Here is a 40873-nt window from a genome sequence, read left to right as displayed (position 1 = left end):
CAAGACGCCGGGAAAGGCAGATGGGAACAGCGTGATCACCTTGGCCTTCCACACGCCATGCAGGTCCGGCGTGGGCGTCAGCAGCTCACGCGGTTTCAGCGTGGGGCGAATGGCCTTGCGGCCATATGACTTTGCAGGTTTGTCCGTCATGTTTTCGTGGTCAGACTGTTTTGAGCGCGTTCGACGATGCGGGCTTTCTGTCGGACCAGCGCCGCCTCGTCCAGCCCCGATCGGTTCAACTCGAGCATTTCGGACAGCGCTTCTTGCGGCAATGCCGGGTTTGACCGAGTGGGCTTGACCAGCAGGGCGGCCTTTTCGGGCGGCAGATCCAGGAACTCGGCAAAAGGTGTGCCGGGGCCAAAGCTATGCTCACGCAGGTCTTCCAGCCATTCGGTCTGCACTCGAACCGAGGGCAGCCGATCACGAACGGCGTCCGCAGTCTGCTGCAGTGAAGGGAGCTCTTCGAGCCTCTCGCGGAACGTGTCGAAATCCTGCACCAGCCGCGTGCGCTGAAGATCATGGGCCCAGAGACTGCGGATCCAACTGCCGCGCTGGCGCAGCGAGAGATATACGGTGATGTCCAGTTCCGACCCGACCAGCCGGTTGCGCAGCGTATCGACCAGGCAGGCGGCCAGATCAGGGGCTTCGGCGTATCCCACAACCAGATTGCGGCTGGGGCGAAGCCCCGAGAAGTTCTCCTCACTCAGGATCAGCCCGCGCTTTTCCCCGAAATCCAGCGTCGCCAGAAGTTCGCGCCAGCGATTGCCGAATTCGGACAGCGTACCGAATGTCCCATACAGCGAATGGCGCGTGGCGGCTTCGGATAACCCGGATTTGCGGGTGACATAGGGCAGAACCAATGCGTGGCGCGGCCAGATCAACGCTCGGTTCTCGAACAGAAAGGATTGCGCGGCAGTCGTGCCGGTTTTGTGAAGGCCCAGATGCAGCAAGATGCGCCGCGTCACAGCAGGCCCTCGGGAGGGTCGGCGACGATACGCCCGGCCTCAAGGTCAACCGTGGGTACGGCCGCTTTGGTGAATGGCAGAAATACAGTGGATTTCAGTCCCGGTCCGTGCAGTTCGAGCAGGTCGTCGGCGCCGTGGTTCTGCACCGATTTGACCCGCCCCAGCAGGGTTCCGCCGGTGTCATAGACCTCAAGCCCCAAAAGGTCGGCGTGATAGAATTCGTCATCCGGCAGCGATGGCAACTGCTCGCGCCGGGCATAAAGGCGCAGCCCCTTCAGGGCGTCCGCCTGTTCCTTGGTTTCGACCCCGCCCAGACGCGCGGCAAATCCGTTCTTGATCGCGCGGGTGATGATCAGCGGATAGCGCTGGGCACCACTCTCGTCGGTCAGAGGGGAGTAGGTCTCGATATCCTCGGGTACCGCGCAGTAGCTTTTCAGGCGGACCTCGCCGCGTACGCCGAAGGACCCGGCGATGCTGCCGACACAGATCAGATCAGTCATTGGGCATTTCCGTTGTCACGCATATTCCACTTTCCCAGACACCGATTTCGTCGCAGGCTTCGCGTTGATTGTTGCGCTCAAAGAACACGCCCACAATAAAGGCGATCAGCAGCAGGATGGGAAGGCGTATCAAACCAAACATGCCACCCTACCGCGTTTCCACCGGCAGGCTGCCGCGGCGGCACTCCCAGCCATGGGTTTCCAGTTCGGGCGTGTCCGAGCTTTCCTCGGACCAGCCCACGCAGAAATAGCCGATCAGCCGCCAGCCCTCGGGCACCGACAGGTCGCGGGCCAGCCGGTCGGGATCGAGGATCGAGACCCAGCCCAGTCCCAGGCCATGCGCGCGCAGCGTCAGCCAGAACAAAGTGACGGCCGAGACCACCGAATAGCGGCGCATCTCTGGCATGGTGCCTGCGCCCAGCCCCTGGCCCTTGTCGGTGGCGTCATCGCAGAACACCGCCAGCTGAACCGGCGCCTCTTGCATGCCCGACAGTTTCAGCTGGCTGTACAACTGCGCTCGGTCACCGGAGTAGCCCGCCAGCGCCGCGTCATTTGCCGCCTTGAAGTTCTCCAGCGCCGCGGTCCGGGCCGCAGTGCTTTCGACGCGGATCACGCGCCACGGTTCGCTCAGCCCCACCGAAGGGGCCAGCTGAAACGCATCGAGGCAGCGCGTCAGCACTGCCTCGTCCACCGCGTCTGTGCGGAACCGGCGCACATCGCGCCGGAGCCGCATCAACAGATCGAACTGCGTGCGGAAATCTTCGGTGAAAGCCTGATCCTGCACGCGCCCGCCTGTTTACTCTTCTGCAGCAGCAGCTTCTTCTTCGGCCGGAGCGGCAGCAGCCTCTGCGGCTTCAGCAGCCTTGGCGGCTTTCTCTTCGGCGCGCTCCTGGGCTTTCTTGCCCGGGGTGCCCTTCTGAGGGTTGTTGCGCTCGGCTTTTTCCTTGGCGCCTGCGGCTTCCAGCATGCGGGCGATCCGGTCGGTCGGCTGCGCGCCCTGGTCCAGCCAGTACTGGATGCGCTCCATGTTCATCTTCACGCGCTCTTCGCTGTCTTTCGGCAGCAGCGGGTTGTAGGTGCCCAGCTTCTCGATGAAGCGGCCGTCACGCGGCATGCGGCTGTCCGCTGCAACGATGCGGTAGAAGGGGCGCTTTTTCGAGCCGCCACGGGCCAGACGAATTTTCATTGCCATTGTGGTATCTCCTTTGGATGGCGTTGGCCGGAGTGTTCCGGCTATTTCTGGTGTTTGTTGAACCTCGGGTTCACTTCTGGTGTTTCTTGTGGTGTCGGATGACTTCCTGAATGATGAAATTCAGGAAAGCCTTGGCAAAATCGGGGTCCAGATCCGCCTCTTTCGCCAGGTCTTCAAGCCGTGCGATCTGCGCGGCCTCGCGCGAGGGATCGGACGGGGGAAGTTCGTGTTCGGCCTTGAGCTTGCCAACGGCCTGCGTGTGCTTGAACCGCTCGGCCAGCGTATAGACCAGAATCGCGTCCAGCCGGTCGATGCTTTCGCGGTGGTCTTTCAGCAAGGCCGCGGCCCGCGTCACGGGATTGTTCATTGGCCGGTCCTTTCGGTGGTCAGATCGGTCGTTGACGTGTCGAGTTTCGGGTGCCGCCAGATCTGTGCGGACTTGCCCAGCACTTCGCCCTCACGCTCGTAGGTCGCGCCGAGACGCTGTGCCAGAGCGCGCGAGCGGTCATTGGCGTGGGCGATGTAGCTGATGACGCCGTTCAGCCCCTGATGGCGCGCCGCATGGTCGCGGGCGGCCTGCGCGGCCTCGAAGCCCAGGCCCTTGCCCTCGACCTGCTCCATGAGGGTCCAGCCCAGCTCGGGTTCGTCCCAGCCCGGCACATAGATCATGCCGGTCCAGCCCACGAAAGTACCGCTGGCCTTTTCGGTCAGGTGCCACAGGCCATAGCCACGCAGCGCCCAATGGCCCAGACGGTTGGCCAGTCCGTTCCAGCAGCCCGCCGCATCCTTGGGGCCGCCCACCATGTGGCTGCGCTCGGTCGCGTAGAAGGCCGTCATGGCCGGCAGGTCGTCCGGATGCGGCGCCCGCAGGATCAGGCGCTCGGTCTCAAGGGTTGGGATGGCGAAGGTCGTCATGCGTAGGCCTCCATCCCGCCATCGCCGTCGCCGGGCAGATGACGATAGACCAGAACCGACTCGTCGAACCCGGCCTCGGCCTGCAGGTCGCGCTGGGCGCCCAGGCGCTCGGCCACGCGGGCCGAGGCTGCGTTGTCGGGGTCCACATAGCTGACCAGTGACGGCAGAGCCTGCGACCCCAGCGCAAAGTCGCGGGCGGCTTCGGCCGCCTCGGTTGCAATGCCACGCCTTTCGGCGGCTTCGGTCAGCAGATAGCCCAGCTCGTGTTCGCGGTCGCCGAATTCCATGCCAATCGACACGAAACCCAGAACCTGACCGCCCGCGCGGTCCTCGATGGCCCACATTCCCGCGCCGCGCAGCAGCCAGCCCGCGACGTATTGCGAGAAATCCAGCCAGGCCGCCTGCCGGTTAAACGGGCCGTCCATGTGTTTGGCACGGTCCGACATCAGGATGTCGGCATAGGTGTCGAAATCCCCGATCCGCGGCGCGCGCAGCACCAGCCGCGCGGTCTCCAGCCGCGGCAAGTCCGCAGCCAGCCGCGCCGACAGCGCGGCAGCGGGGCCGGTGGCCGGAGCCTCCCAGGGATATGCGACGGGCGCGGTCACTTACTTCTTCTTTCCGAATCCGCTCAGGCCGGGGGGCAGGGCCATGCCGCCGCCCATGCCGGTCATGCCGCCGGGCATCTTGCCGCCCATCGCCTTGGCCGCGGCTTCCAGCGCCTTGGGGTCCATGCCCGCGGCCATTTCTTCGGGCGAGGGGCCGCCTTTGCCGAACATGCCTTTCATGGCCTGTTTCAGCATCTTGCCTTTGCCCATCTTGCCCATCTTCTTCATCATGTCCGACATCTGCCGGTGCATCTTGAGCAGCTTGTTGATGTCGCTGACTTCCATGCCCGACCCGGCCGCGATGCGTTTCTTGCGGCTGGCCTGCAGCAACGCGGGGTTGGCGCGTTCTTTCTTGGTCATCGACTGGATCATGGCGATCTGCTGGCGCAGGATCCGGTCGTCCAGCCCGGCCTGATCCATCTGCTTGGCCATCTTGCCCATGCCCGGCATCATGCCCATCATGCCCTGCATGCCGCCCATCTGGATCATCTGTTCCAGCTGCATCTTCAGGTCGTTCATGTTGAACTGACCCTTCATCATGCGCTTCATCATACGCTCGGTCTGCTCGAGCTCCATGGTCTCCTGGGCTTTTTCGACCAGTGAGACGATGTCGCCCATGCCCAGGATCCGGCCCGCGATGCGGTCGGGCTCGAAGGTTTCCAGCGCATCCATCTTCTCGCCCAGACCGACGAAGCGGATGGGCTTGCCGGTCACTGCGCGCATCGACAGCGCCGCGCCGCCGCGGCCGTCACCGTCCATCCGGGTCAGGACCACGCCCGAGATGCCGACCTTGGCATCGAACTCCTCGGCCACTTCGACGGCGACCTGACCGGTCAGGCCGTCAACCACCAGCAGGGTCTCGCGCGGGTCGACCACGTTGCGGACCTGCTCGACCTCGTCCATCAGGACCTCGTCGATGTGCAGACGGCCCGCGGTATCCAGCATGTAGACGTCATAGCCGCCCAGCGTGGCCTGCTGTTTGGCGCGCTTGGCGATGTCCACCGGTTTCTGGCCCGGCACGATCGGCAGGGTGTCCACCCCGATCTGGGAGCCCAGCACCGCCAGCTGGTCCATCGCCGCCGGGCGGTAAACGTCCAGCGAGGCCATCAGGACCTTCTTGCCCTCTTTTTCTTTCAGGCGCTTGGCGAGCTTGCCGGTGGTCGTCGTCTTACCCGAGCCCTGCAGGCCGACCATCAGGATCGGCGCGGGCGGGTTGTCGATCTTCAGCTTGCCGGGGTCTTCCTCGCCGCGCAGGGTATCGACCAGCGCGTCGTGCACGATCTTGACGACCTGCTGGCCCGGCGTGATTGACTTGGTCACCGCCTGGCCGGTCGCCTGTTCCTGCACCTTCTTGACGAACGCACGCGCCACGGGCAGCGATACGTCGGCCTCAAGCAGCGCCACGCGGACCTCGCGCAGGGCGGTCTTGACGTCTTCCTCGGACAGGGCGCCCTGTTTGGTCAGCCGGTCAAAGACGCCAGAGAGGCGTTCGGATAGATTTTCAAACATGCCTTCGGCCTCCTTCGCCGGTTGTCGGTTGGCGCCCCATAGATAGGGGCGGACGGGTCAATGCACAAACGCCCCCACGGGCGAAACTCGCTGGTGGGGGGCGATCCCTGAACGACTCAAGGGACCGGAAGAACAGACGCTTCCGGATGTTGCGTTGGCGTTTAGGCCCATTGGCTGCCTGAGTCAACCATCCGCGCCCGCCGGGTTGCATCGTGCGGCCCCGTCGGCCATCACTGGCGCGATATTCGGGAGAAGACCATGGACGCCTCATCCGCCTTTCAGGACTCATTGCCGCTCAGTTCGGACGCCTTGCTGGCGCAGTTGGACGATTGGGGGCTGCCCTATCGTCTGCACAGCCACGTCCCGCTGCGGACGGTCGAAGAGTCGAAGGCGGTCGAAGATCAGTTCATGGTGCCGGGCGAAAACGCGTTGCGGCTCAAGAACCTGTATCTGCGCGACAAGAAAAAGCGGAACTACCTGGTGACGCTGGAACAGAGCCGCGAGATCGACCTCAAGGCGCTGGGCGCCGAACTGGGTGTAGGCAACCTGTCCTTCGGGTCGGCGGATCGGCTGATGCAGAACCTTGGCATCCGTCCCGGCGCGGTCAGCCCGCTGGCCATGATAAACGGCGTTGGCAACGGTGTACGGTTCTTCATGGACCACGCGGCGCAGCGCGCGGACGTGATCTATATGCATCCATTGGTCAACGACCGGACGGTGGCCATGGCGCGCGAAGACCTGATGGCCTTCTTCGACCGGATCGGGTGCGAGGTCACCTGGCTGCCGTGATCATTCGCTCAGCGCCTCTTTCAACGCGGCGGCGACATGGGCGGCCGAGGGATTGACGAACAGGTGCCCGTCGGCCTCAAAAACCGGGTCATCAAGATGTTGGGGAAAGGCCAGCGGCAATTCCGTGCAGGCCAGCAGGATCGCGGTTCCGGGGGCGGCGTGCCGATTGCAGAATGCCAGCAGACGGCCGCGGGCATTGGCCGAGGCACCGCCGTAGAACTCGGTGTCGATCATGGCCTGCATTTCCGCGATCTGGTCCTCGGGAAGTCGGTCATTGGCTGTGATGTCTTCAGCCGCCAGCCGTTCCGCATAGTGGCGCGCTTGCATCGTGACCGAGGTTCCCAGCACCAGCGCGCTTTTGGCACCAGTCGTTTTGGTGGCCACGGCAGTTGCATCAAAGATACTCAGGATCGGCATGGTCACGCCCTGCCGGATCGCATGCAAACGGGCGTGAGGTGTGTTCGAGGCAATGATGCCGAAATCACATCCCGCCTGCTCAAGCGTCAGCAGTGCATCGCGGAAAACGGCATCGAACGCGGCCCAGCTTGCTTCGTCGCCGGCGGTTCCGCGCAGCGCGCGGGTTTTGGCCTGGGTGACGGACTCGATGGTCATCGGAGGAACAGGCAGCGGTGATCCGTGCCCACGGTCTGCAAAATGGCGCCCGGCGCCCTCGGCGATGGCGCGGTAGTAGTCTATTGTCGACGCCCAGCCGACCCCGCCCAGAATTCCGATCTTCTTCATGACAACCGTCCAATCTGCCGATCCCGCTCGGGGACAGATTGGACGGTTTGACCGGGGATGGCCAGTGGCCGGATCAGGCGGCCAGTTCGGCCACGGCTTTCTGGGCGTTGCTCAGAGTTGCTTCTGGGTCCAGCGCCATGCGGTCAGCGGCCACCACATCCACGTCATGGATGCCGATGAAGCCCAGAACATGGCGGGCGTATCCGGTTGCAAAGTCGATCTCGGACCCCACTGCGGTACCGCCTGAAGCGATGGCGAGGATGGCGCGCTTGCCCTCCAGCAGGCCTTTGGGGCCATTCTCGGTATACGAGAACGTCAGGCCTGCACGGGCGACCAGATCGATCCAGGCCTTGAAGGCGGCCGGGACCGAGAAATTGTAGATCGGCAACCCGATCACCACCGTGTCGGCCTGCTGCAGTTCCTTGACCAACTCGTCCGACAGGGCCAGCAGGTCGCGCTGGGTGGCATCGCGTTGATCGGCGGGGGTGAAATTGGCGGTGATCCAGTCCTCGGTCAGCAGGGGCAGGGGTGTGGCCAGGTCGCGGCGGATGATGCGGCTGGCGCCCAGGTGTTGGACGATGCGGGCCGACAGGTCGCGGGTGGCCGAGCCGGTGCGGCGGGCCGAGGCGTCGATATGCAGGATGGTCTTTGTCATGGCGTGGCTCCTTCTCAGGGTTCGGATTTTGCGTCTGAGCCCAATATGAGTATTGCGTGAGCGAACGAAACTGGGATAAATCAACAGGCATTGTTGGAAATTGCACAGAATTGGTTTTGTCATGGACAATTGGGACGAGGTCCGCACCGCCTATCAGGTTGCGCGCATGGGCACGGTCAGCGGCGCGGCCGAGGTTCTGGGGGTGCACCATGCCACGGTGATCCGCCATATTGACGCGATCGAGGCGCGGTTGAAGGTCAAGCTGTTCCAGCGCCACGCGCGCGGCTATACCCCGACCGAGGCGGGCGAGGATCTGCTGCGCGTGGCCCAAGCCACCGAGGATCAGTTCAACCAGCTGGTCGGGCGGCTGAAGGGGCGCGGAGACGATGTTTCGGGCGAGCTGGTGGTGACCTCGCTGGCCTCGCTGGCGCCGCTGGTGGTACCCACCCTGACCGCGTTCCAGCAGGACCATCCCGACCTGATCGTGCGCTATCTGACCGGCGACCGCCTGTTCCGCCTGGAATATGGCGAGGCGCATGTGGCGATCCGCGCCGGTGCGGCCCCCGACCAGCCGGACAACGTGGTGCAGCCCTTCATGACGCAAGAGGTGGGGCTTTATGCCAGTCAGGACTACATCGCGCGGCGCGGCCTGCCCGCGGGCGTCGAGGATTTCCCCAACCACGCCTTCGTCGGGGCGGATGATGAAAACAGCCGCGCGCCCTTTTCACGCTGGCTGCGCGCCAATGGTCCGGCCGAGGCGATCACCTTCCGTTGTTCCAACAACTTCACCGTGGCCGAGGCGGTACTGGCCGGGGCGGGGATCGGCTTCATGGCCCGGTGGGAGGCCGCCCGCCATCCGCAGCTGCAGGAAGTGATGGAGCCGCTGCCGGAATGGGCCGGCAATCTGTGGCTGGTAACCCATGTGGATCTGCACCGCACCAACAAGGTGCAGACCTTTCTCAAATTCCTCAAGGAGCAGGCCAAGGACTGGCTGCCATGAACCCGCAGGCGCGTGGCCACTTGGCCATGCTGGTGTTCTCGGCGCTGGTGGCGGGCAGTTTCTCGCTGGGTTCGATGATTGCCAACGAGATCGCGCCGGCGGCGTTGAACGCCGCGCGGTTTGCGATTGCCGGCGTGGTGATCGGCATCGCGGCGCTGATGACGACCGGTTTGCCGCGCAGCGCGGCGCGCGCGCCGTGGCGCTATCTGGTGCTGGGCGGGCTGTTCTCGGCCTATTTCGTGCTGATGTTCTACGGGCTGAAAACCGCGCCGCCAGTCAGCGCGGCGGCGGTGTTCACCTTGACGCCGATCCTGTCGGCGGTGGCGGGGTGGGTGTTGCTGCGCCAGATCACCACCCCGCACATGGCCCTCGCGCTGAGCGTGGGCGCGGTTGGCGCGCTGTGGGTGGTGTTCCGCGCCGATTGGCTGGCCTTTCGCGCCTTTGAGATCGGGCGGGGCGAGATCATCTATTTCTGGGGCTGTGTGGCCCATGCGATCTATACGCCCATGGTGCGAAAGCTGAACCGGGGCGAGCCGCCGGTCGTGTTCACCTTCGGCACGCTGGTGGCCGGGTGCGCTGTGCTGACGGTGTTCGGCTGGTCCGACATCCGCGCGACCGACTGGGCCAACCTGCCGGCGATCGTCTGGATCGGCCTGTTCTACGTCGCCATCTGCGCCAGCGCGGCCACCTTCGTTCTGTTGCAGTACGCCACGCTGCTGCTGCCATCGGCCAAGGTCATGGCCTATACCTACCTGACGCCCAGCTGGGTGATCATCTGGCAGATCGCGCTGGGCCAGCCGGCGCCGGGCCCGTTGGTCCTGGTGGGAATAGGGCTGACGATCCTTGCCCTCGTGCTGCTGCTGAAAGGGGATGACCTAGGGATGGCTCGGCAACAAACCGCGCCGGACTGACCTTTGCCAAAGCGCCCGTTCGTGGCAGGGTGAGGCAAACTCCGAAAGGACCGGAACATGCACAGATTGATTGCCTCGGCCACGCTAATGTTGGTTTTTGGATGTACGCAGGACACCGCCGACAATTCAACCCTTCAAGCCAGCTGCGAGGCATTGGTGGCTGCTGAGGCAAACCGGAGCCCCGCGGATGTCCAGGCTCTGTCGACAACTGCCGAACCGGCGGGAACCGTCACACAGGTCGCAGTGGCCGGCGCTCAGGCCCCGTGGCTGTGCCGCGCCGATCCCAGCGGCGTGGTCACAGGGGTCGAGTACAGCCAGCAAGGCTGATCCTCTTGGGTTGAGCCACATCAAGGGCCGGTTGTGTCAAACCCGCTAAGCTGTCGGCGTGAAAGGAGGGACTGATGTTCAAACACATAATGTTTCCCGTCGATCTGCATCTGCCACCCGAAGTGCGCAAGGCGGCCGAGGTTGCGGCACAAGTCGCCCGGTGGCAGGGGGCGCGGATAACCATCGTCAGCGTGACAAGCAATCAGCCCGGCGACCCCACGCAAACCGAATCCGCGATCAAGGACCATCTGTCCGATCTGGCGGACGAGTTGTCCCAAGCCAGTGGAGCGCAAGTTGATTTCCGCAACATTCATTCGGTGGATGTGGCGGTCGAAGTGGATGGTGACCTGGCCCGCACCGCTGAAGAGATCGGTGCCGACCTGATCGTGGTGGGCACCCATGCGCCGCGGATTACCGACTTTATACTGTCCAGTCATGCCGGATATCTGGCCAAACATGCCAGCATGTCGGTCTTCGTAGTGCGCTAGACCTCGTCCCCCGCGGAAAGCTGGTTTTCCAGGAACCGCTCGAACGCGTCCAGATTCACGGGTTCGAACTGCCCGAACCCTTGCATCCAGACCGAGGCCGCGCGCAACGCGTCGGGTTCCAGCTTGCACCATTTCACCCGGCCGCGCTTTTCCTGGCTGATCAGCCCGGCCCGGGTCAGGATCGTCAAGTGTTTTGAGATCGCCGCCAGTGACATCTCGAACGGCTCGGCCACGTCGGTGACGGCCATGTCATCCTCGAGCAGCATCGCCAGAATGGCGCGCCGCGTGGGGTCGGCCAGGGCCGCAAAGACGGTATCGAGGTCATCGGACATGATCCCGCTGAACCACAGCCGGAAAGTTTGGTCAACCATTTGGTTGAATATGCGAATTCCGGTGCTTCCAGCGGAATGGATTGCCAGTGACCCGACCGGCAGACAACGTGCTCCCTTAATATACATTAGAAAACAAAGGTTTAAGCTGCGTCAATTGGAGCCATCAACAGCGTTGACTCTGCGCGCGAGGCCGCATAGCAACTGCGCCAAGACTGTGCGAGGGAAACGCCCGTGACCGATGACGACCCAAAGCAGCGCCTGACGCAGCTTGAGGCCAAGATCGACGCGGCAAAAAAGGCCAAAGCGCCGAAACCTCGTGCGGACGCTGACATATCCGGGGGCGAACTGGCCTGGCGGATGGTCATCGAGATGGTTTCCGGTCTGGGGATCGGATTTGGCATCGGGTACGGGCTGGACAGCCTGTTCGGGACGATCCCGATCTTCCTGGTGCTGTTCACATTGCTGGGCCTTGTCGCGGGCGTGAAGGTCATGCTCCGCAGCGCGCAAGAAGCTCAAGAGAAACAAGCGGCCTCGACACAGGCCGAGAAGGACGAGAGGGACTGAACGTGGCGACCGAGACCACCGCAGCAGAAGGCAGCAGCCTGGTTTTCCATCCGATGGACCAGTTCATCGTCAAGCCGCTTTTCGGCGGTGAGATGGCTTGGTACACGCCCACCAACGTGACCCTGTGGCTGTTCTTCGCGGTTCTGGCCATCATCGGCCTGCTGGTGCTGAGCACCTCGAAGCGCGCAATCGTCCCGACCCGCATGCAGTCGATCGCCGAGCTCGCCTACGGCTTCATCTACAAGATGCTGGAAGACATCTGTGGCAAGGAAGGCGTCAAATACTTCCCCTATGTCATGACCCTGTTCATGTTCATCGTCACCGCGAACTTCCTCGGCCTGATCCCGACCTCGTTTACCACGACATCGCATTTCGCGGTCACCATTCCGCTGGCGCTGGCCGTGTTTCTGACCGTGACCGTTCTGGGCTTTGTCAAGAACGGTGCTGGGTTCCTCAGCCTGTTCTGGGTGTCCAGCGCGCCGCTGGCGCTGCGCCCGATCCTGGCGATCATCGAGCTGATCTCGTACTTCGTGCGCCCGGTCAGCCACTCCATTCGTCTTGCAGGTAACGTCATGGCCGGCCACGCTGTGATCAAGGTTTTCGCCGGCTTCGCCGCGGTCGCCGTGATCTCGCCCGTATCGGTTCTGGCGATCACCGCAATGTACGGCCTCGAGGTCCTGGTGGCCTTCATCCAGGCCTACGTATTCACCATTCTGACCTGTGTTTACCTGAAGGACGCTCTGCATCCGCATCACTGATCAGGGGCGACCCTGAGCACAGGAACGATAACCCAAAATCGAAACTTCCAATTCGTAAGGAGATACATCATGGAAGGCGATCTCGCACACATCGGCGCAGGCCTGGCAGCAATCGGTTCCGGCGCGGCCGCAATCGGGGTGGGCAACGTGGCCGGCAACTTCCTGGCCGGCGCTCTGCGCAACCCTTCGGCGGCTGCTTCGCAGACCGCAACCCTGTTCATCGGTATCGCATTCGCAGAAGCCCTGGGGATCTTCGCATTCCTGGTCTCGCTGCTGCTGATGTTCGCCGTATAATCTGCGGAACCTGATCCTTACGCGCAGGTGGGCCCAAGCCATAGCGGCCCACCTGTTGTAAAGACAACGTTCCGACGGAGGACATCATGGCGACAGAACCCATAGCTGCAGAAGCAGTCGGCAAATGCGTCGATTCCCATGGCTCGGCCATCGGGATGCCGCAGCTCTGCTTCGATTGGTTCCCCAACCAGATCTTCTGGCTGGTCATTACGCTGGTCGTCATCTTTCTGGTCCTGTCCCGCGTGGCCCTGCCGCGCATCGCGGCGATCCTGGCCGAGCGTCAGGGGACCATTACAAATGACCTGGCTGCGGCCGAAGACCTGAAGGCCAAGGCGGTCGAGGCCGAAGAGGCCTACAACAAGGCGCTGGCCGATGCCCGTGCCGAGGCTCAGCGGATCGCAGCCGAAGCGCGCGCCGAAATCCAGGCGGATCTGGATGACGCGATTGCCAAGGCAGATGCGGAAATCGCGGCCAAGGCGGCAGAATCGGAGAAGGCAATTGCCGAAATCCGTGCCGGAGCGCTGGAAAGCATTCAACAGGTTGCCAACGATACGGCGGCCGAACTGGTGACTGCGCTGGGCGGCGAGGCGGATGCCAAAGCCATCAGCAGTGCCGTCAGCGCACAGATGAAAGGATAAGTGACATGCGGAATACACTTGCTCTTATCCTGACCGCAGGTTTCGCCAGCCCGGCGCTGGCCGCAAGCGGCCCGTTCTTCTCGCTGGCGAACACCGACTTCGTCGTGACGCTGGGCTTCATCGTCTTCATCGCGGTCCTGTTCTATTTCAAGGTTCCGTCGATGATCGGCGGGGCGCTGGACAACCGCGCCGAAGGCATCAAGGCCGAGCTGGACGAGGCCCGTGCCCTGCATGAAGAAGCGCGCAGCCTGCTGGCCTCATACGAGCGCAAGCAGCGCGAAGTGCAGACTCAGGCCGAAGCCATCGTGGCCGCGGCGAAGGAAGATTCGGTTCTGGCTGCCGAACAGGCAAAGGCGGATCTGGAGAAATCCATCGCGCGTCGTCTGGCTGCCGCACAGGATCAAATCGCATCGGCCGAGGCCTCGGCGGTGAAGGAAGTGCGTGACCAGGCTGTGACTGCGGCCGTTGCGGCGGCCAAGTCCGTGCTGGCCAAGCAGATGACTGCGGCGCAAGCCAACAAGCTGATTGACTCGGCGATCTCCGAGGTCGGTGACAAGCTGCACTGAGCTGTTCGGCGTGAGCCAATCTCAATTTCCAAAACCCGAAGGCTACCTGCTTTCGGGTTTTTTGCTTGTAGCCCGTGTCATTGTCTGTTGATTCAGGGCAGTCAGCTTGTGGCGTTTCGGTGAGGTACGATGACATCCGGACATACCAAGATTGTTGATCCCGCCCCTGTGTGCGTGTTCGCGTTCAACCGACCCGAACACACGCGGCGGACGTTGGATGCCCTGGCCCAATCGCCCTTGGCCGCGTCGACATCCTTGACCGTATTCATCGACGGCCCCCGCAATGATGCCGAGAAGCCGATTGTCGACGCTGTTGCGCAGGTCGCCGAAACGCAGCAGGGCTTCGCCAGTATCGAGCTGCGTCGACGTGACCAAAATGCAGGGCTGGCGGTCTCGATCGAGGAGGGTGTTTCGCAGATGATGGCCGAGCATGGCCGCGCGATCATTCTCGAGGATGATATACTCACGTCGCCAGCCTTTCTTCATTATATGAACCTTGCCCTAGAGCACTACAGGGATACTCCGGATGTGTGGCACATAGCCGGGTACAATGAGGATATTCCGCAGAACAGAGGCTCGAACCATGCGAGTCTGTGGCGGTTCATGAGTTGCTGGGGCTGGGCGACGTGGGCTGATAGATGGACCCATTACTCGCGCGATCCGGACGAGTTGCCCCGTGTGTTTTCGGATGAAGACATCCACCGTTTCAACCTGGACGGAGCAAATGACTTCTGGGCTCAGGTTCTTGCCAATGAGAGTGGGGAACTGAAGACTTGGGCCGTGTTCTGGTACGCCACGATCTTCCGCAATGGGGGGCTGTGTTTATCCCCCCATTTCTCCTACGTCGAAAACATCGGATTTGACGGCTCTGGCAGTCATGGCGTGGTCAACAGCTCGTATGGCCGAGCGGGTCTGAACACCTCGATCGATCCGATATGGCCGGCCACGACTGTTGAAGACGCCGCGGCGCTGGGGCAGTTGAAGGACTATTATACCCGTAGGCCGCCGTTGCACCGGCGTCTTGCCCGCAAGCTGGGAAAACTTACCCGCAAGCTGTTTGGGTAATGAACCGATAGACAGTCAGGTCTCGTCGAAAACCAGTCGTGAAAGCGCTTTCTCATCGTCAAGGCTGAGAAATCTGTCGTTGGCCCCCCAGTGGCAATGGGTGATTTCACCGACCAGCAGGGTTTTGCCGTCGATGTAGAAGTCGATCCGCACAAAGTCGAATGGCGCCGAGAGCTTTTCCGCGACCTCCAGCATTTCCTGCAGAACGAGAGGGCGGTCAACGTTAGGTTTGTCTATCCCGTACGGGGACAGCTCGATCGGAAGGAGCGACCAATTGGTGTCGTAGAGCTGACGATAGAAGGCCACGTTGCGGTCGTTGACGTAAAGGATACAGCGAGCCTTGCCCTTCCAGCAAAAGACTTTGAAGTCGTGCACGTCATGTCCCTGAAACAGAAGAGGCTCAACGATCAGTTTCCCGGTCAGGTCGCGATAGTTCCGTTCCCGCGCAGCATAGTAGTAGTTGCTGGTAAGCTGTTCTGCCAACGCGGCCCGGTCCGGCTGCGCCCCGCCTTGCAGGATCGTCACGCCGCCGCAACCGTGCGTTGGCTTTATGACGCAGTCTTCGGGAAAGTCGAATTTGTCGATATCTTCCTTGTTGCGCAGCACGGCAATCGTGGGGACGTTGTATTTCGCTCCTGCACGTTCTGCGATGAATTCCTTTGCCAGTTCCTTGTCTGTTGTTTTTAACCGCAAGGGCGACACGATTTCCGTCCCTGACTTGATGCGGTAGAGCACATCGTTGAAAAGCATGCGCTTGCCGGGCCACCGGTCGTGCTGCGTGAAGAAATGGTGCCAGTAGAACCACCTGTCGCCTCTGTCCGAATAGGGAAGCCTTTTGGCGATCGGACGGGCGATAGCCATGTACAGTTTGCGGCGGATGAGTTTCAGAAACGAGAGCATGTATCCAGTGACTTTGGCGCCTTAAGGGTTGTGTCTGCTATGCGGCACAGTAGACAGTGTTGCAAGTGTTCCCGCTGAATTCGCACAAATACGGCGTTGTCGGTTGGATCAATCCAGATTTGGGGCATCAATTCAGGCGCAAGAGTTGGAACGCGTAAATCACATCAGTTTCAGTAGTTCTGAGGGGGGCGCGGCGATTGCGGCGCACAGGCTGCATATGGCCCTAAACGCCAGCGGCGTGAATTCGATCATGACCGTTGCGCGAGGTCAGGAAGGGCCGGGCATCACGACGTTCAAGCCGGCCAAGGGTCTGGGACGAATGATCCAACGGGAAATAGCGCGCAGTATCCGGCGCCGGCATGAAGCGGATTTCTCGGGTTTGATTTCGCTAGGTCAGGTCCGTTCGGGTTTGGCGCAGTACCTGAACAAACAGCCCTCGCAAATTCTGAACCTGCACTGGGTCAATTCGGATCTGATGTCGATCCGCGAGATCGGAAACCTGTCTCATCCGGTTGTATGGACCATGCATGACATGTGGCCGTTATGTGGGGTGGAGCATTACTCTGAGGGCGATGCCTGGAAAAACGGTTACGCGACCCAGCAGGATAGCCGAGCGAGCAGGCTGAACCGCCGTGTTTGGAAAACAAAACAGCGGTTTTGGACGCGGCCGTTCCATCTTGTTGCACCCAGCCGCTGGCTGGCGGATTGCGCCCGGCAAAGCGCCTTGACACAGGACTGGCCCGTCTCTGTCATTCCCAACGCAATCGACACCGACGTCTGGCGCCCCACCGACCGAGACGCGGCCAGAGACCGATTGGGTCTGCCACGCGATTCTGCTGTCATCGGTTTTGGGGCCATGGGGGGCGACAGCGATCCGCGCAAAGGATTTCGGCACCTCAAGGAAGCTTTGTCGATTCTGAAACAGGAAAGATCTGATATCCGCGTTCTGATATTCGGCGCGGATGCGCATGAGGTAGATCTGCCCTTTCCGGCTCATTTCACTGGACAACATTCAGTGCCCGAGGAACTGCGGTCTGTTTACGCGTGCGCGGACGTTTTTGCGTTGCCGTCCCGACAAGACAACCTGCCCAACACCGGCGTCGAGGCGCTTTCTTGCGGTATTCCGATCGTCGGGTTCAAGATCGGCGGATTGCCCGATCTGGTCCCGAACCCCGGGTGCGGGCGGCTGGCCGAGCCGTTTGATGCGCGGGGCTTGGCGGATTGCCTAAAGGGGGTGATCGATGATCAGCGTTCCTGCCAGGTTCAAGGGCAGAAGCGCGACGGGAATGCCGCGCGCAAACATGCCCTGCAGAGCTACGCGATGCCAATCGTGGCCGAGCAGTACAGGCGCCTTTATGAAACACTGGGGTTGAAGGCGCAGTGAGAGGCGGAGGACCTCAACCGTCCGTGTTGCCAACCTCATGTTCCAGCCGCTGCCGCGCGATCAGTTCGTTGCGCCGGGATTTCTGCTGGTCCTGCATGCAGCGTTCGACGAAGCTCAGGTGCTGTTCCACCGCCTGCCGGGCGGCCTCGGGGTCGCGGGCCTGAAGGGCTGTGTTGATCGCCCTGTGCTGGTTCAGGATTGCATCTCGCGTAGTGCGCTGGTGGAACATGATCTGGCGGTTGTAGAACACGCCCTGCCGCAGCAGATCGAACATCGACCGCATCATGTGCAGCATCACCACGTTGTGGCTGGCTTCGATGATGGCCATGTGGAACTGCGCGTCCAGATGGGCCTCGTCATCGGCCGCGTTGCGGGCATGGGCGGCCTCCATCTTGTCGAAAATAGCCTGGATCACCTTCAGGTCGCTGTCCGAGCCCAGACGCGCGGCGCGTTCGGCCGCCAGCCCTTCCATGTCGCGCCGGAACGACAGGTAATCGAACACGGCTTCGTCATGGCTGCTGAACAGACGGATCAGCGCCGGAGAAAAGGCCGAGCCCAGAACCTCGGCCACATAGATGCCTGACCCAGCCTTGGCGGTCAGCAGGCCCTGATCCTGCAGTTGCGAGATCGCCTCGCGCAGCGACGGGCGCGACACGCCCAGCCGGTCGGCCAGCTCGCGCTCGGACGGCAGGCGTTCGCCGGGGCGCAGGATCCCGCGCAGGATCAGCAACTCGATCTGTTTGACGACGGCCAAGGACAGTTTCTCGGTCTGGACTTTCTGAAAGGGCATCGGATCATCGCTGAAAATTGGTCAAATCATATGACCACACATGCCCGGCCCGCGCAAGAACGGGCCGCGATCACATTGGCTGAAACACTAGGTCAGTATTATTGACTTTAAGCGCAGAGGTCATAGCGTCAGTCCGACCCAGCGGAGGAGGCTCGGCCCATGCACCAGTTATTTGCAACGCGCGCCGCGCGCATGAAGGCATCCGAAATCCGAGAGCTGCTGAAACTGCTGGACCAACCCGGCATCATTTCCTTTGCCGGCGGAATCCCCGACCCGGCGCTTTTTCCGGCCGAGGCCTTTGCCCAGGCATTCCAACAGGCGCTTGGGGCTGGCAGCGGCGCACAGGCGCTGCAGTATTCCGTGTCCGAAGGGTATATGCCGCTGCGGGAATGGATCGCCGGCCACATGCGCCGGATCGGCATCGACTGCGGCCCCGATGACGTTCTGATCACCTCGGGCTCGCAGCAGGCGCTGGACTATCTAGGCAAGCTGTTTCTGTCTCCAGGCGACACGGCGCTGGTCGGATGGCCGACCTACCTAGGCGCCTTGGCGGCCTTCAACGCCTATGAGCCGCGCTTTGACCGGTTGCGCGCAGGCGGCAATGCAGGCGCGGCGCAATACCGGGCCGCGGCGGGGTCGGGGGCGGTCAAATACGCCTATCTGTCCCCCGACTTTGCCAACCCGACCGGCGAGACCGTCGATCTGCAAGGGCGCGAGGCCCTTCTGGATCTGGCCGAGGAGTTGGACTGCGCCCTGATCGAGGACGGCGCCTATCAGGCCCTTCGCTATGACGGGCAGGCGATACCGCCGATTCTGGCGCTGGAACTGGAGCGGAAGGGCGATCTGCAAGCCTGCCGGACGATCTATTGCGGCAGTTTTTCCAAGACCCTGTCGCCCGGGTTGCGGGTGGGGTGGGTCGTGGCGGCGCGGCCCGTCATCGCGCAGCTTGTGCTGATGAAACAAGCCGCCGACCTGCATTCGGCCACCATCAACCAGATGGCTGTTCACCAGGTGGCCCAAACCTGTTTCGACAGCCACATTCCGAAGGTACGCGCAACCTACCGCGCGCGTCGCGACGCGATGCTGGCGGCGCTGGATCGGCATATGCCCGAAGGCGTGCAATGGACCCGGCCCGACGGGGGCATGTTCATCTGGCTGACCCTGCCGCCCGGCTCGGATGGCGCGCAACTGCTGGCCCGCGCGCTTGAGACGGTCAAGGTCGCCTTTGTGCCCGGACAGGCCTTTCATCCCGACGGCAGCGGTGCCAACACGATCCGGCTGAGTTTCTCCAACTCGGACGAGGCCACGATTGCCGAGGGCATTGCCCGGTTGGGCACGGTCCTGCGCGTCTGAGCGCGGGAAAGCTTTCGTTAACCATTTTGCCGCAAAGCTGCGGCATGATCCGGTTCTTCGCCTTGCTGGTGCTGGCCGGCTGCTCGGCCGGCACGCCCCATTTCCGCGACCTGCCCGCAACCCGCGTGGCCGTGAATGGCAGCGTCTTCGACGTGCGCCTGCGCGGTGACCTGGCCGAGGCGGTCCGCGTCAACAGCCAATATGCCCCGCGGCTGGGGCCGATCCGGGATCGGGCCGCATTGGCCATGGCGCAGGTCTCGGGCTGTCCGGTCGCCGACGTGTTGGGCGATGCGGCGGTGACCGTGGGCATCCTCGCCTGCGACCGCAGGGCGTCGGACCGGCTGTTGCTGGCTGCGGTCACGCCGACCAACTATGAATGCATTGACTTCGGAACCTATGACAGCGGGTCGGACACCGGGTATCAGGTGTTCGAGTGTTCGCCTTATTGACTCCGCGCAATTCCGCCCAAATCAGCAAGATATTGTGGATAACTCGGCTCAATATCCCATATCCTGCGCAACTGCGTTGACTCGCGGGCCTTCCCTTGTCCAGACTTTCAAGGAACGGGAATCATGGAAATCGGCCTTTGCGCTTCACCAAACTCAAACTCACCGGCTTCAAAAGCTTCGTCGATCCGACCGATCTGATCATCGCGGACGGGTTGACCGGTGTGGTGGGGCCCAACGGCTGCGGCAAGTCCAACCTGCTCGAGGCGCTGCGCTGGGTGATGGGTGAAAACCGCCCCAAATCGATGCGCGGCGGTGCGATGGAGGACGTGATCTTTGCCGGTGCCGCCACCCGTCCGGCGCGCAACTTCGCCGAGGTCGTCCTGACCATGGACAACTCGGAACGTCTGGCCCCGGCCGGGTTCAATGACAGCGATCAGATCGAGATCGTGCGCCGCATCACCCGCGACGTGGGCAGCGCCTACAAGGCCAACGGCAAGGACGTGCGCGCCCGCGACGTGCAGATGCTGTTCGCCGATGCCTCGACCGGCGCGCATTCACCCGCGCTGGTGGGGCAGAACCGGATCGCCGAGCTGATCAACGCCAAACCGCGCGCCCGCCGCCGCATTCTGGAAGAGGCCGCCGGCATTTCGGGTCTGTACCAGCGGCGGCATGAGGCCGAACTGAAGCTCAAGGGCACCGAGGCCAACCTGACCCGCGTGGATGACGTGCTGGAACAGTTGGGCACCCAGTTGGCGCAGCTGGCGCGGCAGGCCCGTCAGGCCGCGCGGTATCGCGAAATCGGCGAGCAATTGCGCCAGGCCGAGGGTATGTTGCTGTATCGCCGCTGGAAAGAGGCCGACATGGCCCGCCAGCAGGCCGAAGAGCGTCTGCGCGACCGCACCACCGAAGCCGCCCGCGCCGAGGCCGAGGCACGCGCCGCCAGTGCGAAACGCGCCGAGATCGAAGAAACCCTGCCGCCGCTGCGCGAGGAGGAGGCCATCGCCGCCGCCGTCCTGCAGCGCCAGCAGGTGCAGCGCGATCAGCTGTCCGATCAGGAAACCCGCGCGCGCCAGACCATCGAAACCCTGACCGCCCGCATCCAGCAGCTGGGCCGCGACATCGAGCGTGAGACCGGTTTGAACCGCGACGCCGGCGAGATGATCGAACGGCTGGAATGGGAGGCCCGCGAACTGGCCAAGGCCGCCGGGGGCCATGACGACAAGCTGGCCGAAGCCGCCGAAATTGCCCGAGAGGCCGCCGCGGTTCTGCAGGAGCGTGAGGATCTGCTGGCGCAGGAGACCGAGGACACCGCTCGTCTGGTCGCGCGTCACCAATCGGCGCAGCGTCTGGTCGAGGACAGCCGCAAGACGCTGGCACGCTCCGAGGCCGAAGAGGAAAAAGCACGCGCGGCCGTTGCCGAGGCCCGCGCCGCGCTGACCCGCGCCGACGAAGCGTTCGAGGCCGCGCAAGCCGCCGAGGAAGAGGCGCGCGAGGCCGCCGAAGCCGCCGAAGAAGCGCTGGCCGCCGCCGACGAGCTGCGCGGTGAAACGCAGGCGCGCGAGGCCGAGGCCCGCGCCCAACGCTCCGAGGCCGAGGGCGAGTTGGGCGCGATTCGGGCCGAGACCACCGCGCTGGCCAAGCTGGTCGAGCGCGACACCGCCGAGGGCGGGCAGGTGCTGGACCTGCTGCGGGTCGAGCCAGGCTTTGAAAAGGCGCTGGGGGCCGCGCTGGCGGATGATCTCCGCGCCCCGCTTGTCGAAGGCGATGGGCCGTCGGGTTGGGTGCAGGTGCCGGGCTATGACGCCGATCAGCCTTTGCCGGACGGGGCCGAGCCGCTTGCGCTACACGTCTCGGGTCCGGACCGTCTCAGCCGCCGTATCGCGCAGATCGGCCTGATTGACGCCGATCAGGGCGCGCGGCTGCAACCCTTGCTGAAACCCGGCCAACGGTTGGTGTCGCGCTCGGGCGATCTGTGGCGCTGGGACGGGTTCCGCGCCTGGGCCGAGGATGCCCCCAGCGCCGCGGCGCTGCGGCTCGAGCAGCTCAACAAGCTTGAGGCGCTGAAACAGCAACTGGCGCTGGTCGAAGCACAGGCCGACGGCGCCCGCGCCGCGCACGAGGCCCTGTCGCGGCAACTGGCCGAGGTGACAGAGGCCGACCGTCGCGCCCGCGAGGCCCGCCGCGCCGCCGATCAGCGCATGGCCGAAGCGGCCCGCGCGCTCAGCCGGGCCGAGGCCGACCGCAACCTGGCGCAGGGCAAGCTGGAGAACCTGACGCTTGCGGTCGACCGCCACAAGCAGGATGCGATGGCGGCCCGCGCCCAGCTGCGCGAGGCCGAGGCCGCGCTGGCCGAGCTGGGCGATCTGGACACCGCCCGTGCCCGGGTCGAGGACATCAAGCAGACGGTCGAGGCCGCGCGGATCACCATGCTGACGCACCGTTCGACCCATGACGAGCTGCGCCGCGAGGGCGAGGCCCGCACCCGCCGCGCACAGGAGGTGGCCAAGGACCTGAGCGGCTGGAAACACCGTCTGGAAACAGCCGAGAAGCGCATCGCCGAATTGGCCGAGCGCAAAGCCAGTTCCGAGGAAGAGCTGACCGAAGCGATGGCCGCGCCCGCCGAGATCGCCGAGGCACGCGAAGAGCTGAACGAGATGATCGAGGCCGCCGAGGCCCGCCGCGCCGAAGCCGCCGACAAGCTGGCCCAGGCCGAAGCGCTGCAACGCGAGGCCGTGCTTGCCGAGCGCGAGGCCGAGCGCAAGGCCTCGGAGGCGCGCGAAGCCCGCGCCGCGGCTGAGGCGCGGTTCGAGGCGGCCAAGGAAAGTGTCGCCGCCGCTGCCGAGCGCATCGCCGAGGATCAGCAACTGACCCCGAACCAGTTGTTGAACCAATTGGACGTGAACCCTGACGACATGCCCGCCGCCGATGCCCTGGAAGCTGAGGTGAACCGCCACAAGCGCCAGCGCGACGCGATGGGTGCGGTGAACCTGCGGGCCGAGGAAGACGCCAAGGAGGTTCAGGAGGAGTTCGACACGCTCAACAGCGAGAAATCAGATCTGGAAGAGGCGATCAAGGCGCTGCGCAGCGGCATCGCCAGCCTCAACCGTGAGGGCCGCGAGCGCCTGCTGACTGCATTCGAACAGGTCAACGCGAACTTCGCCATGCTGTTCAAGCATCTGTTCGGTGGCGGCGAGGCCAACCTGGTGATGGTCGAGAGCGACGACCCGCTGGATGCGGGGCTCGAGATCATGTGCCAGCCGCCGGGCAAGAAGCTGTCGACCCTCAGCCTGTTGTCGGGCGGGGAACAAACCCTGACTGCCACCGCGCTGATCTTCGGCGTGTTCCTGGCCAACCCCGCGCCGATCTGCGTGCTGGACGAGGTTGATGCGCCGCTGGACGATGCCAACGTGACCCGGTTCTGCGATCTGCTGGACGAGATGTGCCGCCAGACCGACACGCGGTTCCTGATCATCACCCACCACGCGGTGACCATGGCGCGGATGGACCGTCTGTTCGGCGTGACCATGCAGGAACAGGGCGTCAGCCAACTGGTCTCGGTCGATCTGAAGAAGGCCGAGCAGATGGTCGCCTGACCGCTCACTGCAACGTTATTCCGCGATCGGGCCGGGCCGGGCTAGGCTGGCTGCATGAAACACGTGTTGCTGATCGCCGCGGCCTGCGCCGCCTCGCCGCTCTGGGCTGCCGAATGGGCTGTACGCCCCGGTGATATCCCCCTGAGCCCCGCTGAACTGAACGCGCTGGCCGGGCGAACGCTGACTTTCTATGACGACGGGCAGTCGAAATACTCGGCCGGTGGGGCCTATTCCTATACCTATTCGGCGGTCAATGGCGGCGGAACGGCCTTCGGAACCTACAGAATCGCCGCTGATGGCAGCATCTGTGTGCAGTACCGCAACGGGTTCGACCGCTGCGATCTGTACGTGCGCAACAATGGCCGGTTGATCCTGATCACCGAAAAAGGTGAACGTTACCCGGTGCGACCCGAGTGATCGGGGTCTGCCCTTCACCCGCCCTGTCCAACCAGGAACCGACCGATGACCCGACCCGCTCCGACCCTGCACATGCTTTGCGGCAAGATCGCCGCGGGAAAATCGACGCTTGCCGCCCAGCTCGTGAGGCAGCCCGGCACGGTTCTGATTTCCGAGGACGCCTGGCTGAAGCCGCTTTTTGCCGATCAGATGGTGACAGGTGCCGATTATCTGCGCTGTTCCACGCGTCTGCGCGCGGCGATGGGTCCGCATGTCACGACTCTGCTTGAGGCGGGCATGTCGGTTGTTCTGGATTTCCCTGCCAACACGGTCGAAACCCGCGCGTGGATGCGCGAAATTCTGGATCAGCCCGATGCCGCGCATCAGATGCATGTGCTGACCACGCCCGACGCCGTCTGTCTGGCCCGACTGCAAGCACGAAACGCAGCGGGCGACCACGCCTTTGCCGCGACTGAAGAACAGTTCCGCCGGTTTTCCAGGCATTACGCCGAACCGACGCCTGAGGAGGGATTCACGCTGGTGTTCCACGACCCAACGGATTGAGCGGCTAGAGCCGGTTCAGCAAGTCAACCGTCGGCCATGCGTCCGCAGGCAGTCCCAGCCGGGCCTGTTCAGCCTGTACTGCAGCGCGCGTTCCGGCCCCCAAGATGCCGTCGATCTTGCCCACGTCGTGGCCGCGCGCCTGCAGTTTCGCCTGCAGCTGTTTCATCTGGGCACCGGTCAGGCCCGGATCGGGGTTGCCCGCAGAATAGACTTGTGCGCCTTCGAGACGCGTTCCGAAATAGGCAGCGGTCAGGACATAGACAAAGCTTTGGTTCCACTCGAAATAGACATCGAAATTCGGATAGGCCAGAAAGGCTGGCCCCTTGCGCCCCTGCGGCAGGATCAGCGAAGCCGGCAGGTTGGCCAATGTCCCGCTGCGCGCCTGCACGCCCATCGCCTGCCAGTCTGACACCGGGCGCGGTTTGCCCGGCCCGCTCAGCGACCAGTCCATCTGTGCGGGTACGGTGACCTCCTGCAGCCAGGGCTGACCGGGCTGCCAGCCCAGATGAGACAGCATCTTGCCACCCGACATCAGCGCATCGGGGGCCGAGGTTTTCAGCCGCACATGCCCGTCGCCATCACCGTCCACGCCGTTTTCCAGAATGTCGCGGGGCAGCATCTGCACCATGCCGATCTCGCCCGCCCATGCGCCCGTGGTGCGGTTCGGGTCGAAATCGCCGTTCCGGAACAGCTCGATCGCGGCGAAGATCTGCGGCCGGAACAGCTCGGGGCGGCGGCAATCATGGGCCAACGTCACCAACGCATTGCGGGTGTTGAAATCGCCTTGGAACGCGCCGTAATCTGTCTCGAACGCCCAGAAGGCCAACAGGACCCCGCGCGACACGCCGTATTCGGCCTCGATCCGGTCGAACACGGCATCGTATTTCTGTGCCATCGCCTGGCCGCGCCTGATCCGATCCTGCGAGATCAGGCGGCGCGAGAATTCGATGAACGGTTTCTGGAATACGCCCTGCGCGCGGTCGGCCTTCAGCACCTTGGGGTCCTGTTGCGCACCGTTGAAGAACGCATCGACCGTGGCCGTATCGAACCCCTGCTGTGCCGCTTCGGCCTTCAGTCCGCGAACGAAGGCGTTGAAGCCGCCGCCGCATTGGGCAAGGGCCGGGGCAGCGAACAGGCAAGCGGCCACAAGGCCCGAGACAAAGCGCATGACGAAAACCATCCTCAGAAAACCGTGTTCAGACCAACCCACACCGTCAGCCCCGCCAACGCAAGCCCCCAAACCTGCCAAAGCATTCCGCATGCGCGGAAAACCTCCGTTGCGCCGATCGTGCGCCGGGCTTCACCATTGACCCAGGCCAGATCGCGCAACTGCCCGTCATAGCTGCGGGGCCCGGCCAGTGCCACGTCCAGCGCGCGGGCCATGGCGGCCTCGGGCCAGCCGGCATTGGGCGAGATGTGGCGCTGCGCGTCTGCGACGATGGCCCGCCATTGGCGCCACTGCCCCGACAGGGCCAGGATCATCAGTCCAGTCAGCCGCGCCGGGATCAAGTTCAGCAGATCGTCCAGCCGGGCGGCGGCCCAGCCGAAGTCTCGGTACGTTTCGTTGCGATACCCGATCATGCTGTCGGCGGTGTTCACCGCCTTGTAGACCAGCAGCCCCGGCAAGCCACCCAGCAGGAACCAGAAGGCCGGGGCGATCACCCCGTCGCTGAGGTTCTCGGCGGCGCTCTCGATGGCCGAGCGCGCCACCTGTGCCTCGGCCATCTGCGAGGTGTCGCGTGACACGATCATCGCCACCGCCGCGCGGCCCTCGGGCAAGGATTGCCGCAGCGCGACGCCCACGGCGCGGACATGCGCCACCAGAGAATTCTGTGCCAACAGGATCGCGCAGACCACGACCTCGACCACCCAGCCAAGCCACGCCAGCGCCGCACCGACCACCCAGCCGCCCAAGACCAGTAGAAGGGCGACGAGCACGCCCTTGGCCCGCCGATGCTTGCCGTGATTCAGGCGGCGGTCCAGCCAGGCGATGGCGTTGCCCATCAAAACCGCCGGGTGCCGCAGGCGCGACCACAGCCAGTCGGGCTCGCCCAATGCGGCGTCCAGCAGCATCGCCAAGGCCAGCGTCAGGGCGGTGCTCACAGCGCCGCCTCGAGCCGCGACCAGCCATGCTCGGGCGGCAGGCCCAGCCGCAGGAACCGATCGGAATAGGGGAAGGTGCGGCTCCAGATATGGGCTTGAGCCAGCCGGTCCCGCCAGGCGGCGGCATCGTCCACGTCATACAGGCGGAACAGGGTCGTTCCGCCGACCAAATGCGCGCCCTTGCCGGTCATCAGCGTATCCAGCCGTTCCGTATCACGGGCCAGTCGGGTGCGCGTGGCTTCGGCCCAGGACGTGTCATTCAAGGCCTGCGCGCCGATGCGCAGGGCCGGGCCGGACACCGCCCAGGGGCCGGTCAGATCGTTCAGTCGCGCGATCAGGTCGGGATGCCCGATGGCAAAGCCCAGCCGCAGGCCCGCAAGGCCCCAGAACTTGCCAAAGCTTTTCAGGACGATCACGCCGGGGCGCTGGGACAGGCTGATCAGCGAGGCATCGGGCGTCACGTCGCAAAAGCTTTCGTCGATCACGGTCAGCGGCGCATGGGCGTCCTCGGCCTGCCAGATCCGGCCGTCGGGATTGTTGGGATGCACGATCACCCGCGCTTGCGCCGGGCCGTCGGGCTGCACCGTCCAGCCCTGCGCGGCAAAGGCGGCGGCGTGTTCGTTGTAGGTGGGCATGGTGATCTGGACCGCACCGACGGGGGCCAGCGCCGGGATCCGCGCGATCAGGGCCGAGGCCCCCGGTGCGGGCAGGATTGCCGCGCTCTCCGGCACCCCCCAGAAGCGACGGGCCGCATTACTGAGCCGGGCAAAGGCCCCGTGGTCGGGCAGGGCGGTCCAGTCCTCAGACGTAAGGTCCGCCACAGGATAGGGGTGTGGGTTGATACCGGTCGACAGGTCGATCCATTCCGTTCGCGCGCCGCCATGACGGGCAATGGCGGCGTCCAGCCCACCGCCGTGGTCACGCTTGCCGCGTGGGTTCAAGTCGTCAGTGCGGTCAGTCATGCCGGAATCGTCCAAAACGCCGAATTTACCCCGCTTCAAGCGGATTTACGCCGTTTTTACAAGCAAATCCGGTTCATAGAGGAACGCTGAAGCGACCGTTAACCCTTTGTTAACGAAATAACGTGATCACAGCTTATGGGGGTCGGCACCACTCACCTTATCAAGTGCCGAGGTTGTTGCAAATGAAAGTTCTGATTGTTGAGAGTAACCCCGACCTGGGTCGGGTCTGGCAGCGGCACCTGGAACGGCAGGGGGCTGAGGTTTCTCTGGTCGAAAGCCAGGAAGCAGCGATCCTTGCACTTTACGGCACGCCCTTCGACATCATAATCTTGGACCTGGTTCTGGATTCAGGCAGTGCGTTGGCGGTCGCCGATTTCGCCAGCTATCGCCGCCCGGATGCCCGAGTGATCTTTGTCACCAACACCACGTTCTTTTCCGACGGGTCGATCTTTGCGCACAGCCCCAACGCCTGCGCCTATGTCCAGAGCGGAACGCCACCCGAGGATCTGGCGGCGATGGTCGAGCACTACGCCGCGGGGCGCTGATCGCGTCCGTGCGGCTCCCAATAGTCCAGGGTGGGGTTGATCGGGATGATCCGGTGCGGATTGATGCTGTCGTGACTGTAGTGATAGTGCCGCACGATATGGTGCATGTTTACCGTGCCCGCCACGCCCGGCCATTGATACAGTTCGCGCGTGTAGGCCCACAGGTTGGGATAGTCGATCAGCCGCCTGCGGTTGCACTTGAAATGCAGGTGATAGACCGGGTCGAACCGGATCAGGGTCGTGAATAGGCGCCAGTCGGCCTCGGTCAGGCGATCCCCCATCAGGTATCGGTGCGTGGACAGCCGATCTTCCAGCCAATCCAGCGTGTCGAACAGGGGGTGCACGGCCGCGTCATAGGCCTCCTGCGAGGTGGCAAAGCCGGATTTGTAGACGCCGTTGTTCACGTTTGAGTAGACCCTCGCATTGACCTCTTCGATCGCGTCGCGCATCTCGGCGGGCCAGTAGTCGTCGGTGTTGCCGGTGATTTGGTCGAAGGCCGAATTGAACATGCGGATGATTTCCGAGCTTTCATTCGACACGATGGTCTCTTGCACCTTGTCCCACAAGATCGGCACCGTCACCCGGCCCGAGTAGTTCGGGTCGGCGCGTGTGTAGACCTGATAGGCATAGTCCAGCCCATACAAAGCATCGCCGGTGGCGCCGTGATCGTCGGTCTGGAAAGTCCATCCGCGGTCCAGCATGTCCGGATGAACCACCGATACGGTGATCAGGTCCTGAAGTTCCTTGAGTTGGCGGAAGATCAACGTCCGGTGCGCCCATGGACAGGCCAGGCTGACATACAGGTGATATCGCCCGGCTTCAGCCTTGAAACCATCCTTGCCCGAGGGACCCGCACTGCCATCGGTCGTTATCCAGTTTCGAAACTGGGCCGCCGAACGTTTGAACGCTCCGCCGGTGGATTTCGTGTCGTACCAGGTGTCGTGCCAGGTGCCGTCGACCAACAGGCCCATCTTGGATCCTCCGTTTCCGAGTCCGGACAAAGCTTAGTGCGACAGCGCCGCAGTTCACATCGCCGACGGCGCGCAGCATCTCTGCGCAGTCGCACAGTGCCGCCCGGGATGTCTGTGCAACAAATCGCCCACAGGTCCGCGTCAACGGTCGGGCTTCACTGGATTTTTACGAAGATACCCCCACAATAGATAGCATAGCTTGGGGGGAATTTTGATGAGTACTTATGTTTCCAAGGAAATTAGCGCCGAATTGGATGCGGCCCGAATCGCATCGCTCAAGAAGTCCAGCCGCCTGCGGGTGGAAATGGGCGACAATACCTACAGAATCCTCAAATTGTGGAAGGATGGTTTCGCCGTCGAGGCCGAGACAACACCGCGTCTGCGTGGACTGGTCGATATTTTTGATGGTGCCAACCACCTGTATCAATGCCTGATCGTCGCTGACGAGGAAGACGGCGGCCAGATGCGATATGAGTTCAAGCGCAGCACCGTCGCGGCGGACAAGGCGCCACTGGATTTCTATCGCGCGCCGGATGCCCCAATCGCCCTTCTCGGCAAAGACGACTAGTGCAGACCGTTCGCGCGGCCTTATTGAAGGTCAGAGAAAGCTAGTTTCAAACGGGCGCACGCGTCCTCGACCCGCGCCCGCTGAGTAGCGAGATTGAACCGTTCGAAGGTCTCGCCTCCCGTTCCAAAACCCGGGCCGGATGACGTTGCGATCCGCGCATCATCGCGCAGACGGCGCACGAATTCGGCGTGATCCATTCCGGTGCCCGAGAAATCGACCCAGGCCAGGTAGGTTGCCTGCAAGGGCATCGACCACAGACCGGGGATTTCGGAGATCGCTGCATCGAATATCGCGCGGTTGCCCCTCAGGTGGTCGATCTGGGCATCCACCCATTGCGCACCTTCGGGCGTGTAGGCCGCGGTGATCATCGCCACGCCAAGTGCGCTGGGGTCATAGTCCAACGTGTTCAGCCGGTGACGCATCTGCGCCCGCAGCGTGTCGTCGGGAATGATCATATTGCCGGTGCGCTGGCCTGCGATGTTGAAGGTTTTGGATGCTGCAGTCAGCGTCACCGTCCAGGGCCGTGCACCCGGCGCGGCCACGTCCATTGGCACGAATTTGTGCCCCGGATAGACCAGATCGTGATGGATCTCGTCCGAGATCAGGATCAGCCCGTTGCGTTCGGCAAAGGCCGCCACCGCACGCAACTCGTCCGATGCCCAGACCCGCCCCGACGGGTTCTGTGGCGAGCACCACAGCAACAGCTTTTCCGACCCGTCCAGCCGCGACTGCGCGTCGTCCAGGTCGATCTCGTAGGTATCGCCGGCTCGCACCAGGGGGCATTCCACCACCCGGCGGCCGGTCTTGTTCACCTTGTGCGCAAACTCGTGATAGACAGGCGTGAAGATCACCACCCCGTCTCCCGGCTCGGTCCAGACGTCGAGGCTCAGCGCGATGGCGTTGCCCAGCCCCTGTGTTGTCAGAACCCAATCGGTATCGATCGTCCAGTCGTGGCGGTTCTGCATCCACCACTGCACCGCCTGCAGATAGGCCGGGTGCTGCCAGGAATAGCCGAACACCCCGTGATCGGCCGCACGGCGCACCGCCTCAATCACGCAGGGCGCGGTGGCATAGTCGGAGTCGGCGGTCCACATGGCCAGCCCGTCCTCGGGCGAGACGCCGAACAGCTGCTCCATCTTGTCCCATTTCGAGCTGAAGGTGCCCCGGCGGTCGATGAGGTCGTTGAAAGTCATGTCTGCTCCATTCGTTGGCCTGAAAGCTATCGGGAAATTCGCCCGGCGCAAGGGGGGCGTTGCGGCCACGCGCGCGATGACCTAAATCAGCCCCATGAAACGCAACATCCTGATCCATCCCGATCCCCGCCTGAAAAAGGTCTGTGCGCCCGTGGACGACCTGTCGGACGAGCTGCGCGCGCTGGCCGACGACATGCTGGAAACCATGTATGATGCGCCGGGCATCGGGCTGGCCGCGCCCCAGATCGGCGTGCTGGAACGGCTGATCGTTCTGGATTGCGTCAAAGAGGAAGGCGCCACCCCCCGCCCGCTGGTGATGTTCAACCCCGAGATCATCTCGGCCTCGGACGAAACCAGCGTCTACGAGGAAGGCTGCCTGTCGATCCCCGATCAGTTCGCCGAGGTCACCCGCCCGGCCGAGGTCGAGGTTGCCTGGATGGACAAGAACGGCAAGGCGCAGCGCGAAACCTTCGACGGGCTCTGGGCCACCTGCGTGCAGCACGAGATCGACCACCTGAACGGCAAGCTGTTCATCGACTATCTCAAGCCGCTGAAACGGCAGATGATCACGCGCAAGATGGTCAAGCTCAAGCGTGAGCTGGCCCGCGCATGACCGTCCGTCCCTGCCTGCTGTGGCCCGACAAGCGCCTGCGCACCAAGGCCGAGCCGGTAACCGAGATCACCGATGAGATCCGCGCCATCTGGGATGACATGATCGACACGATGGAGGCAATGCCCGGCGTCGGCCTGGCGGCGCCCCAGATCGGCGTGATGCTGCGGCTGGCGGTCGTGGATGGCTCGACCGAGCGTGGCCGCGCGGTGCGCCTGGCCAACCCCGAAATTCTGCACAGCTCGATCGAGCTGCGCGAGCATGACGAGGCCAGCCCGAACTTGCCGGGCGTGTCGGCCAAGATCAAACGTCCGCGTGCGGTGACGGTCCGGTTCCTCAATGAAAAAGGCGAGATCGACAGACGCGATTTCGTCGGCATCGAAGCCACCAGCGTACAGCACCAGATCGACCATCTGAACGGCCGGATGTATTTTGACCGTCTCAGCAAGGTCAAACGCGACATGCTGCTGCGCAAGGCGAAAAAGGCGGGGTAGGGCGGCATGCGCGTCATCTTCATGGGAACGCCCGAGTTTTCGGTGCCGGTGCTGGATGCGCTGGTGCAGGCCGGGCACGAGATCGCCGCCGTCTATTGCCAGCCCCCGCGCCCGGCCGGTCGCGGCAAGAAGGACCGGCCCACGCCGGTGCATGCCCGCGCCGAGGCGCTGGGCCTGCCGGTGCGCCATCCCACCTCGCTGAAATCGCCCGAGGAACAGGCCGCCTTTGCTGCGCTGAAGGCCGATGTGGCCGTGGTCGTGGCCTATGGGCTGATCCTGCCGCAGCCGATTCTGGACGCACCCCGGCATGGCTGCCTGAACATCCACGCCAGCCTGCTACCGCGCTGGCGCGGGGCCGCGCCGATCCACCGGGCGATCATGGCGGGCGATGCCGAGACCGGCGTCTGTATCATGCAGATGGAGGCCGGCCTGGACACCGGCCCCGTCCTGCTGCGTCAGGCCACCCCGATCGGACCCGAGGAAACCACCGCCCAGCTGCATGACCGCCTGTCGGCGATGGGCGCCGATCTGATCGTGCAGGCTCTGGACCGCCTGCCCGAGCTGACTCCCGAACCGCAGCCCGAGGTCGGCGTGACCTATGCCGCAAAAATCGACAAGGCCGAGGCCCGCGTGGACTGGTCGCGCCCAGCTGTCGAAGTCGATCGCCAGATCCGCGGCCTGTCGCCCTTTCCCGGCGCCTGGACTCAGATTGAGGGCGAGCGCGTCAAGCTGCTCGCCTCGCGCCTGTCGGACGGGCAGGGCATGCCGGGCGAGGTGCTGGACGACGCGCTGCGCGTGGCCTGCGGCACCGGCGCAGTCGAACTGCTGCGCTTGCAACGGGCGGGCAAGGCGGCGCAGGATAGGGAAACCTTCCTGCGGGGCTGGCCGATCCCGGCCGGAACCCGCCTCGGCTCGGAGACGTCCTGATGTTCATGGTGATGATGGGTACCGTCGTGATTGCCGGCATCGTCGGCTATCTGTCCGAGGTGACGGGCTTTACCCACAACGGTTATCTGCAATCCATCATCATCTGCGTGGGCGGGGCGTTCCTGTTCTATTTCATCCGCATCATGTTCGGCATCAGCTTTGGACCGCCTGGGCTGGATGCGGTGATCTCGTCGGTGGGGGCCTTGATCATCGTGCCCACGCACTGGAGGAAATGAGATGCCCGTCCTTGCCTTGATCGTCATCGGCGCCGCGGCCGGATTTCTGGCCACCCGCCTGATGCGGATCGAGGCGGACATCCCCACCACCCTGCTGATCGGTATCGCCGGGGCCGTGGTGGGCGGGCTGATCATGCGCGCCTTGCTGACGGTCATGGGCTGGATGCCCGGATTCGTCGGCGCGGTGCTGGGCGCGCTGCTGCTGATCTGGATCTGGAAGACCTATTTCCGGCGTTGATGCGGCAGGCCGCAGGCCACGCTAGACAGTGCTTTGGCAATCAACTAGGCATCGGCAATGAAAAACTATTTTTTCCCACAAGCTTATAACAACGCATGGGCCAACCACCGAATTCTGGAGGCTTGCGCGCAATTGCCCCCCGAAGAACTGGCGAAGCACCGTACTGGTTTCTTCCCGTCCATCATCGAGACTCTCAATCACATTTATACGGTTGATCTTTTCTACGTCACCGCTCTGGAAGGCCGGCCAATGGGATTGGACGCCTTCGACCCGGAAACTCCCTATCCCGACTTGCCCGAGCTTTCGGCGCACCAACGCGCCATCGACCAACGTTTCGTGGATGTTTGCCGCGATGAGAAGGTTTTGGATGAAACTGCGCGCGTCAGGATTCCACGTGGGGACGTAGTGCAAGTCGAGCGGTACGACCGCACGATCCTGCACTTGCTGCAGCACCAGATTCACCATCGGGGACAAGTGCATTCGATGCTTTCGGACACGATGATCGCTCCGCCCCAATTGGATGAGTTCTTCATGGAGTGGGAGGCTGACAGATCGTTGCGGGCCGAAGATTTCACATCTCTGAACCTGACCGAGGAAGAGGTCTGGCGCGGCCTCTAGCTCCGCGGCGGGCGTGCCTTGTAGACCGGCAACTGCCAGCCGAACAGCAGCGATCCGGCCCGCAATGCCCAGCAGGAGAGTGCGCACAGGCCCAGCGCCAGCAGCGTCTCCAGCCCCAGACGGGTGGCCAACACGGCCACAAGCGCCCCGGTGAAGGCGCATGAGACATAGAGCTCGCCCTGTTTCAGCACCAGCGGCACCTCGTTGCAGACCACGTCGCGCATCAGCCCGCCCAGGCAACCGGTGGTCACACCCATCAACACCACGATCACGCCCGACTGACCCAGCGCCAGCGCCGCGCCAGTTCCCGCGGCCGCGGCGATCGACAGCGCGAAACTGTCCAGCCAGACCAACCAGTTGTAGCGGCTTTCGACCAGATGCGCGGTGAAAAACACGACCACCGCCGCCGCCACCGCGATCAGGATATAGTCAGGTTGGCCCACCCAGAATACGGGGTGCCGATCCAGCAGCAGATCACGCACCGTACCACCGCCCACCGCCGTCAGACAGGCGATGAAGGCAAATCCCACAAGGTCCAGCTGCGCCCGGCTGGCCACCAGCGCCCCGGTCAGCGCAAAGACCAGAACCGAGGCATAGTCCAGCAGGGCCAGACCGCTCATGTGCGGGCCTTTTTTTTCGGCTTGAACGGGGCCATGCCTGCGCGGGCCAGCTCATCTGCGCGTTCGTTTTCGGGGTGGCCGGCATGGCCCTTGACCCATTCCCAGGTCACGTCATGGCGCTGTTGGGCTTGGTCCAACCGCTGCCACAGGTCCACGTTCTTGACGGGCTTCTTGCTTGCGGTCTTCCAGCCGTTGCGCTTCCACCCGTGGATCCAGCCCGTCACCCCGTTTTTCACATAGGCGCTGTCGGTCACGATGGTGATTTTCGAGGGCCGCTCCAACGTCTCGAGCGCGCTGATCGCGGCCAGAAGCTCCATCCGGTTGTTGGTGGTCTCGGCCTCGCCGCCATTCAACTCGCGCTCTTTCAGGACGGTTTCTCCATCCATCGCCCGCAGCAGCACGCCCCAGCCCCCCGGGCCGGGATTGCCGGAACAGGCACCATCGGTATAGGCAAACAGATCAGGCATGGGCCAGCACCAGAATGAAACCGTCATAAGAACCGGCCAGCCCCTTTCCCATACCGGTGGTGACACGGTGAATGACGAACCCGGCCTCGACCAACGCGGTCTCGATCTCGGGGCGCGTGAAATAGGTGTAGTAGCGGTCCAGTTCGTCGCGATGCTCTCCGGTGCCCAGTTTGAGGCCCAGAAAGAACACGCCGCCCGGCTTCAGGGCCCGGTGGATGGCGGCCAGGTGTCGCGGGAATTCGGCGCGCGGGGCGTGCAGCAGGGAAAAGCTGGCATAGACCCCATCGTATTCGGCCGTTTCGGTCACGTCGTCGTACGTGCCCAAATGCGCGTCCACGCCATTTGCGCGGGCGTGTTCGACAAAGGCAGGTGTGGCGTCCAGCGCCCGAACCCGCAGCCCCTGGCGCAGAAAGAAACCGCTGTCCGAACCCGGACCCGACCCCAGATCCAGCACCAGCCCGTCGCCGACCGCCTGCGCAAATGCTGCGCGCGCCTCGATCTGTTCGGGCGGCAGCGGCACTTTCAGATAGTCGTCCACACGGGTTGTGTAGGCGTCGATGGTTCGTTTGTCGCTCACAGGACTACTCCGACGGCCAGGCAAGTCAGCACGACGGCGCTCAGCAGCAGCCGCAGTTTCATCCACCAGCGCGCGGTCAGGCCCCAGGACCAGAACAGCGCGTCCAGCACCAGCAGCCCGGCAAAGCCGATCATCAGGTTGGTGCCCGCGTCGACCGGCCCGCCGCCGGTGGTGAAGAACGCCCACAGCGCCGGCAGTACCGACAACCCATAGCACAGCGCCGCCCGGCTGCCCGAGGTCTTGGTGGCAAAACCCCAAAGAACGCCGGACATGAAGCTGAGGATCACAGCGCCATAAAACAGCTGCACATAGGGCCCCACGAACCGGGGACCCAGCGCGCGGCTGCCCCAGTCGTTCAGGTCTCCGCTCAGGTAGGTCAGCGCGCCCCAGACGAAGGGGATCAGACCGGCCAGGCCCAGAACCAATGGTGCGCGGGGGATGCCGCTCATGCGGGCACGCGCAGAATGCGGGGCACCTTGAACTCGACATTCTCGGTGGCGGTTTCGACGGTTTCGACGGTCACGTCATAGCGGTCGCGGAAGGCGTCGATCACCTCGTTTACCAGAACTTCGGGGGCCGAGGCACCGGCGGTGATGGCGATGCTGGAAATCCCTTCGAGCGCGCGCCAGTCGATGTCGGTGGCGCGCTGCACCAGCTGGGCATAGGTGCAGCCCGCCTTGGACGCCACCTCGACCAGGCGGCGCGAATTCGAGGAGTTGGGCGCACCCACCACCAGCAGCGCATCCGACCTGGGTGCGACGGTCTTCACCGCTTCCTGGCGGTTGGTGGTGGCATAGCAGATGTCTTCCTTGTGCGGGCCGACGATGGCCGGGAACCGGTCCTGCAGCGCGGCCACGATGTCGCGCGTGTCGTCCACCGACAGGGTGGTCTGGGTGACAAAGGCCAGTTTTTCGGGGTCACGGACCTGCACCCCGGCCACATCGTCAACCGTTTCCACCAGCAGGACCTCGCCGTCCGGCAACTGGCCCATGGTGCCGACGGTTTCGGGGTGGCCCTTGTGGCCGATCATGATCATCTGCAACCCGGCTTCGGCGTGGCGCTGGGCCTCGATATGGACCTTGGACACCAGCGGGCAGGTGGCGTCGACATAGATCATCTCGCGCGCGGCTGCGGCGGCGGGCACCGATTTGGGTACGCCGTGGGCGGAAAAGATCACCGGCCGGTCATCGGGGCATTCGTCCAGTTCTTCGACAAAGACGGCACCCTTGGCGCGCAGCCCGTCCACGACGAACTTGTTGTGCACGATCTCGTGCCGCACATAGACCGGGGCACCCCATTTCTGCAGGGCCATTTCCACGATCTTGATCGCGCGGTCCACGCCGGCGCAGAAACCGCGCGGGGCGGCCAGATACAGGGTCAGGGGGGGCTTGGTCATGCGTCTGTCTCCTTGAAAGGGACAGGTAAGGCTTTTCCACCTGTTGGTCCAGTCAGGACAGCCTTGTCACCATGCTGACATGAAGTCCTGTTAGCCAATACCCGTTTGAGCACGGGTTCTTGATTAAAGAAGCGCGGCCAGGACACGAAGTCCTGACCGCGCGATTGCTCCACATGTGTGAGTGGTGGATGGCGGAGTTCTTATTTTCCTGCGACGGCTACCGTACGCGGTTCATCGGACACGTCCCGCGGAGGGCGTCCGATCACGTCGCGCAGGTCGTCAAGCTCGATGAAATTGTCGGCCTGACGACGCAGCTCGTCCGAAATCATCGGCGGCTGGCTGCGGATGGTCGAGACGACCGACACGCGCACGCCCTGACGTTGCAGGCTGGCAATCAGCGGGCGGAAATCCCCATCACCCGAAAACAGCACGATATGATCCACGCGCGGCGCAAGCTCCATGGCATCGACGGTCAGTTCGATGTCCATGTTCCCCTTGACCTTACGGCGCCCCATGCTGTCGGTGTATTCCTTGGCCGGCTTGGTCACCATGGTGAAGCCATTGTAATGCAGCCAATCGACAAGCGGACGGATCGGTGAGTATTCGTCGTTTTCTAGCAGCGCTGTGTAGTAGAAGGCTCTGAGAAGCTTGCCTCGACGCATGAATTCCTGGCGAAGCAACTTGTAATCGATGTCAAACCCCAGTGCTTTTGCGGCGGCGTACAGATTCGAGCCGTCGATGAACAGCGCAAGCCGTTCGTCCTTGTAAAACATTAATTTGTCCTTCCGGTATCGCTCAACGCGCGGAGGTGTCTGTGAGTGAAAAAAATAAATTCGCGCATTGATGCCTTTAAAATAGGCTATTTGACCTGTATCGCAAGTATTCTCTGAACGGAATACGGGGATAAAAGTGGTCAAATCCATGTCAAAAGTGGTCGTGGCGTTGGGGGCAAATCTCACCTTGAGAGGAAACGGGCCCAAGGTGACACTCGCGCAGGCTCTCGAGGTCATGGAGGCCAAGGGGCTGGTGATTCGGGCCAAAAGCCGGCTGTTTTCGACCCCCTGCTTCCCTGCGGGCGCCGGCCCGGACTACGTGAACGCAGCCGCTGTGATCGAGACGGAACTGGATCCGCGCGGTGTTCTGGACCTGCTGCACGAGGTCGAGGCCGAGTTCGGCCGCGCCAGGGTTCAGCGTTGGGGTATGCGCACACTTGATCTTGATCTTGTCTGCTGGGACGACCGCGTTCTGCCGGACCTGGACGGATACCGCCGCTGGTTGGATTTGCCAATGGAGCAGCAGGTGCGATCCGCGCCCGAACAACTGATAGTGCCGCACCCGCGCCTGCAGGATCGGGCATTCGTGCTGGTTCCAATGGCTGACGTCGCGCCCGATTGGCGCCATCCGGTGCTGGATTTGACCGTCCGGGAAATGATCGGACAGCTGCCTGCGGACGAGGTTGCCGCCGTAACCCCCCTCTGAGCCGCCAATGCTGGGCATTTCCCGCTTGTCAAGGCAGAGAATCGCGCTTAGATAAACCCCTTCCTGACACGGATTCATTTGTGGAGAGCGCCTCATGGCCCGCGTGACGGTCGAAGACTGCGTAGACAAGGTACCGAACCGGTTCGAACTGGTGATGCTTGCCGCCCATCGTGCGCGCGAGATTTCCACTGGCGGATCGATCACCGTTGACCGCGACAACGACAAGAACCCCGTAGTGGCTCTGCGCGAGATTGCCGAAGAAACCCAGACGGCGGACGAGCTGCGTGAACGTCTGATCGAGGCCAACCAGACACAGATCGAGGTCGACGAGCCCGAAGAAGATCAGATGGCGCTGTTGATGGGTGCAGAGTCGGACAAGCCGGCAGATGACGACATGTCCGAAGAGAAACTCCTGCGTGCCCTGATGGAGGCCCAGGGGCAGGGGTAAGCCCTGCAAGCGAAGGTGCGGACCGGATGATTTCTGTTGAAGACCTGATTGCGCTGGTCCGCAACTACAACCCCAAGACAAATGCCGATCGCATCGCCCGGGCCTATGAGTTCGGAATGCAGATGCATGAAGGGCAGTTCCGGCACTCGGGCGAGCCCTATTTTTCGCATCCCGTCGCAGTTGCCGCCATTCTGACCGAGCAGCGCCTGGACGATGCCACGATCATCACCGCGCTGCTGCACGACACGATCGAGGACACCAAGGCAAGCTATTCCAAGATCGCCGAACTGTTCGGTGACGAGGTGGCGATGCTGGTCGACGGCGTCACCAAGCTGACCAACCTGCAGCTTTCCAGTCGCGAAACCAAGCAGGCCGAGAACTTCCGCAAACTGTTCATGGCCATGTCCAAGGACCTGCGGGTGATCCTGGTCAAGCTGGCCGACCGCCTGCACAATATGCGCACGATCAAGGCAATGCGCCCTGAAAAGCAGGTGCAGAAAGCGCGCGAAACGATGGACATCTACGCGCCGCTGGCCGGCCGGATGGGCATGCAGTGGATGCGCGAAGAGCTTGAGGACCTCGCGTTCCGCGTCCTCAATCCCGAAGGTCGCCAGTCGATCATCCGCCGCTTCATCACACTGCAGCGCGAAACCGGCGACGTGATTCACCGGATCACCGGCGACATGCGGCACGAGCTTGAGAAAGCGGGGATCGAGGCCGAAGTCTTTGGTCGCGCCAAGAAACCCTACTCGATCTGGCGCAAGATGCAGGAAAAGGATCAGGGCTTTTCGCGCCTGTCCGACATCTATGGCTTCCGCATCATTACCCAGACCGAAGAAGACTGCTATCGCACCCTTGGGGCCATACACCAGCGCTGGCGCGCGGTGCCGGGGCGGTTCAAGGACTATATCAGCCAGCCGAAATCGAACGGTTACCGCTCGATCCATACGACGGTATCGGGCCGTGACGGCAAGCGGGTCGAGGTGCAGATCCGTACCCGTCAGATGCATGACGTCGCCGAGACAGGTGTGGCCGCGCACTGGTCCTATCGTGACGGTGTGCGGACGGAAAACCCCTTTGCGGTCGATCCGGCCAAGTGGATCGCCAACCTGACCGAGCAGTTCGATACCGAGGAAGACCACGAAGATTTCCTCGAGGCGGTGAAGCTCGAGATGTATTCGGACCAGGTCTTCTGCTTCACCCCCAAGGGCGACGTGGTGAAACTGCCGCGCGGGGCGACCCCGATCGATTTCGCCTACGCCATTCATACGCGCATCGGCCATGCCTGTGTCGGAGCCAAGGTGGACGGTATCCGTGTGCCGCTGTGGACGCGGCTCAAGAATGGCCAATCGGTCGACATCATCACCGCCGACGGCCAGACCCCGCAGGTGACCTGGCTTGAGATTGCCGTGACCGGCAAGGCCCGCACCGCCATCCGCCGCGCCCTGCGCGAGGTTGACCGTGAACGGTTCATCAAACTGGGACGCGAACTGGTCCGCGCGGGGTTCGAACATGTTGGCCGCAAGGCGACCGACAAGGCATTGGAAACCGCCGCCAAACACCTGCGCATCAAGAACAGCGATGAGTTGCTGGCCCGCGTCGGCAGTGCCGAACTGACCGCCCATGATGTAGTGGCCGCGGTCTATCCCGACCTGACCCGCGACGAGGGCGAAGCAATCCCCTTGCGTCGCGCCGTGATCGGGCTTGAGCCGGGGCAGGGGTTTGAACGCGCGCCGTGTTGCCAGCCTTTGCCCGGCGAACGCATCGTGGGCATCACGTCTCGGGGCAAGGGCGTGGTGGTGCATTCCATCGATTGCGATCGCCTTGCCGAATTCGAGGATCAGCCGCAACGGTGGGTGAACCTTCACTGGCATACCGGCACGCACCCGGCCGCTTATGGCGCCACGTTGGAGCTGACCATCGGCAACGACGCCGGCGTGCTGGGACGTATTTGCACATTGATCGGCGAGAAAAAGGCCAATATCTCGAACCTGGAATTCGTGGACCGGAAGCCAGATTTCTATCGTCTGCTTATCAGTATCGAGGTGCGGGATCTTGAACAGCTGCATTCGCTGATGCTGATGCTCGAGGCGGAAAGTGACGTGGCTGCGGTCGAACGGTATCGGGACATGACAAGCGCTGCGGTCGCAGCTAGCTGAGAAGGGGTGATCAGGAGTG

53 protein-coding genes and 1 pseudogene are annotated in these 40873 nt (G+C 63.3%); 28 read left to right on the top strand and 26 right to left on the bottom strand.

Annotation, left to right across the window (positions count from 1 at the left end; translation table 11 throughout):
- The 10 genes and pseudogenes from AC2FM5_RS10340 to ffh all read right to left on the bottom strand — a co-directional run.
- A pseudogene (locus AC2FM5_RS10340) lies at positions 1-150 on the bottom strand (tRNA (guanosine(37)-N1)-methyltransferase TrmD); the annotation flags it as partial.
- Positions 147-965 carry a hypothetical protein gene (locus AC2FM5_RS10335; RefSeq protein WP_496735408.1) on the bottom strand — a complete coding sequence of 273 codons (819 nt, stop codon included), beginning with the start codon at positions 963-965 and terminating at the stop codon, positions 147-149. The gene AC2FM5_RS10335 and the pseudogene AC2FM5_RS10340, both read right to left, overlap by 4 nt.
- On the bottom strand, positions 962-1465 hold the full coding sequence (gene rimM / locus AC2FM5_RS10330; protein ID WP_093965189.1) for a ribosome maturation factor RimM: 504 nt from the start codon (positions 1463-1465) through the stop codon (positions 962-964). Before rimM ends, AC2FM5_RS10335 begins: the two co-directional genes overlap by 4 nt.
- Positions 1458-1607, bottom strand: a complete 150-nt coding sequence (locus tag AC2FM5_RS10325; protein ID WP_170372674.1) for a hypothetical protein — start codon at positions 1605-1607, stop codon at positions 1458-1460. Before AC2FM5_RS10325 ends, rimM begins: the two co-directional genes overlap by 8 nt.
- A 6-nt stretch (positions 1608-1613) precedes the next feature.
- Positions 1614-2249, bottom strand: coding sequence for a 5,6-dimethylbenzimidazole synthase (gene bluB / locus AC2FM5_RS10320; RefSeq protein WP_496735405.1), 636 nt, complete (start codon positions 2247-2249; stop codon positions 1614-1616).
- Positions 2250-2261: 12 nt separating this feature from the next.
- Positions 2262-2657 (bottom strand): 30S ribosomal protein S16, encoded by a 396-nt coding sequence (gene rpsP / locus AC2FM5_RS10315; protein ID WP_093965193.1) that lies wholly within the window; start codon positions 2655-2657, stop codon positions 2262-2264.
- A 70-nt stretch (positions 2658-2727) separates the two neighbouring features.
- Complete coding sequence (locus tag AC2FM5_RS10310) at positions 2728-3024, bottom strand: chorismate mutase (protein ID WP_170342735.1); 297 nt, start codon at positions 3022-3024, stop codon at positions 2728-2730.
- A complete protein-coding gene (locus AC2FM5_RS10305; protein ID WP_170372678.1) occupies positions 3021-3572 on the bottom strand; it encodes a GNAT family N-acetyltransferase in 552 nt (183 codons plus the stop codon). The genes AC2FM5_RS10310 and AC2FM5_RS10305 overlap by 4 nt, the downstream gene beginning before the upstream one ends.
- Positions 3569-4177 (bottom strand): GNAT family N-acetyltransferase, encoded by a 609-nt coding sequence (locus AC2FM5_RS10300; RefSeq protein ID WP_170373301.1) that lies wholly within the window; start codon positions 4175-4177, stop codon positions 3569-3571. The genes AC2FM5_RS10305 and AC2FM5_RS10300 overlap by 4 nt, the downstream gene beginning before the upstream one ends.
- Positions 4178-5686, bottom strand: a complete 1509-nt coding sequence (gene ffh, locus AC2FM5_RS10295; protein ID WP_496735402.1) for a signal recognition particle protein — start codon at positions 5684-5686, stop codon at positions 4178-4180.
- 258 nt (positions 5687-5944) lie between these two features.
- Between ffh and AC2FM5_RS10290 the strand changes: the two genes are divergently transcribed.
- A complete protein-coding gene (locus tag AC2FM5_RS10290) occupies positions 5945-6475 on the top strand; it encodes a prolyl-tRNA synthetase associated domain-containing protein (RefSeq protein WP_170434872.1) in 531 nt (176 codons plus the stop codon).
- Here the strand turns inward: AC2FM5_RS10290 and AC2FM5_RS10285 are convergent, their stop codons facing one another.
- Both AC2FM5_RS10285 and AC2FM5_RS10280 read right to left on the bottom strand, forming a co-directional pair.
- Entirely contained in the window at positions 6476-7216 is a 741-nt protein-coding gene (locus AC2FM5_RS10285) for an aspartate/glutamate racemase family protein (protein WP_496735400.1), read from the bottom strand. It lies immediately after the preceding gene.
- Between the two features lie 73 nt (positions 7217-7289).
- Complete coding sequence (locus AC2FM5_RS10280; protein WP_170366227.1) at positions 7290-7871, bottom strand: FMN-dependent NADH-azoreductase; 582 nt, start codon at positions 7869-7871, stop codon at positions 7290-7292.
- A 121-nt stretch (positions 7872-7992) separates the two neighbouring features.
- Here AC2FM5_RS10280 and AC2FM5_RS10275 point away from each other — a divergent pair, with 121 nt between their 5' ends.
- The 4 genes from AC2FM5_RS10275 to AC2FM5_RS10260 all read left to right on the top strand — a co-directional run bounded on the left by AC2FM5_RS10275 (position 7993) and on the right by AC2FM5_RS10260 (position 10597).
- Positions 7993-8871, top strand: a complete 879-nt coding sequence (locus AC2FM5_RS10275) for a LysR family transcriptional regulator (protein WP_496735398.1) — start codon at positions 7993-7995, stop codon at positions 8869-8871.
- The gene (locus AC2FM5_RS10270) at positions 8868-9782 is read left to right on the top strand and encodes a DMT family transporter (protein ID WP_496735396.1); all 915 of its coding nucleotides are present in this window, start codon (positions 8868-8870) and stop codon (positions 9780-9782) included. The genes AC2FM5_RS10275 and AC2FM5_RS10270 overlap by 4 nt, the downstream gene beginning before the upstream one ends.
- A gap of 57 nt (positions 9783-9839) precedes the next feature.
- Positions 9840-10109 (top strand): hypothetical protein, encoded by a 270-nt coding sequence (locus tag AC2FM5_RS10265; protein ID WP_141138530.1) that lies wholly within the window; start codon positions 9840-9842, stop codon positions 10107-10109.
- A gap of 74 nt (positions 10110-10183) precedes the next feature.
- Positions 10184-10597, top strand: a complete 414-nt coding sequence (locus AC2FM5_RS10260) for a universal stress protein (RefSeq protein WP_170361483.1) — start codon at positions 10184-10186, stop codon at positions 10595-10597.
- On the opposite strand, the gene AC2FM5_RS10255 is transcribed toward AC2FM5_RS10260, so the two are convergent.
- Entirely contained in the window at positions 10594-10929 is a 336-nt protein-coding gene (locus AC2FM5_RS10255) for an ArsR/SmtB family transcription factor (protein ID WP_170361571.1), read from the bottom strand. The genes AC2FM5_RS10260 and AC2FM5_RS10255 overlap by 4 nt on opposite strands.
- Positions 10930-11160: 231 nt before the next feature.
- On the opposite strand from AC2FM5_RS10255, the gene AC2FM5_RS10250 reads away from it, so the two are divergent.
- The 6 genes from AC2FM5_RS10250 to AC2FM5_RS10225 all read left to right on the top strand — a co-directional run bounded on the left by AC2FM5_RS10250 (position 11161) and on the right by AC2FM5_RS10225 (position 14814).
- Positions 11161-11493, top strand: a complete 333-nt coding sequence (locus AC2FM5_RS10250) for an AtpZ/AtpI family protein (protein ID WP_093965213.1) — start codon at positions 11161-11163, stop codon at positions 11491-11493.
- A 2-nt stretch (positions 11494-11495) separates the two neighbouring features.
- Entirely contained in the window at positions 11496-12251 is a 756-nt protein-coding gene (locus AC2FM5_RS10245; RefSeq protein ID WP_093965215.1) for a F0F1 ATP synthase subunit A, read from the top strand.
- A gap of 69 nt (positions 12252-12320) precedes the next feature.
- Positions 12321-12545, top strand: coding sequence for a F0F1 ATP synthase subunit C (locus AC2FM5_RS10240; RefSeq protein ID WP_005981269.1), 225 nt, complete (start codon positions 12321-12323; stop codon positions 12543-12545).
- An 86-nt stretch (positions 12546-12631) separates the two neighbouring features.
- Complete coding sequence (locus AC2FM5_RS10235; RefSeq protein ID WP_170343394.1) at positions 12632-13183, top strand: F0F1 ATP synthase subunit B'; 552 nt, start codon at positions 12632-12634, stop codon at positions 13181-13183.
- Between the two features lie 5 nt (positions 13184-13188).
- Positions 13189-13749, top strand: a complete 561-nt coding sequence (locus tag AC2FM5_RS10230; RefSeq protein ID WP_093965218.1) for a F0F1 ATP synthase subunit B — start codon at positions 13189-13191, stop codon at positions 13747-13749.
- A 255-nt stretch (positions 13750-14004) separates the two neighbouring features.
- Positions 14005-14814 carry a hypothetical protein gene (locus AC2FM5_RS10225; RefSeq protein ID WP_496735392.1) on the top strand — a complete coding sequence of 270 codons (810 nt, stop codon included), beginning with the start codon at positions 14005-14007 and terminating at the stop codon, positions 14812-14814.
- Positions 14815-14829: 15 nt separating this feature from the next.
- Here AC2FM5_RS10225 and AC2FM5_RS10220 read toward each other — a convergent pair whose 3' ends face one another.
- Positions 14830-15675 carry an ATP-grasp fold amidoligase family protein gene (locus AC2FM5_RS10220; protein WP_496735390.1) on the bottom strand — a complete coding sequence of 282 codons (846 nt, stop codon included), beginning with the start codon at positions 15673-15675 and terminating at the stop codon, positions 14830-14832.
- Positions 15676-15742: 67 nt separating this feature from the next.
- Here AC2FM5_RS10220 and AC2FM5_RS10215 point away from each other — a divergent pair, with 67 nt between their 5' ends.
- Entirely contained in the window at positions 15743-17098 is a 1356-nt protein-coding gene (locus AC2FM5_RS10215) for a glycosyltransferase (RefSeq protein ID WP_496735388.1), read from the top strand.
- A 13-nt stretch (positions 17099-17111) separates the two neighbouring features.
- On the opposite strand, the gene AC2FM5_RS10210 is transcribed toward AC2FM5_RS10215, so the two are convergent.
- Positions 17112-17888 (bottom strand): FCD domain-containing protein, encoded by a 777-nt coding sequence (locus tag AC2FM5_RS10210; RefSeq protein ID WP_496735386.1) that lies wholly within the window; start codon positions 17886-17888, stop codon positions 17112-17114.
- A 159-nt stretch (positions 17889-18047) separates the two neighbouring features.
- Here AC2FM5_RS10210 and AC2FM5_RS10205 point away from each other — a divergent pair, with 159 nt between their 5' ends.
- From AC2FM5_RS10205 to AC2FM5_RS10185, 5 genes are all read left to right on the top strand, one after another.
- Positions 18048-19241: an aminotransferase-like domain-containing protein gene (locus tag AC2FM5_RS10205; RefSeq protein WP_496735384.1), complete on the top strand. Its 1194-nt coding sequence runs from the start codon at positions 18048-18050 to the stop codon at positions 19239-19241.
- Between the two features lie 44 nt (positions 19242-19285).
- Positions 19286-19690, top strand: a complete 405-nt coding sequence (locus tag AC2FM5_RS10200; RefSeq protein ID WP_170434859.1) for a hypothetical protein — start codon at positions 19286-19288, stop codon at positions 19688-19690.
- Between the two features lie 137 nt (positions 19691-19827).
- On the top strand, positions 19828-23283 hold the full coding sequence (locus AC2FM5_RS10195) for a chromosome segregation SMC family protein (protein ID WP_480638281.1): 3456 nt from the start codon (positions 19828-19830) through the stop codon (positions 23281-23283).
- A gap of 54 nt (positions 23284-23337) precedes the next feature.
- Positions 23338-23700, top strand: coding sequence for a hypothetical protein (locus AC2FM5_RS10190; protein ID WP_170445888.1), 363 nt, complete (start codon positions 23338-23340; stop codon positions 23698-23700).
- Between the two features lie 45 nt (positions 23701-23745).
- Positions 23746-24243: a P-loop nucleotide/nucleoside kinase family protein gene (locus AC2FM5_RS10185; RefSeq protein WP_496735381.1), complete on the top strand. Its 498-nt coding sequence runs from the start codon at positions 23746-23748 to the stop codon at positions 24241-24243.
- A gap of 4 nt (positions 24244-24247) precedes the next feature.
- Here the strand turns inward: AC2FM5_RS10185 and AC2FM5_RS10180 are convergent, their stop codons facing one another.
- Genes AC2FM5_RS10180 through cobD form a run of 3 tightly spaced genes read right to left on the bottom strand, consistent with a single transcriptional unit; the run spans position 24248 to position 27308 of the window.
- Complete coding sequence (locus AC2FM5_RS10180) at positions 24248-25411, bottom strand: lytic murein transglycosylase (protein WP_170372704.1); 1164 nt, start codon at positions 25409-25411, stop codon at positions 24248-24250.
- A 14-nt stretch (positions 25412-25425) separates the two neighbouring features.
- On the bottom strand, positions 25426-26346 hold the full coding sequence (gene cbiB / locus AC2FM5_RS10175; RefSeq protein ID WP_496735379.1) for an adenosylcobinamide-phosphate synthase CbiB: 921 nt from the start codon (positions 26344-26346) through the stop codon (positions 25426-25428).
- On the bottom strand, positions 26343-27308 hold the full coding sequence (gene cobD / locus AC2FM5_RS10170) for a threonine-phosphate decarboxylase CobD (RefSeq protein WP_496735377.1): 966 nt from the start codon (positions 27306-27308) through the stop codon (positions 26343-26345). The genes cbiB and cobD overlap by 4 nt, the downstream gene beginning before the upstream one ends.
- 182 nt (positions 27309-27490) lie before the next feature.
- On the opposite strand from cobD, the gene AC2FM5_RS10165 reads away from it, so the two are divergent.
- Positions 27491-27853 (top strand): response regulator transcription factor, encoded by a 363-nt coding sequence (locus AC2FM5_RS10165; protein ID WP_170342693.1) that lies wholly within the window; start codon positions 27491-27493, stop codon positions 27851-27853.
- On the opposite strand, the gene AC2FM5_RS10160 is transcribed toward AC2FM5_RS10165, so the two are convergent.
- The gene (locus tag AC2FM5_RS10160; RefSeq protein ID WP_170342691.1) at positions 27835-28824 is read right to left on the bottom strand and encodes a glutathione S-transferase family protein; all 990 of its coding nucleotides are present in this window, start codon (positions 28822-28824) and stop codon (positions 27835-27837) included. The genes AC2FM5_RS10165 and AC2FM5_RS10160 overlap by 19 nt on opposite strands.
- A 214-nt stretch (positions 28825-29038) precedes the next feature.
- Here AC2FM5_RS10160 and AC2FM5_RS10155 point away from each other — a divergent pair, with 214 nt between their 5' ends.
- Entirely contained in the window at positions 29039-29392 is a 354-nt protein-coding gene (locus AC2FM5_RS10155; RefSeq protein ID WP_093965240.1) for a hypothetical protein, read from the top strand.
- A 20-nt stretch (positions 29393-29412) separates the two neighbouring features.
- Here AC2FM5_RS10155 and AC2FM5_RS10150 read toward each other — a convergent pair whose 3' ends face one another.
- Complete coding sequence (locus tag AC2FM5_RS10150) at positions 29413-30585, bottom strand: MalY/PatB family protein (protein ID WP_496735374.1); 1173 nt, start codon at positions 30583-30585, stop codon at positions 29413-29415.
- A 94-nt stretch (positions 30586-30679) separates the two neighbouring features.
- Between AC2FM5_RS10150 and def (AC2FM5_RS10145) the strand changes: the two genes are divergently transcribed.
- Genes def (AC2FM5_RS10145) through AC2FM5_RS10120 form a run of 6 tightly spaced genes read left to right on the top strand, consistent with a single transcriptional unit; the run spans position 30680 to position 33708 of the window.
- Entirely contained in the window at positions 30680-31198 is a 519-nt protein-coding gene (gene def, locus AC2FM5_RS10145) for a peptide deformylase (RefSeq protein WP_170361514.1), read from the top strand.
- Entirely contained in the window at positions 31195-31689 is a 495-nt protein-coding gene (def, locus tag AC2FM5_RS10140) for a peptide deformylase (RefSeq protein WP_496735372.1), read from the top strand. The genes def (AC2FM5_RS10145) and def (AC2FM5_RS10140) overlap by 4 nt, the downstream gene beginning before the upstream one ends.
- Positions 31690-31695: 6 nt before the next feature.
- A complete protein-coding gene (gene fmt, locus AC2FM5_RS10135) occupies positions 31696-32616 on the top strand; it encodes a methionyl-tRNA formyltransferase (protein WP_170361518.1) in 921 nt (306 codons plus the stop codon).
- Positions 32616-32852, top strand: coding sequence for a hypothetical protein (locus AC2FM5_RS10130; protein WP_005981317.1), 237 nt, complete (start codon positions 32616-32618; stop codon positions 32850-32852). Before fmt ends, AC2FM5_RS10130 begins: the two co-directional genes overlap by 1 nt.
- A gap of 1 nt (position 32853) precedes the next feature.
- Positions 32854-33090, top strand: a complete 237-nt coding sequence (locus AC2FM5_RS10125) for a GlsB/YeaQ/YmgE family stress response membrane protein (RefSeq protein ID WP_149776373.1) — start codon at positions 32854-32856, stop codon at positions 33088-33090.
- 57 nt (positions 33091-33147) lie between these two features.
- Positions 33148-33708 carry a DinB family protein gene (locus AC2FM5_RS10120; protein WP_496735369.1) on the top strand — a complete coding sequence of 187 codons (561 nt, stop codon included), beginning with the start codon at positions 33148-33150 and terminating at the stop codon, positions 33706-33708.
- On the opposite strand, the gene AC2FM5_RS10115 is transcribed toward AC2FM5_RS10120, so the two are convergent.
- From AC2FM5_RS10115 to AC2FM5_RS10090, 6 genes are all read right to left on the bottom strand, one after another.
- Positions 33705-34328, bottom strand: a complete 624-nt coding sequence (locus tag AC2FM5_RS10115; RefSeq protein ID WP_170343413.1) for a trimeric intracellular cation channel family protein — start codon at positions 34326-34328, stop codon at positions 33705-33707. The two genes, AC2FM5_RS10120 and AC2FM5_RS10115, sit on opposite strands and share 4 nt — an antisense overlap.
- Positions 34325-34795 (bottom strand): ribonuclease HI, encoded by a 471-nt coding sequence (gene rnhA, locus AC2FM5_RS10110; protein ID WP_496735367.1) that lies wholly within the window; start codon positions 34793-34795, stop codon positions 34325-34327. The genes AC2FM5_RS10115 and rnhA overlap by 4 nt, the downstream gene beginning before the upstream one ends.
- Complete coding sequence (locus tag AC2FM5_RS10105; protein WP_496735365.1) at positions 34788-35372, bottom strand: class I SAM-dependent methyltransferase; 585 nt, start codon at positions 35370-35372, stop codon at positions 34788-34790. Before AC2FM5_RS10105 ends, rnhA begins: the two co-directional genes overlap by 8 nt.
- Positions 35369-35821 (bottom strand): DUF3429 domain-containing protein, encoded by a 453-nt coding sequence (locus tag AC2FM5_RS10100; RefSeq protein WP_496735363.1) that lies wholly within the window; start codon positions 35819-35821, stop codon positions 35369-35371. Before AC2FM5_RS10100 ends, AC2FM5_RS10105 begins: the two co-directional genes overlap by 4 nt.
- On the bottom strand, positions 35818-36768 hold the full coding sequence (gene ispH / locus AC2FM5_RS10095; protein WP_170439872.1) for a 4-hydroxy-3-methylbut-2-enyl diphosphate reductase: 951 nt from the start codon (positions 36766-36768) through the stop codon (positions 35818-35820). The genes AC2FM5_RS10100 and ispH overlap by 4 nt, the downstream gene beginning before the upstream one ends.
- Before the next feature lie 200 nt (positions 36769-36968).
- Entirely contained in the window at positions 36969-37541 is a 573-nt protein-coding gene (locus tag AC2FM5_RS10090; protein ID WP_093965260.1) for a LabA-like NYN domain-containing protein, read from the bottom strand.
- Between the two features lie 136 nt (positions 37542-37677).
- Here AC2FM5_RS10090 and folK point away from each other — a divergent pair, with 136 nt between their 5' ends.
- The 3 genes from folK to AC2FM5_RS10075 all read left to right on the top strand — a co-directional run bounded on the left by folK (position 37678) and on the right by AC2FM5_RS10075 (position 40854).
- Entirely contained in the window at positions 37678-38247 is a 570-nt protein-coding gene (gene folK, locus AC2FM5_RS10085; protein WP_496735360.1) for a 2-amino-4-hydroxy-6-hydroxymethyldihydropteridine diphosphokinase, read from the top strand.
- Between the two features lie 94 nt (positions 38248-38341).
- Positions 38342-38695 (top strand): DNA-directed RNA polymerase subunit omega, encoded by a 354-nt coding sequence (gene rpoZ / locus AC2FM5_RS10080; RefSeq protein ID WP_170343419.1) that lies wholly within the window; start codon positions 38342-38344, stop codon positions 38693-38695.
- Between the two features lie 26 nt (positions 38696-38721).
- Complete coding sequence (locus AC2FM5_RS10075; protein ID WP_496735358.1) at positions 38722-40854, top strand: RelA/SpoT family protein; 2133 nt, start codon at positions 38722-38724, stop codon at positions 40852-40854.
- The last annotated feature ends 19 nt before the right edge of the window (positions 40855-40873 follow it).

The organism is Ruegeria sp. BHSA162, from assembly GCF_059613385.1.
Note: the sequence above shows the minus strand (reverse complement) of the source record. Positions and strands in the feature narration are given on the sequence as shown.

Coding starts and splice junctions, on each gene's coding strand:
- rimM (WP_093965189.1), bottom strand. CDS start 1,465: ATGACTGATCTGATCTGTGTCGGCAGCATCGCCGGGTCCTTCGGCGTA.
- AC2FM5_RS10325 (WP_170372674.1), bottom strand. CDS start 1,607: ATGTTTGGTTTGATACGCCTTCCCATCCTGCTGCTGATCGCCTTTATT.
- rpsP (WP_093965193.1), bottom strand. CDS start 2,657: ATGGCAATGAAAATTCGTCTGGCCCGTGGCGGCTCGAAAAAGCGCCCC.
- AC2FM5_RS10310 (WP_170342735.1), bottom strand. CDS start 3,024: ATGAACAATCCCGTGACGCGGGCCGCGGCCTTGCTGAAAGACCACCGC.
- AC2FM5_RS10305 (WP_170372678.1), bottom strand. CDS start 3,572: ATGACGACCTTCGCCATCCCAACCCTTGAGACCGAGCGCCTGATCCTG.
- ffh (WP_496735402.1), bottom strand. CDS start 5,686: ATGTTTGAAAATCTATCCGAACGCCTCTCTGGCGTCTTTGACCGGCTG.
- AC2FM5_RS10290 (WP_170434872.1), top strand. CDS start 5,945: ATGGACGCCTCATCCGCCTTTCAGGACTCATTGCCGCTCAGTTCGGAC.
- AC2FM5_RS10285 (WP_496735400.1), bottom strand. CDS start 7,216: ATGAAGAAGATCGGAATTCTGGGCGGGGTCGGCTGGGCGTCGACAATA.
- AC2FM5_RS10280 (WP_170366227.1), bottom strand. CDS start 7,871: ATGACAAAGACCATCCTGCATATCGACGCCTCGGCCCGCCGCACCGGC.
- AC2FM5_RS10275 (WP_496735398.1), top strand. CDS start 7,993: ATGGACAATTGGGACGAGGTCCGCACCGCCTATCAGGTTGCGCGCATG.
- AC2FM5_RS10270 (WP_496735396.1), top strand. CDS start 8,868: ATGAACCCGCAGGCGCGTGGCCACTTGGCCATGCTGGTGTTCTCGGCG.
- AC2FM5_RS10265 (WP_141138530.1), top strand. CDS start 9,840: ATGCACAGATTGATTGCCTCGGCCACGCTAATGTTGGTTTTTGGATGT.
- AC2FM5_RS10260 (WP_170361483.1), top strand. CDS start 10,184: ATGTTCAAACACATAATGTTTCCCGTCGATCTGCATCTGCCACCCGAA.
- AC2FM5_RS10255 (WP_170361571.1), bottom strand. CDS start 10,929: ATGTCCGATGACCTCGATACCGTCTTTGCGGCCCTGGCCGACCCCACG.
- AC2FM5_RS10240 (WP_005981269.1), top strand. CDS start 12,321: ATGGAAGGCGATCTCGCACACATCGGCGCAGGCCTGGCAGCAATCGGT.
- AC2FM5_RS10235 (WP_170343394.1), top strand. CDS start 12,632: ATGGCGACAGAACCCATAGCTGCAGAAGCAGTCGGCAAATGCGTCGAT.
- AC2FM5_RS10230 (WP_093965218.1), top strand. CDS start 13,189: ATGCGGAATACACTTGCTCTTATCCTGACCGCAGGTTTCGCCAGCCCG.
- AC2FM5_RS10220 (WP_496735390.1), bottom strand. CDS start 15,675: ATGGCTATCGCCCGTCCGATCGCCAAAAGGCTTCCCTATTCGGACAGA.
- AC2FM5_RS10210 (WP_496735386.1), bottom strand. CDS start 17,888: ATGCCCTTTCAGAAAGTCCAGACCGAGAAACTGTCCTTGGCCGTCGTC.
- AC2FM5_RS10205 (WP_496735384.1), top strand. CDS start 18,048: ATGCACCAGTTATTTGCAACGCGCGCCGCGCGCATGAAGGCATCCGAA.
- AC2FM5_RS10200 (WP_170434859.1), top strand. CDS start 19,286: ATGATCCGGTTCTTCGCCTTGCTGGTGCTGGCCGGCTGCTCGGCCGGC.
- AC2FM5_RS10190 (WP_170445888.1), top strand. CDS start 23,338: ATGAAACACGTGTTGCTGATCGCCGCGGCCTGCGCCGCCTCGCCGCTC.
- AC2FM5_RS10185 (WP_496735381.1), top strand. CDS start 23,746: ATGACCCGACCCGCTCCGACCCTGCACATGCTTTGCGGCAAGATCGCC.
- AC2FM5_RS10180 (WP_170372704.1), bottom strand. CDS start 25,411: ATGCGCTTTGTCTCGGGCCTTGTGGCCGCTTGCCTGTTCGCTGCCCCG.
- cobD (WP_496735377.1), bottom strand. CDS start 27,308: ATGACTGACCGCACTGACGACTTGAACCCACGCGGCAAGCGTGACCAC.
- AC2FM5_RS10165 (WP_170342693.1), top strand. CDS start 27,491: ATGAAAGTTCTGATTGTTGAGAGTAACCCCGACCTGGGTCGGGTCTGG.
- AC2FM5_RS10160 (WP_170342691.1), bottom strand. CDS start 28,824: ATGGGCCTGTTGGTCGACGGCACCTGGCACGACACCTGGTACGACACG.
- AC2FM5_RS10155 (WP_093965240.1), top strand. CDS start 29,039: ATGAGTACTTATGTTTCCAAGGAAATTAGCGCCGAATTGGATGCGGCC.
- AC2FM5_RS10150 (WP_496735374.1), bottom strand. CDS start 30,585: ATGACTTTCAACGACCTCATCGACCGCCGGGGCACCTTCAGCTCGAAA.
- def (WP_170361514.1), top strand. CDS start 30,680: ATGAAACGCAACATCCTGATCCATCCCGATCCCCGCCTGAAAAAGGTC.
- def (WP_496735372.1), top strand. CDS start 31,195: ATGACCGTCCGTCCCTGCCTGCTGTGGCCCGACAAGCGCCTGCGCACC.
- fmt (WP_170361518.1), top strand. CDS start 31,696: ATGCGCGTCATCTTCATGGGAACGCCCGAGTTTTCGGTGCCGGTGCTG.
- AC2FM5_RS10130 (WP_005981317.1), top strand. CDS start 32,616: ATGTTCATGGTGATGATGGGTACCGTCGTGATTGCCGGCATCGTCGGC.
- AC2FM5_RS10125 (WP_149776373.1), top strand. CDS start 32,854: ATGCCCGTCCTTGCCTTGATCGTCATCGGCGCCGCGGCCGGATTTCTG.
- AC2FM5_RS10120 (WP_496735369.1), top strand. CDS start 33,148: ATGAAAAACTATTTTTTCCCACAAGCTTATAACAACGCATGGGCCAAC.
- AC2FM5_RS10115 (WP_170343413.1), bottom strand. CDS start 34,328: ATGAGCGGTCTGGCCCTGCTGGACTATGCCTCGGTTCTGGTCTTTGCG.
- rnhA (WP_496735367.1), bottom strand. CDS start 34,795: ATGCCTGATCTGTTTGCCTATACCGATGGTGCCTGTTCCGGCAATCCC.
- AC2FM5_RS10100 (WP_496735363.1), bottom strand. CDS start 35,821: ATGAGCGGCATCCCCCGCGCACCATTGGTTCTGGGCCTGGCCGGTCTG.
- ispH (WP_170439872.1), bottom strand. CDS start 36,768: ATGACCAAGCCCCCCCTGACCCTGTATCTGGCCGCCCCGCGCGGTTTC.
- AC2FM5_RS10090 (WP_093965260.1), bottom strand. CDS start 37,541: ATGTTTTACAAGGACGAACGGCTTGCGCTGTTCATCGACGGCTCGAAT.
- rpoZ (WP_170343419.1), top strand. CDS start 38,342: ATGGCCCGCGTGACGGTCGAAGACTGCGTAGACAAGGTACCGAACCGG.
- AC2FM5_RS10075 (WP_496735358.1), top strand. CDS start 38,722: ATGATTTCTGTTGAAGACCTGATTGCGCTGGTCCGCAACTACAACCCC.